Origin of the sequence: Alistipes senegalensis JC50 (assembly GCF_025145645.1) — a bacterium.
In the GTDB taxonomy this organism is placed as follows: domain Bacteria; phylum Bacteroidota; class Bacteroidia; order Bacteroidales; family Rikenellaceae; genus Alistipes; species Alistipes senegalensis.
In genome coordinates, this window is record NZ_CP102252.1 from 3978457 (window position 1) to 4023197 (window position 44741).

The 44741-nt window shown below is 60.2% G+C and carries 43 protein-coding genes (1 of these 43 running past the window's edge); 23 read left to right on the top strand and 20 right to left on the bottom strand.

Features of this window, described 5'->3' with window-relative positions:
* The 6 genes in view from floA to mtaB are tightly spaced (at most 57 nt apart) and all read right to left on the bottom strand, a layout consistent with a single transcriptional unit that may run on beyond the window.
* Positions 1–536, bottom strand: the 5' portion of a protein-coding gene (gene floA, locus NQ519_RS15960) for a flotillin-like protein FloA (RefSeq protein ID WP_026076400.1). 436 nt of this gene lie to the left of the window's left edge; only the first 536 of its 972 coding nucleotides appear in the window; the start codon lies at positions 534–536; the stop codon falls past the left edge of the window.
* 12 nt (positions 537–548) lie between these two features.
* Positions 549–1019: an NfeD family protein gene (locus NQ519_RS15965; RefSeq protein WP_019150165.1), complete on the bottom strand. Its 471-nt coding sequence runs from the start codon at positions 1017–1019 to the stop codon at positions 549–551.
* A 42-nt stretch (positions 1020–1061) separates the two neighbouring features.
* Positions 1062–2609, bottom strand: coding sequence for a hypothetical protein (locus tag NQ519_RS15970; RefSeq protein ID WP_019150164.1), 1548 nt, complete (start codon positions 2607–2609; stop codon positions 1062–1064).
* Between the two features lie 8 nt (positions 2610–2617).
* On the bottom strand, positions 2618–4063 hold the full coding sequence (locus NQ519_RS15975) for a TrkH family potassium uptake protein (RefSeq protein ID WP_026076399.1): 1446 nt from the start codon (positions 4061–4063) through the stop codon (positions 2618–2620).
* 4 nt (positions 4064–4067) lie between these two features.
* Complete coding sequence (locus NQ519_RS15980; RefSeq protein WP_026076398.1) at positions 4068–4871, bottom strand: hypothetical protein; 804 nt, start codon at positions 4869–4871, stop codon at positions 4068–4070.
* Between the two features lie 57 nt (positions 4872–4928).
* Positions 4929–6227, bottom strand: coding sequence for a tRNA (N(6)-L-threonylcarbamoyladenosine(37)-C(2))-methylthiotransferase MtaB (gene mtaB, locus NQ519_RS15985; protein WP_026076397.1), 1299 nt, complete (start codon positions 6225–6227; stop codon positions 4929–4931).
* Between the two features lie 99 nt (positions 6228–6326).
* Here mtaB and NQ519_RS15990 point away from each other — a divergent pair, with 99 nt between their 5' ends.
* The 5 genes from NQ519_RS15990 to NQ519_RS16010 all read left to right on the top strand — a co-directional run bounded on the left by NQ519_RS15990 (position 6327) and on the right by NQ519_RS16010 (position 12668).
* On the top strand, positions 6327–7160 hold the full coding sequence (locus NQ519_RS15990) for a metal ABC transporter permease (RefSeq protein ID WP_019150160.1): 834 nt from the start codon (positions 6327–6329) through the stop codon (positions 7158–7160).
* Entirely contained in the window at positions 7157–8659 is a 1503-nt protein-coding gene (locus NQ519_RS15995; protein WP_019150159.1) for an LptF/LptG family permease, read from the top strand. Before NQ519_RS15990 ends, NQ519_RS15995 begins: the two co-directional genes overlap by 4 nt.
* Positions 8634–9857: a bifunctional 3,4-dihydroxy-2-butanone-4-phosphate synthase/GTP cyclohydrolase II gene (locus NQ519_RS16000; RefSeq protein WP_019150158.1), complete on the top strand. Its 1224-nt coding sequence runs from the start codon at positions 8634–8636 to the stop codon at positions 9855–9857. Before NQ519_RS15995 ends, NQ519_RS16000 begins: the two co-directional genes overlap by 26 nt.
* Positions 9858–9860: 3 nt before the next feature.
* On the top strand, positions 9861–10832 hold the full coding sequence (fmt, locus tag NQ519_RS16005; protein WP_026076396.1) for a methionyl-tRNA formyltransferase: 972 nt from the start codon (positions 9861–9863) through the stop codon (positions 10830–10832).
* An 81-nt stretch (positions 10833–10913) separates the two neighbouring features.
* Positions 10914–12668 carry an LTA synthase family protein gene (locus tag NQ519_RS16010; RefSeq protein ID WP_227901066.1) on the top strand — a complete coding sequence of 585 codons (1755 nt, stop codon included), beginning with the start codon at positions 10914–10916 and terminating at the stop codon, positions 12666–12668.
* A gap of 47 nt (positions 12669–12715) precedes the next feature.
* Here the strand turns inward: NQ519_RS16010 and NQ519_RS16015 are convergent, their stop codons facing one another.
* Positions 12716–13402 carry a peroxiredoxin gene (locus NQ519_RS16015; RefSeq protein ID WP_019150155.1) on the bottom strand — a complete coding sequence of 229 codons (687 nt, stop codon included), beginning with the start codon at positions 13400–13402 and terminating at the stop codon, positions 12716–12718.
* Between the two features lie 579 nt (positions 13403–13981).
* Between NQ519_RS16015 and NQ519_RS16020 the strand changes: the two genes are divergently transcribed.
* The gene (locus NQ519_RS16020; protein WP_044118598.1) at positions 13982–14374 is read left to right on the top strand and encodes a hypothetical protein; all 393 of its coding nucleotides are present in this window, start codon (positions 13982–13984) and stop codon (positions 14372–14374) included.
* Positions 14375–14446: 72 nt separating this feature from the next.
* On the opposite strand, the gene NQ519_RS16025 is transcribed toward NQ519_RS16020, so the two are convergent.
* The 7 genes from NQ519_RS16025 to serC all read right to left on the bottom strand — a co-directional run bounded on the left by NQ519_RS16025 (position 14447) and on the right by serC (position 20632).
* Positions 14447–14992, bottom strand: coding sequence for a 2-oxoacid:acceptor oxidoreductase family protein (locus NQ519_RS16025; protein ID WP_026076394.1), 546 nt, complete (start codon positions 14990–14992; stop codon positions 14447–14449).
* A 4-nt stretch (positions 14993–14996) separates the two neighbouring features.
* Positions 14997–15764 carry a thiamine pyrophosphate-dependent enzyme gene (locus tag NQ519_RS16030; protein WP_019150152.1) on the bottom strand — a complete coding sequence of 256 codons (768 nt, stop codon included), beginning with the start codon at positions 15762–15764 and terminating at the stop codon, positions 14997–14999.
* 6 nt (positions 15765–15770) lie between these two features.
* Positions 15771–16865, bottom strand: a complete 1095-nt coding sequence (locus NQ519_RS16035; RefSeq protein WP_019150151.1) for a 3-methyl-2-oxobutanoate dehydrogenase subunit VorB — start codon at positions 16863–16865, stop codon at positions 15771–15773.
* Positions 16866–16868: 3 nt separating this feature from the next.
* Positions 16869–17096 (bottom strand): 4Fe-4S dicluster domain-containing protein, encoded by a 228-nt coding sequence (locus tag NQ519_RS16040; RefSeq protein WP_010259342.1) that lies wholly within the window; start codon positions 17094–17096, stop codon positions 16869–16871.
* A gap of 141 nt (positions 17097–17237) precedes the next feature.
* Positions 17238–18485 (bottom strand): DUF1015 domain-containing protein, encoded by a 1248-nt coding sequence (locus NQ519_RS16045; RefSeq protein WP_019150149.1) that lies wholly within the window; start codon positions 18483–18485, stop codon positions 17238–17240.
* A gap of 68 nt (positions 18486–18553) precedes the next feature.
* Positions 18554–19477, bottom strand: a complete 924-nt coding sequence (locus NQ519_RS16050; protein ID WP_019150148.1) for a 3-phosphoglycerate dehydrogenase — start codon at positions 19475–19477, stop codon at positions 18554–18556.
* Between the two features lie 81 nt (positions 19478–19558).
* Positions 19559–20632, bottom strand: a complete 1074-nt coding sequence (gene serC, locus NQ519_RS16055; protein ID WP_019150147.1) for a 3-phosphoserine/phosphohydroxythreonine transaminase — start codon at positions 20630–20632, stop codon at positions 19559–19561.
* Positions 20633–20825: 193 nt separating this feature from the next.
* Between serC and NQ519_RS16060 the strand changes: the two genes are divergently transcribed.
* From NQ519_RS16060 to NQ519_RS16090, 7 genes are all read left to right on the top strand, one after another.
* Complete coding sequence (locus tag NQ519_RS16060) at positions 20826–21686, top strand: YicC/YloC family endoribonuclease (protein ID WP_026076393.1); 861 nt, start codon at positions 20826–20828, stop codon at positions 21684–21686.
* A gap of 121 nt (positions 21687–21807) precedes the next feature.
* Positions 21808–22371 carry a guanylate kinase gene (gene gmk / locus NQ519_RS16065; RefSeq protein ID WP_019150145.1) on the top strand — a complete coding sequence of 188 codons (564 nt, stop codon included), beginning with the start codon at positions 21808–21810 and terminating at the stop codon, positions 22369–22371.
* A 1-nt stretch (position 22372) separates the two neighbouring features.
* On the top strand, positions 22373–23182 hold the full coding sequence (gene nadD, locus NQ519_RS16070) for a nicotinate (nicotinamide) nucleotide adenylyltransferase (RefSeq protein WP_019150144.1): 810 nt from the start codon (positions 22373–22375) through the stop codon (positions 23180–23182).
* 1 nt (position 23183) lies between these two features.
* On the top strand, positions 23184–24167 hold the full coding sequence (locus tag NQ519_RS16075) for a D-alanine--D-alanine ligase (RefSeq protein WP_026076392.1): 984 nt from the start codon (positions 23184–23186) through the stop codon (positions 24165–24167).
* Positions 24164–24736, top strand: coding sequence for a DUF3109 family protein (locus tag NQ519_RS16080; RefSeq protein ID WP_019150142.1), 573 nt, complete (start codon positions 24164–24166; stop codon positions 24734–24736). The genes NQ519_RS16075 and NQ519_RS16080 overlap by 4 nt, the downstream gene beginning before the upstream one ends.
* A gap of 6 nt (positions 24737–24742) precedes the next feature.
* Positions 24743–25954: a M23 family metallopeptidase gene (locus tag NQ519_RS16085; protein ID WP_019150141.1), complete on the top strand. Its 1212-nt coding sequence runs from the start codon at positions 24743–24745 to the stop codon at positions 25952–25954.
* A gap of 30 nt (positions 25955–25984) precedes the next feature.
* A complete protein-coding gene (locus NQ519_RS16090) occupies positions 25985–26764 on the top strand; it encodes a glycosyltransferase family 32 protein (protein WP_026076391.1) in 780 nt (259 codons plus the stop codon).
* Between the two features lie 113 nt (positions 26765–26877).
* On the opposite strand, the gene proC is transcribed toward NQ519_RS16090, so the two are convergent.
* The 3 genes from proC to NQ519_RS16105 form a co-directional block, all read right to left on the bottom strand.
* Positions 26878–27663: a pyrroline-5-carboxylate reductase gene (gene proC, locus NQ519_RS16095; protein WP_019150139.1), complete on the bottom strand. Its 786-nt coding sequence runs from the start codon at positions 27661–27663 to the stop codon at positions 26878–26880.
* 10 nt (positions 27664–27673) lie between these two features.
* Positions 27674–28342 carry a YggS family pyridoxal phosphate-dependent enzyme gene (locus tag NQ519_RS16100; protein ID WP_019150138.1) on the bottom strand — a complete coding sequence of 223 codons (669 nt, stop codon included), beginning with the start codon at positions 28340–28342 and terminating at the stop codon, positions 27674–27676.
* 72 nt (positions 28343–28414) lie between these two features.
* The gene (locus NQ519_RS16105; RefSeq protein ID WP_019150137.1) at positions 28415–29632 is read right to left on the bottom strand and encodes a WD40-like domain containing protein; all 1218 of its coding nucleotides are present in this window, start codon (positions 29630–29632) and stop codon (positions 28415–28417) included.
* Positions 29633–29858: 226 nt separating this feature from the next.
* Here NQ519_RS16105 and NQ519_RS16110 point away from each other — a divergent pair, with 226 nt between their 5' ends.
* Positions 29859–31553: a C69 family dipeptidase gene (locus NQ519_RS16110; protein WP_019150136.1), complete on the top strand. Its 1695-nt coding sequence runs from the start codon at positions 29859–29861 to the stop codon at positions 31551–31553.
* On the top strand, positions 31553–32929 hold the full coding sequence (gene lpdA, locus NQ519_RS16115; protein ID WP_019150135.1) for a dihydrolipoyl dehydrogenase: 1377 nt from the start codon (positions 31553–31555) through the stop codon (positions 32927–32929). Before NQ519_RS16110 ends, lpdA begins: the two co-directional genes overlap by 1 nt.
* 56 nt (positions 32930–32985) lie before the next feature.
* Here the strand turns inward: lpdA and NQ519_RS16120 are convergent, their stop codons facing one another.
* The gene (locus tag NQ519_RS16120) at positions 32986–33174 is read right to left on the bottom strand and encodes a PLDc N-terminal domain-containing protein (RefSeq protein WP_019150134.1); all 189 of its coding nucleotides are present in this window, start codon (positions 33172–33174) and stop codon (positions 32986–32988) included.
* Entirely contained in the window at positions 33171–33950 is a 780-nt protein-coding gene (gene truA, locus NQ519_RS16125; RefSeq protein WP_019150133.1) for a tRNA pseudouridine(38-40) synthase TruA, read from the bottom strand. The genes NQ519_RS16120 and truA overlap by 4 nt, the downstream gene beginning before the upstream one ends.
* Positions 33951–34203: 253 nt before the next feature.
* Between truA and dapB the strand changes: the two genes are divergently transcribed.
* From dapB to NQ519_RS16165, 8 genes are all read left to right on the top strand, one after another.
* Positions 34204–34962 (top strand): 4-hydroxy-tetrahydrodipicolinate reductase, encoded by a 759-nt coding sequence (gene dapB, locus NQ519_RS16130; RefSeq protein ID WP_019150131.1) that lies wholly within the window; start codon positions 34204–34206, stop codon positions 34960–34962.
* Between the two features lie 39 nt (positions 34963–35001).
* The gene (lepB, locus tag NQ519_RS16135; RefSeq protein ID WP_019150130.1) at positions 35002–36354 is read left to right on the top strand and encodes a signal peptidase I; all 1353 of its coding nucleotides are present in this window, start codon (positions 35002–35004) and stop codon (positions 36352–36354) included.
* Positions 36355–36356: 2 nt separating this feature from the next.
* On the top strand, positions 36357–36968 hold the full coding sequence (locus tag NQ519_RS16140) for an IMPACT family protein (protein WP_019150129.1): 612 nt from the start codon (positions 36357–36359) through the stop codon (positions 36966–36968).
* A gap of 173 nt (positions 36969–37141) precedes the next feature.
* On the top strand, positions 37142–39928 hold the full coding sequence (uvrA, locus tag NQ519_RS16145) for an excinuclease ABC subunit UvrA (RefSeq protein ID WP_019150128.1): 2787 nt from the start codon (positions 37142–37144) through the stop codon (positions 39926–39928).
* Positions 39929–39937: 9 nt separating this feature from the next.
* On the top strand, positions 39938–41152 hold the full coding sequence (locus tag NQ519_RS16150; RefSeq protein ID WP_019150127.1) for a M16 family metallopeptidase: 1215 nt from the start codon (positions 39938–39940) through the stop codon (positions 41150–41152).
* 1 nt (position 41153) lies between these two features.
* Positions 41154–41747, top strand: a complete 594-nt coding sequence (locus tag NQ519_RS16155) for a type 1 glutamine amidotransferase family protein (RefSeq protein WP_019150126.1) — start codon at positions 41154–41156, stop codon at positions 41745–41747.
* Positions 41748–42392: an O-methyltransferase gene (locus NQ519_RS16160; RefSeq protein ID WP_019150125.1), complete on the top strand. Its 645-nt coding sequence runs from the start codon at positions 41748–41750 to the stop codon at positions 42390–42392. It begins immediately after the preceding gene.
* A 1-nt stretch (position 42393) separates the two neighbouring features.
* Positions 42394–42714, top strand: a complete 321-nt coding sequence (locus tag NQ519_RS16165; RefSeq protein ID WP_019150124.1) for a nucleotide pyrophosphohydrolase — start codon at positions 42394–42396, stop codon at positions 42712–42714.
* Positions 42715–42771: 57 nt separating this feature from the next.
* Here NQ519_RS16165 and NQ519_RS16170 read toward each other — a convergent pair whose 3' ends face one another.
* Entirely contained in the window at positions 42772–44514 is a 1743-nt protein-coding gene (locus NQ519_RS16170) for a phospho-sugar mutase (RefSeq protein ID WP_019150123.1), read from the bottom strand.
* Positions 44515–44741: the final 227 nt, after the last annotated feature.

The window sequence follows — 44741 nt, forward strand, 5'->3', positions numbered from 1 at the left end:
CCTTCGCCGACACGCGCCAGCACGGTCTCCTCACCGGCTCCGCCGACCAGCTGCTTGATGTTGGCGCGCACCGTGACGCGGGCCTTGGCGATCAGCTGGATGCCGTCCTTGGCCACGGCGGCCACGGGAGGCGTATTGATGACCTTCGGATTCACGGACATCTGCACGGCCTCGAACACGTCGCGGCCCGCCAGATCGATGGCCGTCGCCATCTTGAAATCCAGCAGGATATTGGCTTTCTGCGCCGAAACGAGGGCATGCACCACGTTCGTAACGTTGCCGCCGGCGAGATAGTGGGCTTCCAGTTCGTTGGGATTGAGCGAAAGGCCGGCTTTCGTGCTCTCGATCATCGAGGAGACGATCACCGAGGGCGGCACCTTGCGCCAACGCATCAGGACGAGTTGCAGCAGGCTGATGCGCACGCCCGACACCAGCGCCGAGAACCACAGTCCCACCGGGATGAAATAGAAGATGAGCCAGATCGCAAAGAGGCTCACGAAGACGATCAATACGATCATTCCTGCCTGTAAATCCATAGTGTAGTGTTGTTATTTGATAGTTTTGACGATAACGCTGAAATTCTCGAAGCCCACGACCTCGACATCGCGCTGCGGATCGACATAGGTTCCGAGCGACTTGGCCTCGTAGGTGCGTCCGCCGATCTCGACCTTGCCCATGGGCGAGAGGCGCGAGAGAGTCACGCCGCGGTCACCGACCTGCAACTCCTCGGAGGGCAGGAGGGGCGTACTCGACGAGCGGATCTCCTGTTTGAGCGAAAAACGCTGCCATGTCTTCGCCCGCAGGGAGATGACCGTGACGACGAGCGACAGCGCCAGAATGATGACGATGACCAGAATCCCCGCCCCGGTCCCGAAGTCGCGGAAAGCGAGGTAGACCGAACTTCCGTAGCAGACCAGCGCCAGCAGAGCGCCGATCGACACGCCGGGCAGCAGGACGAGTTCGGCCACCAGAAACAGCAGGCCGAAGAAAACGAGCAGTACGATATAGAATATCTCCATAAGGCTGTATAATATTGCAATAAAGATAGGGAAATTTTTCGGTTATTCGGCGATCTCGGCGACTTTTATTTCCAATGCGGCGTCCGCTTGCCGTATGGCGTCGGCCAGCCGTTCGGCGACGGCCCTGTCGTCGAACGACCCGACGATGAAGAGCTGCTGTCCCACGCGGGAGAGTTCATAGCCCCCGGCCGCGGCGGCGATCACCTGCTTCACCTCGTCCGAAAGGGCGTCGGTCCCGGTGATCTCGACCCGGTAGAGGAGCTTTTGCGAATCGGGTTCGAGCGACAGGTTGCGATACGCACCGTCGGTCCACACCACGATTTCGGGCCGCACGAAGCCGCGTTTTTTCAGCAGCGCCTGCGCCGCCTCGGCCTCGTCCAGCGTGGCGAAACCGCCCGTATAGTAGCACCACTTGCCGGCATCGTTCACCAGATAGAAGAGCGGGTAGGCCCCCCGGAACGTCGCCGCGGCGCGTTTGGTGTTGTAGGTCCCCAGCAGGATGCGGTAAATCGTGCCGTTGGCGTAGACCTTGCATTCGGGGATCGGATGCTGGTAGGAGTATTTCGGCGTCGAAGAGAAAGCCACGCTGTCGTAGTCGAGGAAATAGCGCTCGGCGACATCGACCCGCGGCAGGCGGTAGTCGATCGCCTTCAGCTGCGCCGCCACGCCTTTCAGCGAATCGCGCGCGGCGTCCAGCCCCAAAACGCCGGCCACCGAAGCCTCATAATCGACGATCACCCGCTTGCGCAGCAGATAGTCCGCCACGGCGTCCGAAGCCGTCTCGTCCTGCAACGCCGACAACTGCCGCGCAGCCTCCGAGAGCTCCTCCTCCTCGCGGGCGAGAATATCCTCCTTGCCCATCTTGTCGAGCAGATAGCCGTAAGCGTAGTTCTTGTTGTCGAAGATGTAGTTCCACGTCGCGGCCAGCGAGTCGGCCAGCACGCCGTTCATCCCCTGCAAAGTCTTGTAGCGTTCGTATATCTCGATGGCTTCGGCCTCGGTCTGCACCGCGGCGTAGGATTCGGCCAGTTCGGAAAGCGTCCCGTGGTTGGCGAAATAGCGGTTGACATAGTCCACGGCCCGCATTTCCAACCGCTGGGCATTGCGCAGGGCCTCATAATCCCCGGCCGGGAGATGCTCGCGGAAGTAGAGATTGTCCACCAGATTGCGGACCTTCAGCGAATCGGGAACCGTCGCCGCAGGATCGGCCGCAGCGGGTCCCGCAGGCTGCTGGGCCGCACCGTTCAGGTTGGCCAGGACCCACTCCTGTTCGATGGTGTTGATGCGGTCGATCAGACGCCCTTTGGCGTTGCGGATCTCGAAAATCCGGCTCTCCTGCTGCAAAATCTCCTGCGAAAGCTCCTGACGCCGCGAAGGGTCCTCGCGCAGCCGCTGGCGCATGCGCTCCACGGCGTTCACGATCGAATCCTCGCGCAGCTGCAACTGCGCGTCCTCACGCAGCAGCGACATGTACTCCGCGTTGCCTTCCAGCCCGGCGATACGGGCCTCCACCTTCGGCTGCTGGGCATGCAGCGCACCGGCAGTCAGAAAAGCCGCGCCCAGCGCATATATGAAAACCTTGCGAAACATAGCTTGGGTCATCTCCACCATTTAATGAAAAAAATCTGTATCAGTCCGAAAATCTCCAGACGCCCCAGCAGCATCAGCAGCGAGTTGGAAACCTTGAACGCCGCGGGCATCGCCGAGAAGTTGTCCATCGAACCGACCTCTCCGAATCCGGGTCCGACGTTGCCCATCGAAGCCACGGCCCCCGAGAAGCTGGTCGTCAGATCGACGCCGAGCATCGTACCGAAAACCGTGCCGGCGAGAATGAACATCAGGTAAGTGACGATGAAAATCATCACCGAATGCAGCGCCTCGTTCTCCTGGATCACGCCGTCGAGCTTGATGCGTATGACGGCGTTGGGGTGCTGCTGCTGGCGCAGGCGCGTGCGCATCATCTTCCCGGCCAGCACCAGCCGGTTGATCTTGATGCCTCCCGCCGTGGAGCCCGCACAGGAGCAGACGATCGACCCGAAGATCAGCAGGATGACGGCGAACGAGGTCCACGTATTGGAGTCGGCCGTGGCGAATCCCGTGGTGGTCACCACCGACACGAACTGGAACATCGCATAGCGGAACGACGCCGTCAGCGTGGGGTAGAGGTCCGCGGCATAGAGGCTCACGGCGATCAGCACACCCCCGGTCAGCAACATCCCCAGGTACCAGCGCGTCACCTCCGAGCGGAAAATGTTGTTGCGCTTGCCGGTCACCGTAGAGTAGATCAGTCCGAAATGGATACCGGCCGTGGCCATTGTGAAGATCAGTATCGTGTCGATCATCGGGCTGTTGAAATAGGCCACGCTGGCGTTCTTGGTCGAAAATCCGCTCGTGGCGCAGGCCGACATGGCGTGGCACAGCGAGTCGAACCAGTTCATGCCCGCCATTTTGAGCATTACGGTCGAAAGGATCGTCAACCCCACGTAGACCACCAGCAGAATCTGCACGATGATCTGCGACCGGTAGCGGTAGTTGTCCTTGGCCATCGTCGAGAGCTCCACGTTGGAGAGCATCATCTTGCTGCGGCCCATCGACGGCAGGATCACCAGCGCGAACATCACCACTCCCATACCGCCGATCCAGGTCGAGGACATGCGCCAGAACTGCAATCCGCGCGGCAGGGCCTCGACATCGTTCAGGATCGTCGATCCGGTGGTCGTGAGGCCCGAAACGCTCTCGAACCACGCATTGACCAACGAAAACTCCCCGCCCCAGATCAGGTAGGGGAACATCGACACGACGCAGGCCACGAGCCACGCCCCCACGACAATGCAGAAGCCCTCCTTGTTGGTGATCTGCTCGCGCTTCTCGACGAAAATCAGCGGAAAAGCGCCCAGCAGGGCCGTGAGCAGCGAGGAGAGAAGCAGGGGATAGAATGCCGAATCCACGCCGCTGAGGTAGGAAATTCCCGCCGAAAGCAGCATGAACGTCGCAATGAAGAGCATCACGACTCCCACATACCGTAAGACCACATCTACCCGCATGGCGTCAGACTTTATTCTGTTTGGAAAGGTTTATGAGCGTCTCTATCTTCTCTTTGAGTTCCAGCACTTCGTCCTTGAAATCGCCCTTGACGGCGAACGGCACGCGGAACGCGAGCCAGTCGCCCAGCCCCTTGTTCATCCGTTCGATGGGCGTCACGCAGTAGAGCGACATGAAGTAGAAGAGCATCAGCACGATGGCGATCATCACGGCCACCGAGATCAGCACCGGCGTAACGGCCCGGTAGGCGTTTTTCTTCATCTGCTCGGCGCGCGGCACCAGCGAACTCTGCGTCGAGGTCATGTAGCTTTTGATGGCGGCGGTCAGGCGGCCGTAGAGCACCTGGTACTCGTCGCTGTACCACCTGCTGCCGAGCGAATCGGCGCAGTTCGCGTCCACCGGAGCCGCCGTCCGGGCAGCGGCGCTTCCGGCCCCTCCGAAAGCGAGGAAATTGTCCGTCAGTAGCCGCAGTTCGGTCGTGGCGAAGGCCAGCGAATCGAGGAACGATTTTTCGAGGGCCTCGCTCTGAGCCACCAGCAGCGTGTTTTCGAGCCGCTCCATACTGGTGCGGCAAAGGCTGTCGCACGACCGGTCGCCGAAGACCGAGAGTCTGATGAACGCAATGTTCTGCTCGTGGGCCGCGTCGAGCATCTCCTTGGCCAGTTCGATGTTGCGTTTGTTGGCCTTGAGGATCTCCCCCGTATCGCGGCTCAGGCGGCTCAGTTCGAGAAACGAGACCATCCCCGAAAAAAACAGCAGGCAGACGATGCTCAGAAACCCGACCGTCACCCGTTTGCGCATACCTGTCATAGCATTCAAAATTAACTTATCGGCAAAACCGCATCCTATATTCTGCAAATATAGTGATTAATCCCGGATTTCCCCCATCAGGTCGTGAGAATCGTCCATCGCACCGAGTTTCACGCGGCAGAGGGTGTTGACTTTCGCAGCGTCGTAGGGAGCTTTCACCCGCCGGTAGTTGCCCGTAAATCCGAACATCATGCCTCCGCGGCGCGTGCTTTCGAAGAGCACCGTATCCTCCGTTCCGACGGCCCGGGCGCAGAAATCGCCGTGCAGGCGGTCGCAGAGGCCCTCCAGCTCGGCCACGCGGGCCGTAGCCACCGACGGCTGCACCTTGCCGGGCAGATCGACGGCCGGAGTTCCGGGACGCTCCGAAAAGGGAAAGATATGCAGGAAAGCGGGCTCCAACCCCGCCAGAAAATCATAGGTCGTGCGGAAATCGGCATCGGTCTCGCCCGGGAACCCGACGATCACGTCGATCCCGATAAAGGCGTCGGGCATCAGCCGCCGGACAGCCGCGATACGCTCGGCGAAACGCGCCGTGGTGTAGCGGCGGCGCATCAGCCCGAGTATCCGGTCCGAACCGCTCTGAAGCGGAATATGGAAGTGATGCATGAATTTAGGTGACGCGGCGCAAAAGGCTATGATTTCATCGGTTAGCAGATTCGGTTCGATCGACGAAATGCGGTAGCGCCCGATCCCCTCGACCTCGTTCAGCGCCCGCAGCAGGTCGATGAATTTCTCGCCCGTCGTGCGGCCGAAATCCCCCATGTTGACACCCGTCAGCACGATCTCCTTCTGACCCGCCGCCGCGATCTGACGCGCCTCGTCCACGAGGTCGGCGATCGGGAGGTTGCGGCTCGATCCGCGGGCGTAATGGATCGTACAATAAGAACAGCAGTAGTCGCAACCGTCCTGCACTTTCAGGAAAGCGCGCGTGCGGTCGCCGCTCGAAAAGGCCGCGAAGAACGACGTGAGCGAATCGGTGTCGCAGCTGTACACCTGCGCACGGCCCTTTCCCGACAGTTCAACCACCCGTTTGAATAACTCGCCCTTATCGTTATTACTCAGCACAATATCGACGCCGTCTATCGCGGCTATCTCCTGCGGTTTCAGCTGCGCGTAACACCCCGTCACGGCGATGATCGCCCCGGGGTTGCGGCGGTGGAGCTTGCGGATCAGGTTGCGGCATTTCTTGTCGGCGTGCTCGGTCACCGAGCAGCTGTTGATGACGCAGATGTCCGCTTCGGCCGTAGGGGCCACGCGGACGAAGCCGCCGCGCTCGAACTCACGGGCGAGGGTGGAGGACTCCGAAAAATTGAGCTTGCAGCCCAAAGTATGAAAATTGACTCTGCGAGGTTGCATAGATTCGTGTTTTTCCGGCACGAAATTACGAAAACTGTGCGAAAGGAGGAGGCGTTTCCGATAAAAAAGCGTAAATTTGCGCGCAATTAAAGAAGATGTATGGAATTTTTCAGCGACCTGGTTCAATACGGCTATCTCTCGAACGCACTCACGGCCTGCGTGCTTTCGGGCATAACGTGCGGGGTAATAGGAACCTACGTCGTCTGCCGCCGCATGGTGTTCCTCGCCGGAGGCATCACCCACGCCTCGTTCGGCGGACTGGGCATCGCCTTCTACCTGGGAGCGAACCCCATCGCCGGGGCGATGATCTTCGCCGTACTCTCGGCGCTGGGCATCGAATGGGCCGGCAGCCGCGGGCGCATCCGCGAGGACTCGGCCATCGGCATCATCTGGTCCGTCGGCATGGCCGTCGGGGCGCTCTTCATGAGCCTGCGCCCGGGCTACACCTCGGGCGACCTGTCGGCCTACCTCTTCGGCAGCATCGTGACCGTGACCGACAGCGATGTCGCGTCGCTGGCCGTGCTGACGGCCGTGATCGTCATCGGAGCCCTCGTGTGGCTGCGGCCCGTGATGTACGTCGCCTTCGACCGCGACTTCGCCCGCAGCCGGGGCATCCCGACGCGCGTGATCTCCTACCTGATGGCCGCGCTGGTCGCCGTGACGATCGTCCTCTCGATCCGCATCATGGGCATCGTGCTGCTGATCTCGCTCGTGACGATGCCCGTGGTGATCGTCAACACGCTTTCGCGCTCGTACCGCACCATCGCCCTCGCAGCGCCCCTCGTGGCCGTCGCAGGCAACGCCGCGGGGCTCGTCGCCAGCTACAATTTCGAGGTTCCGCCCGGCGCCGCCATAATATTTACACTCACCCTTACGCTTATACTGGTAAAACTTGTATCTTTGCGTAGCAAAAAACAGCGAGCAGCCGCATGAAGACCATCCATAAACTTGTTCTGAAATCCTACCTGGGCCCGATGGTCCTCACGTTTTTCATCGTCATGTTCGTACTGATGATGAACATCGTATGGCGCTACATCGACGAACTGGTGGGCAAGGGCCTCAGCGCTGGAATCATCATCGAGCTGATGACCTATTTCATGGCCAATATGATCCCGATGGGCCTGCCGCTGTCGATGCTGCTGGCGGCGATCATGACTATGGGCAACCTGGGCGAGAACTACGAACTGCTGGCCATGAAGTCGGCCGGCATGTCGCTGGTCCAGATCACCAAACCGCTCATCATACTGGTGGCGTTCGTCTCCGTCGGCAGCTTCTTCATCGGCAACAACCTCGTCCCGAACGCCAACAAGAAGCTGTACAGCACGCTCTACGACATCCGCCAGCAGAAACAGGCCCTCGAATTCCAGGACGGGCTCTTCTTCAACGGCATCGAAAACATGTCGATCCGCGTCAGCCGGCAGGAGCCCGACACGCACCTGCTCCACGACGTGCTGATCTACGACAACCGCGCCGCCAACGGCAACATGAACACCATCGTCGCCGATTCGGGATACATCCGCCTCTCGGACGACAAGAAATACCTGCTGGTGGACCTTTTCCACGGCGAGACCTACGAACAGACACGCAACAGCCAGTGGTTCACCAAGAGCGCCCTGCGCCACCACACCTTCGACCTGCAAAAGCAGGTGATCCCGATGGAGGGATTCGCACAGGGACGCACCGACGCCGACCTCTTCTCGAACAGCCAGACCAAGAACATCCGGGAGTTGCAGCACGACATCGACTCGCTGGAAATCAAGGTCAACGCCGCCACGACGAGCTCCTACGAACCGCTGCTCAAAGAGCAGATCTTCGCACGCGACAACACCGTGCTGCCGCTGCCCGACAGCTTGCAGATCGACAAGCGCCATTTCCGCGACATGCTGGCGCAGGACTCGATCGTCGGACTGCCGATGCGCGACAAGGAACGCATCTGGGATCAGGCCCGGACGCTGGCCAAGAATTCGCGCAACATGTTCGCATTCGACGAATCGGCCGCCAAGGAGGCGCTCAACCAGCTCTACCGCTCGAAGGTCGAGTGGCACAAGAAAATATCGCTTCCGGTGTCGATCCTGATCTTCTTCCTGATCGGTGCACCGCTGGGCGCCATCATCCGACGCGGCGGTCTGGGACTGCCGGTGGTGGTGTCGGTGATCTTCTTCGTGATCTACTACATCATCAGCCTGTCGGGCGAGAAACTGGCCAAGGAGGGCAACTGGGACGCCGTTTACGGCATGTGGCTCTCGACTTTCATCCTCACGCCGATCGCCATATACCTTACATACAAGGCCACCAACGACTCGGCGCTGCTCGACACGGACTGGTACGCCGGAAAGATCAAGGCGCTGAAGGACAGACTGACCCCGGGAATCAAAAAAACGATGAACGCGATAAAATTCAAACGAAATGGCAAAAAACACGATTCTGAATAGTGTAGAGGAGGTTATCGAGGACTTCCGCAACGGCAAGCCGGTGATCGTCGTCGATGACGAGGACCGCGAAAACGAGGGCGACTTCATCGTCGCCGCGGAGAAGATCACCCCCGAAATCGTGAATTTCATGCTCAAAGAGGGCCGCGGCGTACTGTGCGCCCCGCTGTCGGAGAAACGCTGCGCCGAGCTGGGCCTCAACATGATGGAGGAGAACAACACCTCGCTGCTGGGCACGCCCTTCACCGTGACGGTGGACCTGCTGGGCAACGGCTGCACCACGGGCGTCTCGATCCACGACCGCGCCGCGACGATCCGCGCGCTGGCCGACCCTGCGACGAAGCCCACCGACCTGGGCCGCCCGGGGCACATCAACCCCCTACGCGCCCGCGACAAAGGCGTACTGCGCCGTCCGGGACACACCGAGGCGGCCGTAGACCTGGCCCGTCTGGCCGGATTGCAGCCCGCAGGCGCGCTGATCGAGATCATGAACGACGACGGCACGATGGCCCGCCTGCCGCAGCTGGTGGAGATCGCCAAAAAATTCGACCTGAAAATCATCTCGATCGCCTCGCTGATCGCCTACCGCCTCAAAGAGGAGTCGATCATCGAGAAGGGCGTGACCGTGCCCCTGCCGACGGAGTGGGGCGATTTCCGCATTACGCCGTTCCGTCAGAAGTCGAACGGCGTGGAGCACGTGGCCCTGACGAAAGGGGAGTGGGCGGAGGACGAACCCGTGCTGGTGCGCGTACACTCGTCATGCGTCACGGGCGACATCTTCGGTTCGTACCGCTGCGACTGCGGCGAGCAGCTGCACCGCGCGATGCAGATGATCGAGAAGGAGGGCAAAGGCGCCGTCATCTATCTCAACCAGGAGGGGCGCGGCATCGGGCTCTGCAACAAGATCCACGCCTACAAATTGCAGGACGAGGGTCTGGACACCGTAGACGCCAACCTCCGGCTGGGTTTCAAGGCCGACGAACGCGACTACGGCGTGGGTGCGAGCATCATCCGCGAGCTGGGCATCCGCCACATGCGCCTGATGACCAACAACCCGCTCAAACGGGCCGGACTGGAGGGCTACGGACTCTGCATCGACGAGATCGTGCCCATCGTGATCGCCCCGAACCCCTACAACGAACACTATCTGGAGACCAAGCAGGAGCGTATGCACCACACGCTGGGACTGGAGAAAAAATAGATGATGAATCCGAAAGAAATACGCATCGTATTCATGGGCACGCCCGAATTCGCCGTGCCTTCGCTGCGGGCGCTCGTCGCCGGCGGCTACAACGTCGTGGGTGTGGTGACCGCGCCCGACAAACCCGCCGGACGGGGACAGAAACTCCGTCAGAGCGAAGTCAAGACCGCCGCGCTGGAGCTGGGGCTTCCGGTCCTGCAACCCGAGAAGCTGAAAGCCCCGGAGTTCGTCGAAGCCATGCAGGCCCTGCGGCCCGATCTGGGGATCGTGATCGCCTTCCGGATGCTTCCCGAGGTGATCTGGGCCATGCCTCAGCTGGGAACCTTCAATCTCCACGCCTCGCTGCTGCCCCAATACCGCGGGGCGGCGCCGATCAACTGGGCGATCATCAACGGCGAAACCGAAACGGGCGTCACGACATTCCTGCTGAACCACGAGATCGACAAGGGCGGCATCATCGGACAGGTCCGGGTGCCGATCCTCCCGGAAGACAACGTCGGCACGCTCTACGACAAGCTGATGACGACCGGCACCGCATTGGTCACCGAAACCGTGGACCGCATCGCCGCGGGGGACATCCGGCCCGTCGAACAGCAGCACATCGACGAATCGACGCTGCGGCCCGCTCCCAAGATCTTCAAGGAGGATTGCCGGATCGACTGGACGCTTCCGGGCCGGCGCATCGCGGATTTCATCCGCGGCCTGTCGCCGTATCCGGCAGCGTGGACCGAGATGTTCCGCGAGGAGGACGAAGAACCGCAGAGTGCCAAAGTGTTCTCGGCGACCTTCGAGGCCGCAGCCCACGGCCAGCCGTGCGGCACGGTCGAGAGCGACGGACGGACCTTTATCCGCGTGGCGTGCGCCGACGGATGGATCGTTCCCGGAGAGTTGCAGATAGCCGGCAAGAAACGGCTCGCGGTGCGCGACCTGCTGCTGGGCTGGCGCGACGTGAACCAATACAGATTCAAGAAATAACCCGATTCTCTGTCGCAAAACCGTCTTATTTATTCCGGCAACCGCCCCATCACGGTTGCCGGATAGAAAATACGCTGTCGAATGAAACTTCGCATGCAAAACCCCGAACGGCCGGACTTACCCAACGGCCGGACCGCCCGTTATGAAAGGGCAGCGACCTACCTGCTGCTGACGCTGGCCTTCTACATCACCCTGACGATCGTAGACGAGGTATGGCTCATCCGCCATCACCACTATTTCGCCATCTGGGCCCGGCGCGCCGCCGACGCCATGCTGCTGGCGCTTCCCGTCTGGTTCCTGCACCGGAAACGATGGCTGTTTCCCTGGATCGTGCTGGTCAACCTCTACCTGCTGTCGAACGTCTGGTATTACCGCATTTATTACAGCATCATGCCGCTGAACTCCTACCTGATGGTGAACAACCTCCGGGGGCTCGGTCCGAGCATCTGCGCCTCGATGCGGGCTTCGGACCTGTGGATCGTGCTTCCGTCCGTCTGTTTCGCCGCAGGATACTCCCTTTTCGGCCGCCGGATACCGGGAGGGGGGGGGAAATGCCGCCGTGCCGCGGGATGTGCCGCCAGCCTGCTGCTGATCGTCGTCACCGTCATCCCGCCGTACTTCAACGACCCCAATGAGTTCAAGCACCCCTGGCCCTGGTACCGGAATGAAATCATGCTGGGACTCCACAAATACGGTCTGATCGGCTATTGGTCCTATCAGATCGCCTATCTGCACGGCTGCTCGTCCGAGGAGGCCGAATATGCCGCCCGGTTCGTCGAAGCCGCAGAGCGGCGCGCCTCCCGGGAACCGCTCACGGAAGACCACCGCAAAAACCTGATCGTCGTGCTGGCCGAATCGTTGGGCAGTTGGCCGATCGGACTGGAAATCGACGGCACGGAAGCGACCCCGTTCATGAACTCGCTGGCCCGGGACACGAGCGTGCTCTACTTCCCACGGGTGCTGCCGCAGGTGAAGGACGGGCGGTCGTCCGACGCCCAACTGATGCTCAACACCGGACTGCTGCCGCTCGAAAGCGGGGCCGCAGCCAGTCTGTACGGCTGCCGGAACACCTATCCTTCGTTACCCAAAGCGCTGGCCCGGAGAGGGTATACCTCCGCATCGCTGATCTGCGATTCGCGCCACTATTGGAATCAGGAAGCCACCACGAAGAGTTACGGATTCGACAGATATCATTACGAACTGAGCCGCGGACCGATGCGCCGCGCCGATGAAGAGCTCTACGAAAACGGACTCGAAATTCTGAAGGAACTGCCGCAGCCGTTCTATGCCCAGCTGGTCACGATGTCGGGACACGGACCGTATGCGAAATCGGATCTCGAAAGCCCGCTGAACAATGCCAAAATCCCCGACGACGAAGCCAAATATTATCTGGTCGCCACACAATACGTGGACCGCTGCCTCGGCCGGTTCATCGACTCGCTCAAAACATGCGGGCTTTACGACAGGAGCATCATCGTCATCATGGGCGACCACGACTCCATCACCCGCAACCAATACGAAGGGCGCAAAAAACGGGAGCTGAGCGACCGCTACATCCCGCTCTTCATCCTCAATGCGCCGCTGAAAGCCGAAACGGGGAAGGTCATCGCACAGATCGACATCTATCCCAGCCTGCTGGACCTGATGCACGCACAGGATTACGATTTTCACGGATTGGGCGAAAGCGTCTTCCGCCGCCAGAGCGACTGTGCAGCCGACCACTCGGAAGGCTGGGTGGGCGGCAACCGCAGCGATTCGGTCCGGCAATACCGGAAAGAGCTGTGGCGGGTTTCGGACATCCTGCTGCGGACCGACTATTTCGAATCCCGGCTCTGAAACGAAGGAGGCGCCCCGAAACGGGACGCCTCCTTCGTTTTTCCGGCCTATTTGCCGATCTTCTTCTCGATCTCCTCCTTCGGGAGCGGCTTGGTGCAGAAGAACCAGTCGTAGCACTTGGCCCCTTCGGGAATCTTCTCCTGATCGTCGCCCTTCATCGGCACGATCACCTCGTCACCCGGATTCCAGTCGGCAGGCAGCGCGATGCCGAAAGCGTCGATGGTCTGCAAACCGACCAGCACCCGTCTGATCTCGTCGAAATTGCGGCCCAGCGCCAGCGGATAATAGATCATCGCCCGCAGCACGCCTTTCGGATCGACGAAGAAAACGGCCCGCACGGCTGCCGTCTGGCTCTCGCCGGGCTGGATCATGCCGTAGAGCGACGCCACCTTCATCGACACGTCGTCGATGATCGGGAACTCGACCTTCACGTTCTTCATGCCCTTGTACTCGATCTTCTCACGGATGGTCTTCAGCCATGCGATATGGCTGTTGCGGCTGTCCACGGACAAGCCCACCAATTCGCAGTTCAGCGCCCGGAACTCCGCGGTACGGGCTCCGAACGTCAGTATCTCGGTCGTACAGATCGGAGTAAAGTCGGCAGGGTGGCTGAACAGAATCACCCATTTGCCCTTGTAATCGTCCGGGAAGCTGATCTTCCCCTTGGTGGTCATGGCCTCGAATGCCGGAACGGGTTCGCCCAGACGCGGCATTTGCTGTTCGTTCTTTTCCATAGTCTGAAATTTTGATGTTAATGACCGGGCACGCAAAATCAATGCCCCGCATCCGCAAATTCTTCGTCGTACGCTAAGATAATAATTTTAAGAATATGTTATTCACCGATTTACGTTCCTGCACGGATCGGTCTACACAAACGGCGGATTCGCTTACGACCGCAAAAGGCAACAAATACGTCCGGTCCGAAAAATGCGAAAAAGCGGCATTCGGAGACTTCACTTTTTGAAATTATTCGTATATTTGTTCGAATAACTCTAAAAAGCGTTGCCTATGGATATATAGTAATGATTAACTTATTCGAAACACACGTACCGTCTCCGCACTAAAAGCGCCGGTACATACATATAAAAAGCGTTAGCTTTACGTCTTTGCATATCGAAATCTGGAAAATTTCAAATTGTGGCAAAAGAAGTGAAGTTGATGCTCACGTCTATGGCGTGGGCTTCACTTATATTATTGCCACAAGGTATTCCAGAACCTCGATATGCGATGATAAAAGTTTTGTCCCACGTTTTTTATATGCCGATTCCAATCAAATACCTCCGCAGGGACACGGGCATATATCACCCCAATAAATGAAACGTATCGGGATTCTTCTCTGCTCTTCAATCTTGATGAGTTCTTGTGCATCAATTTTTTGCGGATCAAAAGCCAGAGTCGTATTCGATAGTGAAGTAGCCGAAAAAGCAAGCCTTACAATCGACGGCCGAAAACACCTGAATGTCACTTTTCCCTACACAACCAAAATCAGACGCGGATTCGACGAAACGCTCGTGACAGCCGAAACCGCAAACTACACGGCAGAACCGATCATCATCAACAAAAATTTCAACGCCGTATCGGTCCTCAATCTGCTGAACATACTCACATGGGGAATAGACGCTGCGACCGGAGCCATCACAAAGCCGGAATTCAAATTCTACCAGATCGACTTCCAACCCAAAGTCGAAAAATCGGAAAAACAGTAATTCCCCGAACCTCATGAACACGACAACGCCCGGCCGGAAGGTCGGGCGTTGCAACTGTGCTATCCTGCAAAATCATCGCACCTTGCGGATGATCTCGCCGCCGTGGCGGATGGCCTCCTCGTTGGCCGGGAGCATCTTCCACGCACGTTCGGGGAGCGACTTTTTCAACCCGACCATCACATTCTCCATTTCGACCACGGGGCGCACTTTCAGATACCCGCCCAGGATCATCGTGTTGAACAGCTTGGCCTGGCCCATCTTCGCACACTCGGCCGTGGCGTCGATCGCATAGACCTCGATGTCCTTGCGCACCGGATGGCGCGTGATGCCGTTCGTGTCGTAGATCAGCACGCCGCCGGGCCGGACCATCGGCTCGAACTTCTCCATCGACTGCTGGTTCAGAATGATCGCCGTATCGAATTCATGGGCGATGGGCGAGGAGATCTTCCGGTCGGAGAGAATCACCGTCACGTTGGCCGTACCGCCGCGCATCTCGGGACCGTAGGAGGGCATCCACGTCACCTCGAAATCCTGCATTACACCCGAGTAAGCCAGAATCTTACCCATCGAGAGGACGCCCTGTCCTCCGAATCCTGCAATTATCAACGTCTCTTTCATAGCCTTACTCCTTTTTAACGTCCTTGATGTCGCCCAGCGGATAGAAGGGCAGCATGTTCTCCGCGAGCCACTGGTTCGATGCCACGGGCGAGAGTTTCCAGCCGCTGTTGCAGGTCGAAACGACCTCCACGAGCGAAAAGCCGTTACCAGCCATCGCATTTTCGAACGCCTTGCGGATCGCCTTCTTGCATTTGCGCACGTTAGCCGCCGTATGCACGCTCTGGCGTGTGATGTAAGTGGCGCCGTCGAGGTGGGCCATCATCTCGGCGATCTTGTAGGGGTAGCCGTTCAGCCGCGGATCACGTCCGTAGGGGGTCGTCGCGGTCTTCATGCCCAGCAGGGTGGTCGGGGCCATCTGGCCGCCGGTCATGCCGTAGATAGCATTGTTGATGTAGATGGCCACGATGTTCTCGCCGCGCGCCGCCGCATGGATCGACTCCGCCGTGCCGATGGCCGACAGGTCGCCGTCGCCCTGATAGGTGAAGACCATATTCTGCGGGTAGAGCCGCTTCACGGCCGTCGCAACGGCCAGCGCGCGTCCGTGCGCCGCCTCGATCCAGTCGATGTCGATATAGTTGTAGGCGAACACCGAGCAGCCCACGGGCGAAATGCCCACGGTCTTCTCCGCGAGTCCCATCTCCTCGATGACCTCGGCGACGAGTTTGTGCACCGTGCCGTGGCTGCAACCGGGGCAGTAGTGCATGACATTGTCGGTAATGAGCGCCGGTTTCGTATAAACCAGATTCTCCTTTTTGATTTCAACCTCTGCCATCGTCTTTTACTTTTTAATCAGTTTTTCCTTGAGCGCGTCGAGCACCTCGTCGGGATTGAACATCATGCCGCCCTGACGCCCGTAATGCTCGACGGGAGCTTTGCCGTTGACGGCCAGCCGCACGTCCTCGACCATCTGCCCGGCGTTCAGCTCCGCGGAAAGGAAGCCCTTGACACCGCGGGCCGCCAGTTCGGCGATCTGCTTCTTGGGGAAAGGGTAGAGGGTGATCGGGCGTAGCAGGCCGACTTTCAGACCCTCGGCGCGAGCCATTTCGACCGTCGCCGAGCAGATGCGGGCCGACGAACCGAATGCCACGATCACGTAGTCGGCATCGTCGCACTCGATGGCTTCGTAGCGCACCTCGTTCTCTTCCAGAGCCTTGTATTTCTCCTGCAACCGTTTGTTGATGACCTCCATCTTCTCGGACTGCAATTCGAGCGAGGTCACGATATTGCGCGGACGACCGGCGGGTTTTCCCTGCGCGGCCCACGAACCGCACTCGGCTTTCAGCTCCTCGTCGGTCCTGCGCGGACGCTGGGGAGCCAGCACGACCTTCTCCATCATCTGTCCGATGGCTCCGTCGGCGAGAATCAGCGCCGGGTTGCGGTATTTGAACGCCAGGTCGAAAGCCTCGGCCACGTGGTCGTGCATCTCCTGCACGGAGTTCGGAGCCAGCACGATCAGGTGGAAATCGCCGTGGCCGCCGCCCTTGCAAGCCTGGAAATAGTCGCCCTGCGAAGGCTGGATCGTACCCAGACCCGGACCGCCGCGCTGGCAGTTGACGATCAGGCAGGGGAGTTCGGCGCCGGCCAGATAGCTCAGTCCCTCGGACATCAGGCTGATGCCGGGGCTCGACGACGAAGTCATCACCCGTTTTCCGGTCGAGGCGCCGCCGTAGACCATGTTGATCGAAGAGATCTCCGACTCGGCCTGCAACACCACCATCCCCGTGGTTTCCCACGGTTTGAGCTCCATCAGGGTCTCCATCACCTCCGACTGCGGGGTAATGGGGTATCCGAAATATCCGTCGCAACCGTAGCGGATCGCCGCATGGGCGATCACCTCGTTGCCTTTCATCAGTTTCACTTCCTTCTCTGCCATAGCCTATTCGAATTTTTGACGATAAACCGTGATGACGCTGTCGGGGCAGATCACCGCACACGAAGCGCAACCCGTGCAGGCATCGGGATTCGCCATCCACGCCACCGGGTAGCCCTTGCTGTTCACCTCTGCCGACAGGGCGAGCACGTCGCACGGACAGGCCGAGGCGCAAACCCCACACCCTTTGCAGCGCTCCTTATCGACGACGATTGTTCCTTTAATTTTAGCCATAACGCCGTAATATTGTTAAGTTGCTTACAAATATACAAAAAATTCCATGCCTCGACTTGTTTTTCGTTATAAAAAATCGCCATTCCGTGATAAAACAACGCCCCGAAAAAAGAGCCGCCTCATCGGGCAGCTCTTTTTCAATTATTTATCTTCGAACGAATGGATCACCACTCCCGAGCGGAGCTTGGGCTCGAACCACGTCGTCTTCGGAGGCATGATGTTGCCCGTGTCGGCGATGTTGATCAACTGCTGCATCGAAACGGGGTAGAGGGCGAACGCCGCTTTCATCTCCCCGCTGTCCACGCGCCGTTTCAGCTCGCCGAGGCCGCGGATGCCGCCCACGAAGTCGATCCGCTTCGAGGTGCGCAGATCCTTGATGTCCAGAATCTTGTCCAGCACCAGGTTCGACAGCACCGTGACATCCAGCACGCCGATCGGATCGTTGTCGTCGTAGGTCCCCGGCTTGGCCGTCAGACTGTACCAGCGGCCGTCGAGGTACATCGAGAAATTGTGCAGGGCCGAGGGGCGGTACTCCTCCGCGCCTTTATCCTCGACCGTGAACGACTCTTTCAGCTTTTCGACGAGCTCGGCGGGCGTCAGGCCGTTCAGGTCCTTCACCACGCGGTTGTAGTCGATGATGCGCAGCTGGTTGGCCGGGAAGGTCACGGCCAGGAAATAGCAGTACTCCTCGCAGCCCGAGTGGTTCGGATTCTTCGCGCGGCACTCCGCACCCACGCGAGCGGCGGCAGCCGTACGGTGGTGCCCGTCGGCGACGTACAGCGCCGGAATACCCGCGAAAATCTCCGTGATGCGGTCGTTGGTCTTCCGGTCGCGGATCACCCACAGCTGGTGCCCGAAGCCGTCGGCGGCCGTGAAATCGTACTCCGGAGCGTTGTTCTTCACCACGTCGGCGACGATGGCGTCGATCTCGGCGTTGTCGGGGTAGGCGAAGAACACCGGCTCGATGTTGGCCTGCTGGTTGCGGACGTGGATCATGCGGTCCTCCTCCTTATCGGGGCGCGTCAGCTCGTGCTTCTTGATGGCTCCCGAGAGGTAATCCTCGAAGTGGCAGCACATCGCCAGTCCGTACTGCGTGCGCCCCTCCATCGTCTGCGCATAGATATAATAGTACTCCTCGGGGTCCTGCCGGAGCCATCCCTCGGACTGCCATTTGCGGAAATTCTCCACCGCCTTTTCGTAAACCGGCTCGGAATGCTCGTCGGCGATGGGCTCGAAATCAATCTCGGGCTTGATGATGTGCAGCAGCGAACGCTCCGTCGCCTCGCTTTTCGCCTCGGCGGAATTCAGCACGTCGTAGGGACGCGACGCCACCTCGGCGGCATGTTCTTTCGGCGGACGGACCGCACGGAAAGGTTTTATTCGTACCATAAAGTTATCGTTTTAGGCGAAAAAGGCGGGCGTTTCCGCACCCGCCTCTTTCCGATTATACATATCAACTATTTGTTGACCTGGAAACGGGTGTTGCCGTTTTTCAGGAAGTCCACGATCTGGCTGGCAGCAGCCAGACCGGCATTGATGTTGGCCTCGGCGGTCTCGGCGCCCATCTTCTTCGCCGTGGCGAAAACCCGCTTGCCGAACTTCTCGTCCAGCTCGGCCTGATTGCCGGCGGCGATGTCGGTGATGTATTTCAGGTCCTCGCGCTCGGTCAGGGCACGCACCAGACCGGCTTCGTCGATCACCTCCTTGCGGGCGGTGTTGACCAGCGTGGCCCCCTTGGGCATCGACATCAGCAGGTCATAGCCGATCGAGCCTTTGGTCTGCTCCGTGGCGGGGATGTGCAGCGAGAGGAAGTCGGACGCCTTGTAAAGCTCCTCGACCGTCGCCACCTTCTTCACGCCGTCGGCCTCGAAAACCGCCTCGTCGGCGATGAACGGATCGTATGCGACAACATTCATGCCCAACGCCTTTCCTTTGCGGCCCACCAGCTTGCCGACGTTGCCGTAAGCGTGGATGCCGAGGGTCTTGCCCTGAATCTCCGAACCCGTGCCCGGAGTGAAGCGGTTCCGCGACATGTAGATCATCATGGCCAAGGCCAATTCGGCCACGGCGTTGGAGTTCTGCCCCGGGGTGTTCATCACCACGATGCCCCGCGCCGAAGCCGCTGCGAGGTCCACGTTGTCGTAACCCGCACCGGCGCGGACCACGATTTTCAGGTTTTTCGCCGCGGCGATGACCTCGGCAGTCACCTTGTCGCTGCGGACGATGAGTGCATCCGCATCGGCCACGGCTTCCAGCAACTCGCTCTTGTCGGTGTATTTTTCGAGCAGCGCCAGTTCATAGCCGGCATTCTCCACGATCCCGCGGATTCCATCGACGGCCTTTTTGGCAAAAGGCTTCTCCGTTGCAACCAGTATTTTCATAGTATCGATCAATGACGTAAAATAAATATCCTGTTCTCTCTTCGTCTCCCGCATCAGCGGGACGATAGTCGGGCACATGGCCTATTTCGCGTGTTTCTGCGCGAACTCCTGCATGCAGGCCACCAGCGCCTCGACGCTCTCCTTCGGAAGGGCGTTGTAGCACGACGCGCGGAAACCGCCCACCAGACGGTGCCCCTTGATGCCGACCATGCCGCGCTCCTTGGCAAAGGTCATAAACTCGTCGGCGAGACCCTCGTAACCCTCAGCCATCACGAAGCAGATATTCATCAGCGAGCGGTCCTCCTTCACGACCGTGCCGCGGAACAGCGGGTTGCGGTCGATCTCGTCGTAGAGCAGGGCGGCTTTCTCCTTGTTGCGGCGGTAGATTTCGGGAACGCCGCCGATCGACTTGAGCCATTTCAGGGTCTCCTTCAGAACGTAGATCGGGAAGACGGGCGGCGTGTTGAACATCGAGTTGTTCTCGACATGGGTGCGGAACGACACCATCGTCGGCAGGTCGCGGACGATCTTGTCGAGCATGTCCTCGCGGATGATGCCGAAAGCCACGCCCGCAGGCGCCAGGTTCTTCTGCGCGCCGCCGTAGATCATGGCGTATTTCGAAACATCGACCGGACGGGAGAGGATGTCCGACGACATGTCGGCGATCAGGGGCACGGGCGACGCGAGGTCCTCGTGGTACTCCGTACCGTAGATCGTATTGTTGGAGGTGATATGCACATAATCCAGGTCGGCCGGAATGGCGAATCCCTTCGGGATGTAGGTGAAGTTCCGGTCCTCGGACGAAGCCAGCACCTCGACCTCGCCGTAACGCTTGGCCTCCTTGATGGCCTTCTTCGACCACACGCCCGTATTCACATAACCGGCTTTCTTGCCCAGGAAGTTCGCGGGGATTTCATAAAAATAGGTACTTGCACCGCCGCCCAGATAGATGATCTTGTAGTTGTCCGGAATATGGAGCAACTCCCGGAAAAGCTGGTCGGCCTCCTCCATCACGGCGTCGAAATCCTTCGTCCGGTGGGAGATCGAAAGCAGCGAAAGCCCCGATCCGTTGAAGTCGAGAATTGCCTTGGCCGCATTTTCGATGACCTCGTCCGCCAGGATGGAAGGTCCCGCATTGAAATTGTGCTTTTTCATAATGATTTCGTATGTGATTTGAATGATCTGATACCCAACTGTTAGTTTGCTAACACAAATATAAAGAAAAAAATTTTATAAACGCAAAGATAGCCAAATAAATTTCATTCCATAAGCGGAACGCGCCTCTTTTTGGATAGTTTTTATTAATTTTGCCGGAAATATCAAGTTCCGGCACCATATGGTAAAATCAATGACCGGCTTCGGCAAGGGCGAAGCCACACTTCAAAATAAACGGATCACGGTCGAGATCCGTTCGCTCAACTCCAAGCAGCTGGACCTCTCGCTGCGGCTTCCGGCGGTCTACCGCCAGTCGGAATACGAACTCCGCAACGTCATCGCCCGCACGATCCAGCGGGGCAAGGTCGATGTCTTCGTCTCGGTCGAGTCGCAGTCCGTCGAAACCTCGGCCCGCATCAACCGCGAGGTGTTCCGCGAATACCTCCGGCAGATGAACGACACGCTCGCGTTCGCAGGCATCGACGCCGATTACGACGCCATCCTGCCGGTCATCATGCGCCTTCCGGACGTGGTAGCCACCGAATCCGAAGCCATTTCGGAGGAGGAGCACGCCGCGCTGATCGCCGCCGCGGAGGCCGCCGCCGCACAGCTCGACGCATTCCGCACACAGGAGGGAGCGATCCTGATCGCCGACCTGCTGCGCCGCGTGGAGCTGATCGAGCGGTACCGCGACGAAGTGGTGCCGTTCGAAAAGGCCCGCACGGAGACCATCCGGACGCGCATCCTCGACAATCTGGCGAAACTCCCCGTCGAAGTGGACCGCAACCGGCTGGAGCAGGAGATGATCTTCTACCTCGAAAAACTCGACATCACCGAAGAGAAGGTGCGCCTGACGAACCACTGCAAATATTTCCGCGAAGTGGCCGCAGGGGAGGAGGGCGCAGGCCGCAAATTAGGTTTCATCGCCCAGGAGATGGGCCGCGAGATCAACACGATGGGGTCGAAGGCCAACGAATCGAACATCCAGATTCTCGTCGTCAAGATGAAGGATGAATTGGAAAAGATCAAAGAGCAGGTATTGAATATCTTGTAATCAACCTATTACAAGATATTCCTAATTAAAAATTAAGAATGAAGAATTAAAATCCCATTCGACGAAAACATCCCCCGGGAACAAGCAATTTTTCATTTCTAATTTTTCATTTTTAATTAAGATGGGTAAGGTAATCATCTTTTCGGCCCCGAGCGGCTCGGGCAAAACCACGATCGTCCGGCATCTGCTGGAACGCTACCCCCAGTTGGAATTCTCCGTATCGGCGACCAGCCGCACACCCCGCGGACAGGAGCGCGACGGGGTGGACTACTATTTCCTCTCGCAGGAGGAGTTCGCCAAGGCCGTGGCCGAAAACCGCTTCGTGGAGTGGGAGGAGGTCTACAAAGGCACCTGCTACGGCACGCTGCGCAGCGAAGTCGAACGCATCTGGGCCAAGGGCCACGTGATCGTCTTCGACGTGGACGTGATCGGCGGCATCAACCTCAAGCGTATCTTCGGCGACGACGCCTGCTCGGTGTTCATCATGCCGCCCTCGATCGAGGAGCTGCGCCGGCGGCTCGTCGGCCGCGGCACCGACGCTCCGGAGGTGATCGAACGCCGCGTGGCCAAGGCCGAATTCGAACTGACGAAAGCCCCGGAGTTCGACCATGTGGTCGTCAACGACTGCCTCGAAGAGGCCGTGGGGGGCACCTGCGGCATCCTCGACCAATTTATCGCGCGGTAGGATGAAACGGGTGATGCTCTATTTCGGGTCGTTCAACCCCGTGCACAAAGGCCATATCGCGCTGGCGGAATACGCCGTCCGGCAAGCGCTGTGCGACGAAGTCGTGCTGATCGTCTCGCCGCAGAGCCCCTACAAGGCCGCCGACGAACTGGCCCCCGAAATGGACCGTTTCGAAATGGCCGAAATCGCCTGCGCAGCCTCGGAATACCCCGACCGGATCAAACCTTCGGTCGTGGAGTTTCTGCTTCCGAAACCCTCATACACAATAGATACCCTGCGTTACCTGAAGGAAAACTTCGGGTCCGGCATGGAGTTCTCGATCCTGATTGGCAGCGACCAGATCGCCCGGCTCGACGGCTGGAAAGAGTACGAAAAAATCCTCGAATATCCCGTCTACGTCTACCCGCGGCGGGACAAGCCGGCGAAAGGATTCGAGGGGCGCATCACGCTGCTGACGGACGCCCCTTTGCAGGATTTCGCCTCGACGGACGTGCGCGACCGCATCGGGCGGGGCGAGGACACCTCGGAGATGCTCGACGAGGGCGTCGCAGCCTACATCCGCCGCAAAGGGCTGTGGAGCCCCGCATCGCGCATCGCCGCCCTTACGGCACGGATCGCCGAAGCCCCGGACGATACGGAGCTCTACATCGAGCGCGGCAGACTCCATTACCGGCTGGGCGAGTGGGGCCCGGCCCTCAACGACTTCAACCGCGTGCTGGCGCTCGACGAGGGACACGTCGAGGCCCGGCAGTTCGCCCGGATGGTGCAGGAAATACTGGAATTCAGATACAAAGACATATACAACCCCTGAAATGACACGTTTGAAGATAGCCCTCCTGGCCGGCGGAGATTCGCCCGAGCGGGAGATCGCCCTCCAGAGCGCCGCGCAGATCGAAGCGGCCCTCGACCACTCGAAATACGACATCACGGTCGTCGATCTCCACGGCCGCGACTGGCACCACACGACGCCCGACGGCCGCCAATGGCAGGTGGACAAGAACGACTTTTCGATCACCGTAGACGGTGAACGAAAATCGTTCGACTATGCCCTCATCATCATCCACGGCACGCCCGGCGAGGACGGCAAACTGCAAGGATACCTCGACATGATGGGCATTCCCTATTCGTCGTGTCCGATGACCTCGTCGGTCATCACCTTCGACAAAATCACCACCAAACGCACGCTGGCGGGCCGTGTCAACCTCGCACGCGAAATTTTCCTGCGCCGGGGCGAGGCGTTCGACGCGTCGAAAATCGTCGCGGAACTGGGCATGCCGCTTTTCGTAAAACCCAACGCCAGCGGTTCGTCGTTCGGCGTGACGAAGGTCCACACCCCGGAGGAGCTGCCCGCAGCCATTGACGCGGCCTTCGCCCAGGGCGACGAAATCCTGATCGAGGAGTGCATCACGGGCCGCGAAATGGGCTGCGGAATCCTGATCGCCGGCGGGAAGGAGTACATTTTCCCCATCACGGAGATCGTTTCCAAAAAGGATTTCTTCGACTATCAGGCCAAATACACCGAGGGGTACTCCGACGAAATCACCCCGGCGGACATCGCCCCCGAGGTCAAAGCCGAATTGAACCGCATGACCCGCGAAGCCTATAAAACCTGCCGCTGTGCGGGAGTCGTAAGGGTTGATTTCATCGTAACCCCTTCCGGAAAGCCCTACTTCATCGAGCTGAATTCGATTCCCGGCATGAGCGCCGGAAGCATCGTCCCCAAGCAGGCCCGCGAAATGGGCATGTCGCTCGGGGAACTATATGACATCATCATCGCCGACACGTGCCGCAAATGATCGAAATCGACGACAAGATCGTAAGCGCCGACCTGCTGCGCGAATGCTTCGCCTGCGACATCGCGCAGTGCAAGGGCATCTGCTGCGTCGAGGGCAATGCCGGGGCGCCGCTCGAAGCGGAAGAGGTGGAGATCCTCGAACGCGAATACCCCAATTACAAACCCTGCATGACGCCCGAAGGCATCGAGGCCGTCGAACGGCATGGTTTCATGGTCGTAGACGAAGACGGCGACCTGACCACGCCGCTGGTGAACGATGCCGAATGCGCCTATACCTATACGGAGAACGGCGTGACGCTCTGCGCCATCGAAAAGGCGTGGATGGAGGGCAGAACCCCGTTCCGCAAGCCGATCTCGTGCCATCTGTATCCGATCCGCCTGATGCGCTTCTCGAACGGCACCGTGGGGCTCAACTACCACCGCTGGTCGGTGTGCGCCCCGGCCCGCCGGTGCGGCGCGAAGCTGGGCATCCCGGTCTACAAGGCCCTTCGGGAGCCGATCGTCCGCCGCTTCGGCGAGGAATTTTACAAGGCGCTGGAAGCGGCCGAAGAACTGATCAGACAACAATAGAAGACTATGAAAAAATACCTGTTGACACTTGCGGCCCTCTCGCTGGTCCTCACCTCGGCGGCCCGCAAACCTAAAAATGCGCGCACGCAAACCGCCGCGAAAAACAGCGAAGCCGCCATTGCCGATTCGCTCCTGGTCGTGACGGCCCGGCAGGCGTCGCTGATCGACTCGCTCCGCAGCCTCGTCGTCGCCGAACACACCGCCGGGGAACTTTCGGGAGACAGGAACGAAGCCGAAGAGACCGAAGAACCCGTCGTCAGCCCCGAACAGGCCGCCGCAGACTCCGTCGCCGTATTGCAGCTGCGGCTGCGGCCCACGAAGATCGAATCCATCTTCGACACCAACGGGCTGACCGTGATCGACACCCTCGCAACGGACAACGACGCCGTGCAGGTGATTCTTTACAGCAACAATTCGTGGAAATACGTCCGCAACCGCGAGATCGCCAAGGACAGCACCATCTTCGAGAAATACTGGGACACGACGACGCTCTTCCCTTACCGGGAAGTCGATATGTCGGGCATGCCCAAATCGGTGGTCATCGACCTCGTGGATTCGCTGACCTGCTACCACTGTCCCTATCAGGGCACGGTGCATCCGCACGGAAAATACGGTCCGCGGCGCCGGCGCCAGCACCAGGGCGTGGACCTGCCGCTCAAAACAGGCGACCCGGTCTACGCCACCTTCTGCGGCCGCGTGCGCATTTCGCAGTACAACAAGGGCGGCTACGGCAACCTCGTCATCATCCGCCACGACAACGGGCTGGAGACCTACTACGGACACCTCTCGGAGCGCATGGTGGAACCCGGACAATGGGTCGAGGCGGGACAGATCATCGGTCTGGGCGGCTCGACGGGACGTTCGACGGGGCCCCATCTCCATTTCGAGACCCGCTACTACGGACAGTCGTTCGACCCCGAGCGTCTGATCGACTTCAAGAACGGCACGCTGAGCCGCGAGACGTTCCTGCTGAAAAAGTCGTTCTTCAGCATCTACTCCAACGCCGGGCAGGATTTCGAAGACGAAATCGCCAACGAGGAGCAGGACAAGAAGGAAGCCGCCGAAAAAGCGGCCATGAAATACTACAAGATCCGTTCGGGCGATACGCTGGGCGCCATCGCACGCCGTCACGGCACGACAGTGGCAAACCTCTGCCGACTGAACGGCATCAAATCGACCACCATCCTGCGCATCGGACGTTCGCTGCGGGTGCGGTAACACGGAGTGAAACTCACCGACTCCACCCGAATGATACCCAAGAAAATCCATTTTTGCTGGCTGGGGGGGGGTAAATACCCTGAGCGGGTCCGGCAGTGCATAGAATCGTGGCGCAAGATACTGCCCGGTTACGAGATCGTCCGCTGGGACGAGAGGCGTTTCGACGTGAACTCCGTACCCTGGGTCCGGGAAGCGGTCGAGCGAAAGAAATACGCCTTTGCCGCCGACTACATCCGCCACTATGCGCTCTATCACGAGGGCGGCATCTACCTCGACACCGATGTCGAAGTGCTCAAACCGTTCGACGACCTGCTCGACGCCGAAATGTTCGCTGCCATAGAGACCGAAGAATCGGTGCTGGCCCGCAATGTCGCCGAAGGCCGCATTTCGGAAACGGGGGAGGTGCTGACGGACGGACTGTTTCCGGACATGGGATTGGGATTGCAATCGGGTGCGTTCGGCGTCGCGGCGGGCCATCCTTTCACCCGACGCTGCCTCGACTGGTACGAAAGCCGCCGTTTCATATGCGAAGACGGAACGCTTTACGACAAGATCATCGCGCCCGACATCATGGCATACCATGCCCGGCCGGCCGGACTGAAATACAAGGATGTTGCGCAGGAACTGGACGAGGGCATCCGCATCCATCCTTCGCCGACCATAGCCGCGTATGCCGAGAAAGCCGCTCCCGAAAGTTATGCCATACACCATTGCCTCGGCAGCTGGCGGCCGGCAGCGCCCCGCCGGAAAAAGAGATGGTATTCGCGCTGGTGGAAAAGTCTGATGCGCGGACTCGGACTGCACAAATAAGAGAGGGGGCTCGGGATATGCCCCGAGCCCCCTCTCCAAAAACGATTATCACATCCGGGCGCAGAACCGGGCAGGACGCCGGGAAACTACCCGCCGCCCCTAAAACCCGCCTCTTAGACGGGCTTGTTCTGCACGGCATCGACGGCGGCGATGACCGCACCGCGCAACCCCTTGTGCTCCAGTTCGGCGACGCCCACGATCGTCGTGCCTCCGGGCGAGCAGACGGCGTCTTTCATCACCCCGGGGTGCTGTCCCGTAGCGAGTTGCAGTTTCCCCGTTCCGGCGACCATCTGGCTCACCATCCGGTAGGCGTCGGCGCGCGGAACGCCGTGTTTGACGGCCCCGTCGGCCAGCGCCTCAATGAACATGGCGACGAACGCCGGACCGCAGCCGCAAACGGTGCTCGAAATCCCGAGCAGGGCGGTATCCATCGGAATCACGCTCCCCAGCGTCGAGAAGAGTTTCTCCACGCTCGTCCACTGCGCATCCGAAAGCGAATGGCGGCGTTCGCAGACGACGATGCCTTCGCAGACCGAGACGGGAGTGTTGGGAACGGTCGATAGGTGAGCCGTTCCGGGGAGGAGCATCCGCTCGTAATCGTCGAACGTGACGCCCGCGGCCACCGAGACGACGATTTTCTCCGCCAGAAGTTCCCGGACGGGGGTTACGACCGCCTCGACCTGATAGGGTTTCACGGCGACGACCACGATGTCGGCGAACTCCGCGACAGAGGCGGCATCGTCGAAGGCCCGGAACCCGTGCGGCTCCGTATTGCGCTGCAATTTCGCACGGTCGCGTGCGCAGGCGCCGATATTCCCGGCCTCGACGGCCTTTCCGCGAACCAAGCCGTGCGCGAGGGCCTGCGCCATATTCCCGAATCCGATAAATCCGATTTTCATAGTCTTTGATTTATTTCGTGTAGTCTCTGTTTCCGAAGATCAGGGAACCGACGCGCACCATCGTCGAACCGCACTCGACAGCCAGCGGATAGTCGTGCGACATGCCCATCGACAGCGTGTCGAACCGCGCCCCGAAGTAGGGTTGCAGCAGGTCGAAACAGCGGCGGAGTTCGTTGAAATCGCGGCGGATCGTCTCCCCGTCGTCGGTGTTGGTGGCGATCCCCATCACGCCGCGCACGCAGACGTTCGGCATCTGCGCAAAGGGCGCCGTACGGATGTACTCCATCAGTTCGCCCACGTCCCAGCCCGTCTTGGTCTCCTCCGCGGCGACGTGTATCTCCAAAAGAATCCCGATCGTGCGCCCGCACTTGGCCGCCTCGCGCTGGATGGCCTCGGCCAGCCGGGCGCTGTCAACCGACTGGATCAGCGTCACGAACGGGGCGATGTATTTGATCTTGTTGGTTTGCAGGTGGCCGATCATGTGCCACTCGATGTCCTTGGGCAGGGCTTCGTATTTTTCGCGCAGCTCCTGCGGACGGCTCTCGCCGAAGATGCGGTGGCCGGCATCGTAAGCCTCGCGGATCATCTCCGCAGGGTGGGTCTTCGAGACGGCGACCAGCGTGACCTCCGCAGGGATCGTCGAGCGCACGAACGACAGTTGACAAGCTATATCCGACATTGTTTTTTCAGTTTTACCCGGTAAAAATACGCAAAATTCGTACAAACACGAAACCGTCCCTCAAAAAAGCCGTCATTTCGCCGCCACGATCCGCGAACAGCCGAACTCCCCGGGGAGCCGGTATCCCGAATCGGACAGCAGGTCGTAGACCCAGATCCGGCGCACGTCCGCCTCCTCGCACAGCATGCAGAGCTTCGGTCTGCCGTCTCTGACGAATTCCGAAACCGAAAGCACGGTCCCTTCCACCTCGCACAGCGGCCCGCCCAACGACCCGGAAACGGGATCGAACAGCCGCAGCTGCGTCCTTCCCTCCTTCGACACGGCATAGCCGCCGGCCTGAACCATCTTGTCCGGATCGGCCGCCGAGGGGACCGCCGTCCAGAACGGAACCATCGCATCGGCCGCCACGGCCTCGCCCGGTCCCCAGCCGCCGGGAATCCGCAGCAGAACCGGGATACAGGTGCCGTCGGCATTGCGCTGCGCGAGCAGCAGATCGGAGCCGACCCGCACGAAAGGCTGCACGATCAGCGTCCGCACGATCTCGTCGGGCACCTGCCAGGAGACCGATCCCGCGGAGGGAGTGCGGGTCACGCTTCGGGTCGTCAGCGTCAGCCGCCCCGCGTCGTGGGAAACGAGTCCGACGGAGGAGTCGGTGATCTGTCCGGCCAAGAGACAACTCCGGTATCCGAAATCGTCATAATAATTCATCGTGAGGTCGAAACCGACCATCGAACCGGAGCAGACGCCGCAAATCCAGCCCGAGCCGGGAAGCCCCACGGCGCAGGCGATTCCCCGGCCGGCACCGAGCGTCGCAACCCGTGTCACTTCGCCCGTCGAAAGGTCGATGCGGTCGATCGCGGCCCCGTCCGTATCGGAATCCGAAATGCCGTAGAGCGCCTCGGATTCCGGAATTCCGTCGGCAACGCGGATCTTGCCCAGAGGCATCAGATGCCCCCGGCGGAACAGCAGCACCGTGGCCGTCGAAGCAGGGTAGTGCCCCGGGGCCAGAAAGGTGACGCTCGCGGCGGAGCGCGCCGTGACGATCCCCCGCAAGCCTTTGGCGCAACCGTTCGGGGCGAACCCCTCGGCGCCCTCCTCCCAATGGATTTCGAACATGATTTCGTCATCGGCCTCGAAGCCCTCGGCCGAGACGGTCACCCCGTCGCCGGGCGTGAAGACCCGCGATTCGGGAGGCATGACGACACCGGTCACCAAAGCCGGGTGCGCCGCCCTGTCGGAGCAGGCCCCGAAGATCGCCCCGGAGAGGAGCAACAACAGGAATTTTTTCATACAAAAATATGAATTACAGTTCGTTACCTCCGCTCCGGGGGGGGGTATTTCCGGGATGTACAGACAGCGCATCCGATACAAATATAGCGAACTTTCGCCGTTTCCGAACAGTTTCGTGCCGGAACGGCACTTTCAGAGGGCCGGAACGTTTTGTTGAGCCATACGCAATTCGGGTTTGGAACCGTCCGTTCTTTTTAGTACCTTTGGTGTCAAAACCTGAAAAACAATGAAAAAACTCCGATTGATTCTTGCAGCGACCGCCGCAGTCGCATACGGCGCGGCATCGGCCTGCACCAATTTCATCGTCACCAAAGGAGCTTCGACCGACGGTTCGGTGATGGTCACCTATGCGGCCGACTCCCACGCGCTCTACGGCGCGCTGTATCACACCCCCGGCGGCAAATTCAAGGACGGAGCGATGCTCCCCGTCTACGAATGGGACACGGGCCGCTACCTGCGGGACATCCCGCAGGTCCGGGAGACCTATTCGACCATCGGCAATATGAACGAACATTCGCTCATCATCGGCGAAACGACCTACGGAGGCCGCCGCGAACTGGAGGATTCGACGGGACGCATGGACTACGGATCGCTGATCTACATCACGTTGCAGCGCGCCAAGACCGCCCGCGAGGCGATCGGCGTAATCGTTGACCTGGCCAACACCTACGGCTATGCGTCGAGCGGCGAATCGTTCTCGATCGCCGATCCCGACGAGGCGTGGATCATGGAGCTGATCGGCAAGGGTTTCAAGGACGACGGCAAGGGCGGCAACGCCCGGAAGGGCATCGTATGGGTGGCCCGCCGCATTCCCGACGGCTATGTCTCGGCCCACGCCAACCAGGCCCGCATCACCACCTTTCCGAAGGACGATCCCGAAAACTGCCTCTACTCGCCCGACGTGATTTCGTTCGCCCGCGAGATGGGATATTACGACGGTCCGGACGCCGATTTCAGCTTCTGCGACGCCTATGCACCCCTCGATTTCGGGGCCATGCGCGCCTGCGAAGCCCGCGTGTGGGCTTTCTTCCGCACCGTGGCCGACGACATGGACCGGTATGCGGACTATGCGATGGGCCATAACAAGGAGAACCGCATGCCGCTGTGGGTGAAACCCCGCGCGAAAGTATCGCCCAAGACGCTCTTCGACTGCATGCGCGACCACTACGAGGGGACCCCGATGGACATGACCGCCGACATCGGCGCCGGAGGCCACAACTGCCCCTACCGCTGGCGTCCGATGGAATTCGAGGTGGACGGCGTGAGCTACGTCAACGAACGCGCTACGGCCACCCAGCAGACCGGATTCTGGTTCGTTGCGCAGGCCCGGCCCGACGTGACGCGCGACATGGGCGTCCTCTGGTTCGGCGTGGACGACGCGGCGACCTCGTGTCTGACGCCGATCTTCTGCTCGGCGCAGGAGGTTCCCGAGTGTTTCCGCGAGGGCAACGGCTCGATGCTGGAATATTCGCCCACATCGGCGTTCTGGCTCTTCAACCGCACGACCAACTTCGCCTACATGCGTTACGACATGATCTCGGCCGACATCCGCAAGGTCACGGACAAGTGGGAGAACGACATGCTCGCCAATGTGCGGAATATAGACGCCCGGGTGGGCCGGATGTCGCCCGCGGCACGCCGCAGCTACCTCACGCAGCTGAGCGTGGAGACGGCGCAGGAACTTTTCGACCGCTGGCAGAAGCTCAACAACTACCTGCTGGTGAAATATATGGACGGCAACGTGAAGAGCGAGCACGGCGACGTGCTGACGTTCCTCGACGGCGAGGGCGGCCCGGCACATTTCGTGGACAACGGCAACGGACGGCAGATCCCCGGCAAGATTCAGTTCCCGGGCTACAACGAGAAATGGAAGCGCGCCGTGGCGGCCGATAACGGAGAAACATTGAAAGTGGTAAAATAATGAAATACGACATCATCATCGTGGGCAGCGGCCCCGGAGGTTACGTGGCGGCGATCCGCGCCGCGCAGTTAGGTAAAAAAACGGCGCTCGTGGAGCGCGCCGAGCCGGGCGGCGTATGCCTCAACTGGGGCTGCATCCCGACCAAGGCGCTGCTCAAAAGCGCACAGGTCTACGGCTACTGCAAAAACGCGGAGCACTACGGACTGGAATTCGCGGGCGAGGTGCGCCCGGACCTCGCAAAGATCGTGACACGCTCGCGCGGCGTGGCCGAAACCATGTCGAAAGGGGTGCTGTTCCTGTTGAACAAGAACGGCATCGACCTCATCCCCGGATTCGGACGCCTCACGGCTCCGGGACGCATAGACGTGGACGGTACGGAATACGAGGCCGACCACATCGTCCTCGCCACGGGAGCGCGCCCCCGCGAAATGCCGTTCATGCCCGTCGACGGCGAGCATGTGATCTCGTCGCGGCAGGCGCTGACGCTCGACCGCCTGCCCGAGTCGATGATCGTCGTGGGCTCGGGAGCCATCGGCAGCGAGTTCGCGTGGTTTTACGCCGCGCTGGGCGTGAAGGTTACGATCATCGAGTATATGCCCCGCATGATGCCCCTCGAGGACGAGGAGGTGTCGAAGACCATGGAACGCGCTTTCCGCAAACTGCGCGCGACGGTGCTGACCTCGACCACGGTGAAATCCGTGAAGGTCAACGACGAAGGGATTTGCGAAGTGGAGATCGAGGGTAAAAAGGGCGCCGAGACGCTGACCGCCGGAATCGTGCTGTCGGCCGTGGGCATCAAGTCCAACATCGAAGGCATCGGCCTCGAAGAGCTGGGCGTCGCCGTCGAACACGACAAGATCGTCGTGGACGAGTTCTACCGCACCAACGTGCCGGGCGTCTATGCCATCGGCGACATTGTGCCGGGCCCGGCGCTGGCGCACGTGGCTTCGGCCGAAGCGGTCTGCTGCGTGGAGGCCATCTGCGGTCTGAATCCCGCGCCGGTAGACTACACGACCATCCCGTCGTGCATCTTCACCCAGCCCGAAGTGGCGTCGGTCGGCATGACCGAGCAGCAGGCGCAGGAGCGCGGCATCGCCTATAAGGTCGGACGCTTCCCGTTCACCGCATCGGGCAAGGCGACGGCAGCGGGCGACCGCGACGGATTCATCAAACTGCTCTTCGACGACGGGGACCGCCTACTGGGTGCCCACCTGGTCGGGGCATCGGTGACCGAGATGCTGGCCGAACCGACGCTGGCGCGCACGCTGGGAGCCACGGCCCACCAGATCGCCCGCACGATCCACGCCCATCCGACGATGAACGAGGGCGTGATGGAGGCCGCCGAGGCTGCAATGGGGGCGGCGATCCACCTGTAAACCGCGGGCAACCGCAAAAAAAGAGGAGGGCCGTCACAGCCCTCCTCCTTTTCATTTTACCGGAACCACTCTTCCAGATGGTCGCGGCCGTAGAAATAGTAGACCGCAAATCCCAGCCAGCTGGTGAGCAGCACGACGATCGATGCGATCACCTTTCCGGCCGTGGAGATGTTTTTCTTGAAAATGTCCATCACGCACCAGATAGCGCATACGAGGCCGATCAGCCAAACAATCGTTCCAATCATAACAATTTGAATTTAGTATAACATTGAGGTTCGAAAATTTCCGGTGGGTAGCATACTCCGCTCAGGAACAGTCCCTGCGCCGGGGCTCCCGCGCTCGAACGCGACAAATCGCGGCTCTCGACGATCGCACGGAACTCCCCGGGCGTATAGCGCCCGCGTCCTACATCGACCAGCGTGCCGACGATCGACCGCACCATGTTACGCAAAAACCGGTCCGCACGGATCGTGAAACACATCGTGCCCCGCTCATCGACGGTCCAGACGGCCTTTTTCACGCGGCAGATATTGGTCTTGTTGTTCGAATTGAGCTTGGCGAAAGAGGTGAAATCGTCGTATTCCGTCAGCATGGCCGCGGCCTCGTTCATCCGTCCGAGGTCGAGCGGCACGTAATACTGCCATGCCATGTGGCGCGTAAAGGGATTCTTGCGCGGCTCGATGAAATAGCGGTACTCCCGCTCGCAGGCGTGGAAACGCGCGTGGGCGCCCTCCGCGACGGGCGTCATGCTCCCCACGGCGATGTCGCCCGGAAGCAGGAAATTGAGTTTATAGACCGTCTGCACAGGGTCCGCGACGGGCGCCGTGCAGTCGAAATGCGCCACGTAATAGGAGGCGTTGACCCCCGTGTCGGTGCGCCCGGCGCCCGTCACCTCGACAGGCTCGCGCAGCAGGGTGGTCAACGCCCGTTCCAGCGTCTGCTGGACCGTGGGCATGTCGGGCTGCCGCTGCCAGCCGCAATAGGCGGCTCCGTTGTACCGGAGTTCGAGAAAATAACGCATACCGGGAGTGGTTGGTCCGGCAAATATACAAAATTCCGGGATACTATAAACCCGGCCGCTACGTTTAGTTTTGAAATAAATTCGTATCTTTGGCTGCGCCGAAGATACCGCCGTTCGGCAAAATGCAAGTAAACCTGCTTTTGCCCTCGCTTATTCGTATTTTGGCTGCGCCGAAGATACTTTCGCTCGGCAAAATGCAAGTAAACTTGCTTTTGCCCTCGCTTATTCGTATCTTTGCGGGAAATGGAATAAAATGAAAGCTGCAATCATCGGATACGGCAAAATGGGCCGTGAAATCGAACGCATACTCACCGAAAGGGGCCACGAGGCGGCCCTTGTCATCGACACCGACAACGCCGGCGAACTCGACGCGGAACATCTGGCGGGGATCGACGTGGCGCTGGAATTCACCACGCCCGCGACGGCCTACGCCAACATCCGCACGTGCCTCGAAAACGGCACGGCGGTGGTGAGCGGCACGACGGGCTGGACCGACCGCCTGGCGGAGTTGCAGAAGTTGTGCCGCGAGCGGGGCGGAGCGCTGTTCTACGCCTCGAACTACTGCCTGGGCGTGAACCTGATGTTCCGCCTCAACCGCCAGCTGGCGGCGATGATCGGCCGCGTGGGCGGCTATGGGGTGCGCATCGAGGAGGTGCACCACACCCAAAAACTCGACGCCCCGAGCGGCACGGCCATCACGCTGGCCGAAGGCATCCTCGACAACCTCGCCAACAAGCAGGGCTGGGTCAACTACGCCCCGGGCATCGCGCATGCCACGAACCGCGTGGAGCGCAGCGAGGACACGCCCGCCGACCGGATCGAAATCCGCTCGGTGCGCGAAGGCGCCGTCCCGGGCATCCACACCGTGACCTACGAGTCGGCGGACGACATGCTGGAACTGAAACACACGATCAAGAACCGCCGCACGCTGGCGATGGGGGCCGTCGTGGCCGCCGAATTCCTCTGCGGCAAACAGGGCGTCTTCGGAATGGACGACCTGCTGCGCAATTAAAAATGAAAAATTAAGAATTAAAAATCGAGGATTCTCCGCATGGGAAAGATCAAGGAAATTTTTGGCAACAAATGGGTCGGGTTCACGCTCGCCGCACTGCTCTATACGCTATGGTTCGTGGTCTGGACGGGCAACCTCTGGCTGCTGTTGGGACTGCCGGTCATCTTCGACCTCTACATCACGAAGTTCTTCTACCGCTACGTGTGGAGCCACAACGTGACGATGTGCCGCCGGAGCAAGGTCTACAAGACCGTCTACGAGTGGGTCAACGCCATCATCTTCGCCACGGTCGTCGCCACGCTGGTCCATATCTTCATCTTCCAGATGTACGTCATTCCCACCTCGTCGATGGAACGGTCGCTGCTGGTGGGCGACTACCTCTACGTGAGCAAGGTGGCCTACGGACCCCAGATGCCCAACACGCCGCTGTCGTTCCCCTTCGTGCACCACACGATGCCGTTCTCGCAGACCAAGAAATCGTTCTCCGAGGCGATCAAATGGCCGTACCACCGTCTGAAAGGACTCAAGCCCATCCGCCGCAACGACGTGGTGGTCTTCAACTTCCCGGCGGGGGACACGGTGCTGCTCGAAGACCCGGCCGTGACCTATTACGACGTAGTGCGCGAATTCGAGCGTTCGTTCGGCAAGGAGGAGGGACGCAAGCGGCTCAATCAGGAGTACACGATCATCAGCCGCCCCGTGGACAAGCGCGAGAACTACATCAAACGCTGCATCGCCATTCCGGGCGACTCGCTGGAAATCCGCGACGGACGCGCCTTCATCAACGGCGAACCGCAGGAACCGGTTCCGGGGCTGCAATACAGTTACATCGTGCAAACCTCGTCGCCCTTCACGCAGTACGCCATCGACAACCTCGGCATCCGGGAGTACACCGGCAACGGCTCGGGGTATTACATGACGCTCACGGACGAAACCGCCGAGAAGGTCAAGGCGCTCAACAACGTCATCTCGGTCCGCCGCTACATCTACACCCCCAACAACGGCGTATTCCCGCAATGGGACGAGCCCCGCTGGAGCCAGGACAACTACGGTCCGATCTGGATTCCGGCGAAAGGCGCCACCGTGCGGCTCACGACCGAAAACCTGCCGCTCTACCGCCGCATCATCGAAGCCTACGAGGGCCACGAACTCGAAGAGCGCGACGGCAAGATCTATATCGACGGCGCGGAAGCCGCGGAGTACACCTTCGCCATGAACTACTACTGGATGATGGGCGACAACCGCCACAACTCGGCCGACTCGCGCTTCTGGGGCTTCGTGCCCGAGGACCACATCGTCGGCAAGGCATCGTTCGTATGGCTGTCGCTCGATGCTAACAAGCGTTTCCCGGCCAACATCCGCTGGGATCGCCTCTTCCGAAAAGTGAGATAACGGTGGCCGGCGACAGTTACCGAACCGTCGCGGCCGAAGCCGAAGCCGCCTGCCGGGAGCGGAGCAGCAAGTTCCTCTCCTGGATATACCCCGTGCGTTCGGAAGAGGAGATCCGCGAACGGCTCGACGCCCTGCGCAAGAAGTATTACGACGCCACGCACCACTGCTACGCCTGGCGGCTGGGGCCCCGCGGCGAGGCGTTCCGCGCGAACGACGACGGGGAGCCGTCGGGAACCGCCGGGAAACCGATCCTCGGACAGCTGCTTTCGAACGACATCACCGACTGTCTGGTGGTCGTGGTCCGCTATTTCGGAGGCACGAAGTTAGGGGTTCCGGGGCTGATCGCCGCCTACAAGGAGTCGGCGGCGGAGGCCATCGCCGCAGCGGAGATCGTGGAGCGGACCGTAGACCGCACGGTGGAGCTGGATTTTCCCTATGTGGCGATGAACGACATCATGCGGGTCGTCAAGGAGGAGCAGCCGAAGGTGGTGTCGCAGACCTTCGACAACCTCTGTTCCATGCGGCTGACCATCCGCGAAAGCCGTGCGGAGGTGCTTATCGAAAAGTTGAAAAAGGCCGGAGGAAGCATTGCAGACGGTGACAATGAAAAATGAAAAAAAAGAATTAAAAATTGGAAGTTTTGCGCTGTTTTATTTCTGTCATTGCGAGCGAACGCAAGAGAGCGCGGCAATCTGCGCCGAAAGTGCGGCCTTGAAAGTTTCAATCAGATCGCCACGGCATCTTCGATGCCTCGCAATGACGATTCTCTGATTTTTAATTGCACATCATGAAACACGAAAACGCAATCTATATAAAAGGTGCGCGGGTCCACAACCTCCGCAACATCGAGGTCGAGATCCCGCACGACAAACTGGTCGTCATCACGGGCCTTTCGGGCTCGGGAAAATCGACGCTGGCCTTCGACACGATCTTCGCCGAAGGGCAGCGCCGCTACGTCGAGAGCCTCTCGGCCTATGCGCGCCAGTTCCTCGGCAAGATCAACAAACCCGACGTGGACATCATCACGGGCATCGCGCCGGCCATCGCCATCGAGCAGAAGGTCAACACGCGCAACCCCCGTTCGACGGTGGGCACGACGACCGAGATATACGACTACCTCAAACTGTTATATGCCCGCATCGGGCACACCTTTTCGCCCGTCTCGGGCGAGGAGGTGCGCTGTTTCAGCGTGGACGACGTGGCGGCGTGGATTCTCGCGCATGCGGACCAGCGCGTGGTGATCGGCGCCCCGCTGGCGCTCGCCGAAGGTCAGGGGATCATCGAAAAACTGATGCTGCTGCTCTCGGAGGGCCTGATGAGGGTCTACATGGACGGCGAGGTGAAGCTCATCGAGGATGTACTGCCCGGCATCGGCCCCGACACGGACCCCGCAGGGATCAAAATGGTGATCGACCGCATGCGCGTTGCCACGGACGAGGATTCGCAGACCCGCATCCGCGACTCGGTGGCCCGCGCCTTCTCCTACGGAGGGGGCGTCTGCGAGGTGGTCACGGACGAAGGCATCCGGGAATTCTCCTCGCGCTTCGAGGCCGACGGCATCGAGTTCGAACACCCCTCGGAACACCTGTTCAGCTTCAACAATCCGCTGGGGGCCTGCCCCCGGTGCGAGGGGTACGGCAAGGTGATCGGCATCGACGAGGACCTCGTGATCCCCGACAAGAGCAAGACCATCTACGAGGACGCCGTGGCCTGCTGGCGCGGCGAGACGATGCGCAAATGGAAACAGAAGCTCGTGGAGAACGCCTCGAAATTCGACTTTCCGATCCACACGCCGTTCCACGAGCTGACGCCCGAGCAGAAACGCCTGCTGTGGCGCGGCAACCAGTATTTTCACGGACTCGACGAATTTTTCGAATACATCGACTCGGAGCGGCGCAAAATCCAGTTCCGGGTGATGAAGGCCCGCTACACGGGCAAGACCACGTGTCCCGAATGCGGCGGTTCGCGCCTGCGCAAAGAGGCGCTGTACGTCCGTGTGGGCGGCAGAACGATCGCGGACCTCGTGAAGATGCCCGTGGACGAGCTGATCGCCTTCTTCGGCGGGCTGGAGCTGGATGAACACGATGCCAAAACGGCGTCGCGCATCCTCGTCGAGATCCGCAGCCGCCTGCAATACCTCGCGGACGTGGGACTGGGCTATCTGACGCTCGACCGGCTGTCATCGACCCTCTCGGGCGGCGAGAGCCAGCGCATCAACCTCTCGACATCGCTGGGCAGCAACCTCACGGGGTCGCTCTACATCCTCGACGAACCCTCGATCGGACTGCATCCGCGCGACACCAACCGCCTGATCGGCGTGTTGAAACAGCTGCGCGACCTGGGCAACACGGTGATCGTCGTGGAGCACGAGGAAGAGGTGATCCGCGCGGCGGACTGGATCGTGGACATCGGTCCCAAAGCGGGCTACAACGGCGGCGAAGTGGTTTTCAGCGGCACGCTGCCGCAGCTGCTGAAAAGCAGGAAAAGCCTCACGGCCGACTACCTCACGGGGCGGCGCGAAATAGCCGTTCCGACGACCGAACGCGGGTGGAGCAACTCGATAACCGTCAAAGGCGCCCGGGAAAACAACCTGCGCAACATCGACGTGAGGATTCCGCTGGGCGTGATGACCTGCATCACGGGCGTCAGCGGCTCGGGAAAGTCGTCGCTGGCAAAGGGCATTCTCTACCCGGCGCTGCGGCGCATGCTGTACGACACGGGCGTCAAACCGGGCGATTTCGACGGACTGGCAGGCGACGTGCAGCTTCTGAAATCGGTCGAGATGGTCGATCAGAACCCCATCGGCAAGTCGTCGCGCTCGAATCCGGTGACCTATATAAAAGCCTACGACGAAATAAGAAAACTCTTCTCGGACCAGCCCTATGCCCAGCACAACGGGCTGGGGGCCTCGGCATTCTCGTTCAACATCGCGGGAGGCCGCTGCGAGGAGTGTCAGGGCGAGGGCGTCATCAAAGTCTCGATGCAGTTCATGGCCGACGTGGAGCTGGTCTGCGAGGCATGCGGCGGGCGGCGCTTCCGCGACGAGGTGCTGGAAGTCAAATACCGCGGGAAGTCGATCTACGACGTGCTGGAGATGACCGTGGACGACGCCATCGCATTCTTCGGCGAGGAGGAGAAAAACGCGACCTGCCGGCGTATCGTCGAACGGTTGCAGCCGTTGCAGGACGTGGGGCTGGGATATATCAAGCTCGGGCAGTCGTCATCGACGCTCTCGGGCGGCGAGAGCCAGCGCGTGAAGCTGGCGTCGTTCCTGACAAAGGATTCGGCGCAGGGCGGCGTGATGTTCATCTTCGACGAACCCACGACGGGACTCCATTTCCACGACATCTCGAAACTGCTGGCGGCATTCAACGCCCTGATCGAGCGCGGCCACACGATCGTGATCGTCGAGCACAACATGGACATCATCAAGTGCGCCGACTGGGTCGTGGACCTCGGGCCCGAGGCGGGCACGGCGGGCGGCCGCGTGGTGTTCGAGGGGACGCCCCGCGAACTGGAGAAGTGTCCCGAAAGCCGCACGGGCGAATTCCTGCGCCTCAGGACCAAACTTTAAGCGACCGAAATGGAATTTTTCACATACAGACTGCCCAACGGCATCCGGGGCATCCACCGTCAGGTGAAGGGATCGGTGGCGCATTGCGCGCTGGTGATCGGCGCCGGAAGCCGCGACGAACATCCCGACCAACACGGGCTGGCGCACTTCACGGAGCACGCCTTTTTCAAGGGCACCGAGCACCGCCGCGCCTGGCAGGTCAACTGCCGGCTGGAGAATCTCGGCGGGGAACTGAACGCATTCACCACCAAGGAGGATACGACCATACACGCCACGACGCTGCGGGGCGATTTCGCCAAGGCCGCGGAGCTGATCGCCGACATCGCATTCCGCTCGACGTTCCCCGACCGGGAGCTGGAACGCGAAAAGGAGGTGATCGCGGACGAGATCAACACCTACAAGGATTCGCCCGCCGACATGATCTACGACACCTTCGAAGACCTGCTTTTCGCGGATTCGGAGCTGGGGCACAACATCCTGGGCCGCAAAGCGTCGCTGATGCGCTACGACGGAGACGCGATCCGCGCCTTCACGGCGCGCACGCACACCACCGACCAGATGGTCTTCTCGTCGATCGGCAACTTCTCGGCCAAAGCCGCCGAAGCGGTGGCGGCCCGCTATTTCGCCGACCGACCGGCGACGGTGCGCGGATTCGAACGGATCGCACCCGCGGCCTATGCGCCGTTCGAAAAGACGGTCGTGAAGCACACCCACCAGACCCACTGCATCATCGGCAACCGTGCCTGCGGCATCGGCGAGGAACAGCGGCTGCCGCTGGCGCTGCTCACGAACATCCTCGGGGGACCGAGCGCCAACTCGCTGCTGAACGTGGTTCTGCGCGAGAAGAACGGGCTTTCGTACAACATCGAGGCCAGCTACACGCCCTACGGCGACACGGGCATCGTGGCCATCTATTTCAGTTCGGACCACAGCAATGCGGAACAATGCGTCGAGCTGATCGATGGCCAGCTGCGAAAACTCCGCACCGCACCGCTCACGGCCCGGCAGCTGTCGATGGCCAAAAAGCAGTTCATCGCCCAACTGGCCATATCGAGCGAGAGCAACGAGAGCTACATGCTCGGCGCGGGCAAAAGTCTACTGGTCCACGACGACGTGGACACCATGGAACAGGTCTATGCCAAGGTTCGCGACCTGACGGCAGCACAACTGACCGAAGTCGCCGAAGCGGTATTTTCGAATATGTCACGATTAATCTACAAATAAGATGAAAACCGTATTGTTCGTTTTACTCGACGAATTCGCCGACTGGGAAGCGGCATTCCTCGCCCCGGCGCTTCGCGGCGGCGTCATGCCGGGACGCCCGGGAAGCCACGCCGTGCGGTATGCGACGCCCGGGGGAGTTCCCGTGCGCTCGATCGGCGGCATGACCGTTACTCCCGACTGCGGTACGGAGGCGCTGCCGGACGACTGCGCCGGGGTAATTCTCGTCGGCGGCATGAGCTGGGCGACGCCCGAAGCCGAACGGATCGTCCCGCTGGTGCGGGAGGCTCTGTCGCGCGGTGTGCTCGTCGGCGCCATCTGCAACGCCGCGTCGTTCCTCGCAGCGCACGGATTTCTGAACGCGGCGGAACATACCGGGAACACGCTCGAAATGCTCCGGGAGTGGGGCGGCGCGAATTACACGGGCGCCGGACTCTATCGGGAGCGGCAGGCCGTGCGCGACGGCAAGATCGTGACGGCCAACGGCTCGGGGTATCTGGAATTCGCCCGCGAATGCCTGCTCGCGCTCGAAGCCGACACGCCGGAGCAAATCGCCGCGTCGTACGCCTTCAACAAACACGGATTCTATCGGGAATAGATGGACGCTCTCGAAAAATACGTCCACGAATTTTCGGAGCCCGAAGAGGAGCTGCTGCACGAACTCGACCGCGAAACCAACCTGCGGGCCGTGGCGCCGCGGATGCTCTCGGGGCACATTCAGGGCCGGCTGCTGGAGATGCTGGTGCGGATGATGCGTCCGCGAAGAGTGCTCGAAATCGGGACTTTCACGGGCTATTCGGCGCTCTCGATGGCCGCGGGGCTCGACGAAGGGGCCGAACTGCACACCGTCGAGGTGGACGACGAACAGGAGGAGTTCATCCGCTCGTATTTCGCCCGCAGCCCCCACGGAGACAAAATCACGCTCCACATCGGCTCGGCACTCGAAATCGCCCCGAAGTTAGGCGAGTTCGACATGGTGTTCATCGACGGCGACAAGCGCGAATACCCCGCCTATTACCGGATGCTGATGGGCGACGACGGCGGACGGCGGCTGGTGCACGGCGGCTCGGTGCTCATCGCTGACAACATTCTCTGGTCGGGGAAGGTCGTGCAACCCATTGCGCACAACGACCGCCACACGCAGGCGCTCGTGGAGTTCAACCGCATGGTCGTCGAAGACCCGCGCGTGGAGAACGTCATCGTCCCGCTGCGCGACGGACTGAATCTGATAAGAATAAAATAAGATGGAAATCAAAGAATTGCAAGAGCGTGTCGATGCCTGGATCAAGGAATACGGCGTGCGTTATTTCTCGGAGCTGACCAACATGGCCGTACTGACCGAGGAGGTGGGGGAGCTGGCCCGCGTGATGGCCCGCCGATACGGCGACCAGTCGTTCAAGAAGGGCGAGAAGGAAAACCTCGCCGACGAGATGGCCGACGTGCTGTGGGTGCTGGTATGCCTGGCCAACCAGACGGGCGTGGACCTCACGGCGGCCGTCGAGGCCAACTTCGCCAAGAAGACCGCCCGCGACAAGGAGCGGCACCGCAACAACCCGAAGCTGTAAATGCCAAAAACGTCCCGGCCGCATGGCCGGGACGTTTTTCGATAGGGCAGCCGGAGACTACTCCAATTTGAGCTCCCGCTTGATGCCGTCGATCCTGGCGTCGAGCTCGGCCAGCGTCGTGTCGAAATCGGCGACCGAAGCCAGCGGCGTCTTCACGCCGAAGTAGAACTTGATCTTGGGCTCCGTGCCCGAAGGACGCACCGAAACGGTCGTGCCATCGGCCGTGAACCATTGCAGCACGTTGCTGCGGTCCTGATGGATGGGCGATTTGCAACCCGTCTTCACGTCGAGCGTTTCGAGCGACTGGAAATCGTTGATCTTCACCACGGGCGACCCGAGGATCGTCTTGGGCGGATTCTGGCGGAAATCGACCATCATCTTCTGGATCTGGTCGGCGCCCTCCTTGCCCTTGCGGACCACCGAAACGAGGCCCTCGCGGTAGAAACCGTATTTCACGTAAAGCTCCTGCAACCACTCGTAGAGCGTCAGACCCATCGTATCCATCGCCCATGCGGCGGCCTCGGCAGCCAGCGAGCAGGCCGAAACGGCGTCCTTGTCGCGCACGTAGTCGCCGGCGAGATAGCCGAACGACTCTTCGCCGCCGCCGATGTACTTGGCTTTGCCCTCGTTCTCGCGGATGATCTTGGCGATATACTTGAAGCCCGTGAGACAGTCGTAGCACTTCACCTTGAAATGCTCGGCCACGGCGTTGGCCATCTGCGACGTGACGATGGTCTTCACGACATACTGGTTGCCGTCCAGTTCGCCGCGCTCGGCCCAGCGGGTCAGCTGGTAGCTCAGCAGCAACACGAGGGTCTGGTTGCCGTTCAGCAGCACGTATTCGCCCTTCTTGTTGCGCAGTGCGACGCCGATGCGGTCCGAATCGGGGTCGGTGGCCAGCACCAGGTCGGCGCCCTCCTTCGCGGCGAGGTCGATGGCCATAGACATTGTCTTGCGCTCCTCGGGGTTGGGGGACTCGACGGTGGGGAAGTTGCCGTCGATGACGGCCTGCTCCTTCACCAGAATCACGTTCGTGAAGCCGAACTTCTTCAACGAAGCCGGAACCAGCCGCACGCCCGCGCCGTGCATCGGCGAATAGACGATCTTCATGTCGTGGTGCTTCTTCACGCTCTCGGGCGAAAGCGAGAGTTCGTGCACCTTATTCAAATAGATCTCGTCGAACTTCTCGTCCAGAATGGTGATGTTTTCGGGATTCTTGCCCGTAAGCACCATATCGACATCCGTGATCTTCGCCACCTCGGCGATGATGTTCTTGTCGTGCGGCTCGGTCACCTGCGCGCCGTCGGTCCAGTAGGCTTTGTATCCGTTGTACTCCTTGGGGTTGTGCGAGGCGGTGACGACCACGCCCGAATGGCATTTCAACTCGCGGATGGCGAAGCTCAATTCAGGGGTCGGCCGGAGCGTGTCGAACAGAAAAACCTGGAATCCGTTCGAAGCGAAAATATCGGCCACGCGCTCGGCGAACATCCGCGAATTGTTGCGGCTGTCGTGCGCCACGGCGACACGCACCCGCTCGCCCGCGAAGTTCTTTTTCAGGTAGTTGGAAAGCCCCTGCGTGGCGGCCCCCACCGTGTAGATGTTCATACGGTTGGACCCTACGCCCATAATGCCGCGCAGGCCGCCCGTACCGAATTCGAGGTCCTTGTAGAAGCTCTCCACGAGCTCTTTCATATCGTTGTCCATCAGGTATTTGACCTGCTTTTTCGTCGCTTCGTCATAGTGGCCGTCGAGCCAGGTCTGAGCTTTTCGGAGAACCAGTTGTTCCAATTCGTTTGCCATAATTCTATTGATTTTACTTATAATTTACATTTCGGGAGTCCCAAAAAATTTATATGCAAATATACGAATTAAAAATCGATTATTCAATATCAGGGAGTTAAAATTCAGCGTTCGGAAACCGTTGGTTTTCTATATATAAAAAAAGGAGAATTACAACCCAAAAATGAAAATCTTTTCGCAAAATTATTCACAACTTTGTCACATCAAAAATGGTGCAACCCTGAATC

Coding starts and splice junctions, on each gene's coding strand:
- NQ519_RS15965 (WP_019150165.1), bottom strand. CDS start 1,019: ATGGAGATATTCTATATCGTACTGCTCGTTTTCTTCGGCCTGCTGTTT.
- NQ519_RS15970 (WP_019150164.1), bottom strand. CDS start 2,609: ATGTTTCGCAAGGTTTTCATATATGCGCTGGGCGCGGCTTTTCTGACT.
- NQ519_RS15975 (WP_026076399.1), bottom strand. CDS start 4,063: ATGCGGGTAGATGTGGTCTTACGGTATGTGGGAGTCGTGATGCTCTTC.
- NQ519_RS15980 (WP_026076398.1), bottom strand. CDS start 4,871: ATGACAGGTATGCGCAAACGGGTGACGGTCGGGTTTCTGAGCATCGTC.
- mtaB (WP_026076397.1), bottom strand. CDS start 6,227: ATGCAACCTCGCAGAGTCAATTTTCATACTTTGGGCTGCAAGCTCAAT.
- NQ519_RS15990 (WP_019150160.1), top strand. CDS start 6,327: ATGGAATTTTTCAGCGACCTGGTTCAATACGGCTATCTCTCGAACGCA.
- NQ519_RS15995 (WP_019150159.1), top strand. CDS start 7,157: ATGAAGACCATCCATAAACTTGTTCTGAAATCCTACCTGGGCCCGATG.
- NQ519_RS16000 (WP_019150158.1), top strand. CDS start 8,634: ATGGCAAAAAACACGATTCTGAATAGTGTAGAGGAGGTTATCGAGGAC.
- fmt (WP_026076396.1), top strand. CDS start 9,861: ATGAATCCGAAAGAAATACGCATCGTATTCATGGGCACGCCCGAATTC.
- NQ519_RS16010 (WP_227901066.1), top strand. CDS start 10,914: ATGAAACTTCGCATGCAAAACCCCGAACGGCCGGACTTACCCAACGGC.
- NQ519_RS16015 (WP_019150155.1), bottom strand. CDS start 13,402: ATGGAAAAGAACGAACAGCAAATGCCGCGTCTGGGCGAACCCGTTCCG.
- NQ519_RS16020 (WP_044118598.1), top strand. CDS start 13,982: ATGAAACGTATCGGGATTCTTCTCTGCTCTTCAATCTTGATGAGTTCT.
- NQ519_RS16025 (WP_026076394.1), bottom strand. CDS start 14,992: ATGAAAGAGACGTTGATAATTGCAGGATTCGGAGGACAGGGCGTCCTC.
- NQ519_RS16030 (WP_019150152.1), bottom strand. CDS start 15,764: ATGGCAGAGGTTGAAATCAAAAAGGAGAATCTGGTTTATACGAAACCG.
- NQ519_RS16035 (WP_019150151.1), bottom strand. CDS start 16,865: ATGGCAGAGAAGGAAGTGAAACTGATGAAAGGCAACGAGGTGATCGCC.
- NQ519_RS16040 (WP_010259342.1), bottom strand. CDS start 17,096: ATGGCTAAAATTAAAGGAACAATCGTCGTCGATAAGGAGCGCTGCAAA.
- NQ519_RS16045 (WP_019150149.1), bottom strand. CDS start 18,485: ATGGTACGAATAAAACCTTTCCGTGCGGTCCGTCCGCCGAAAGAACAT.
- NQ519_RS16050 (WP_019150148.1), bottom strand. CDS start 19,477: ATGAAAATACTGGTTGCAACGGAGAAGCCTTTTGCCAAAAAGGCCGTC.
- serC (WP_019150147.1), bottom strand. CDS start 20,632: ATGAAAAAGCACAATTTCAATGCGGGACCTTCCATCCTGGCGGACGAG.
- NQ519_RS16060 (WP_026076393.1), top strand. CDS start 20,826: ATGACCGGCTTCGGCAAGGGCGAAGCCACACTTCAAAATAAACGGATC.
- gmk (WP_019150145.1), top strand. CDS start 21,808: ATGGGTAAGGTAATCATCTTTTCGGCCCCGAGCGGCTCGGGCAAAACC.
- nadD (WP_019150144.1), top strand. CDS start 22,373: ATGAAACGGGTGATGCTCTATTTCGGGTCGTTCAACCCCGTGCACAAA.
- NQ519_RS16075 (WP_026076392.1), top strand. CDS start 23,184: ATGACACGTTTGAAGATAGCCCTCCTGGCCGGCGGAGATTCGCCCGAG.
- NQ519_RS16080 (WP_019150142.1), top strand. CDS start 24,164: ATGATCGAAATCGACGACAAGATCGTAAGCGCCGACCTGCTGCGCGAA.
- NQ519_RS16085 (WP_019150141.1), top strand. CDS start 24,743: ATGAAAAAATACCTGTTGACACTTGCGGCCCTCTCGCTGGTCCTCACC.
- NQ519_RS16090 (WP_026076391.1), top strand. CDS start 25,985: ATGATACCCAAGAAAATCCATTTTTGCTGGCTGGGGGGGGGTAAATAC.
- proC (WP_019150139.1), bottom strand. CDS start 27,663: ATGAAAATCGGATTTATCGGATTCGGGAATATGGCGCAGGCCCTCGCG.
- NQ519_RS16100 (WP_019150138.1), bottom strand. CDS start 28,342: ATGTCGGATATAGCTTGTCAACTGTCGTTCGTGCGCTCGACGATCCCT.
- NQ519_RS16105 (WP_019150137.1), bottom strand. CDS start 29,632: ATGAAAAAATTCCTGTTGTTGCTCCTCTCCGGGGCGATCTTCGGGGCC.
- NQ519_RS16110 (WP_019150136.1), top strand. CDS start 29,859: ATGAAAAAACTCCGATTGATTCTTGCAGCGACCGCCGCAGTCGCATAC.
- lpdA (WP_019150135.1), top strand. CDS start 31,553: ATGAAATACGACATCATCATCGTGGGCAGCGGCCCCGGAGGTTACGTG.
- NQ519_RS16120 (WP_019150134.1), bottom strand. CDS start 33,174: ATGATTGGAACGATTGTTTGGCTGATCGGCCTCGTATGCGCTATCTGG.
- truA (WP_019150133.1), bottom strand. CDS start 33,950: ATGCGTTATTTTCTCGAACTCCGGTACAACGGAGCCGCCTATTGCGGC.
- dapB (WP_019150131.1), top strand. CDS start 34,204: ATGAAAGCTGCAATCATCGGATACGGCAAAATGGGCCGTGAAATCGAA.
- lepB (WP_019150130.1), top strand. CDS start 35,002: ATGGGAAAGATCAAGGAAATTTTTGGCAACAAATGGGTCGGGTTCACG.
- uvrA (WP_019150128.1), top strand. CDS start 37,142: ATGAAACACGAAAACGCAATCTATATAAAAGGTGCGCGGGTCCACAAC.
- NQ519_RS16150 (WP_019150127.1), top strand. CDS start 39,938: ATGGAATTTTTCACATACAGACTGCCCAACGGCATCCGGGGCATCCAC.
- NQ519_RS16155 (WP_019150126.1), top strand. CDS start 41,154: ATGAAAACCGTATTGTTCGTTTTACTCGACGAATTCGCCGACTGGGAA.
- NQ519_RS16160 (WP_019150125.1), top strand. CDS start 41,748: ATGGACGCTCTCGAAAAATACGTCCACGAATTTTCGGAGCCCGAAGAG.
- NQ519_RS16165 (WP_019150124.1), top strand. CDS start 42,394: ATGGAAATCAAAGAATTGCAAGAGCGTGTCGATGCCTGGATCAAGGAA.
- NQ519_RS16170 (WP_019150123.1), bottom strand. CDS start 44,514: ATGGCAAACGAATTGGAACAACTGGTTCTCCGAAAAGCTCAGACCTGG.